The following is a 49176-nucleotide window of genomic DNA, read 5'->3' as shown; positions in this document are numbered from 1 at the left end:
CCCATGCCCCGCCCCGCGGGCAGGGAACCCTCCGGGTCGCCGTCGTCGGCGCCGGTCCCGCGGCGTGTTACGCCACGCAGGCACTGCTCGAGCGCTCCGACGTCGAAGTGGAGATGTTCGACCGTCTTCCCACGCCTTTCGGACTGGTGCGTGCCGGTGTCGCGCCGGATCACCCGGGAACGAAGAGCGTGACCGACTCCTTCGAATGGTCGTTCCGGCGTGACGCATTCGCGCTCCACCTGAACACGGAGATCGGCCGCGACCTGACGCATGCCGAACTCCTCGACCACCATCACGCCGTCGTCTACGCGGTGGGCGCTTCCGCCGACCGGCGGCTCGGTATCCCGGGCGAGGACCTTCCGGGAAGTCACGCCGCCACCGAGTTCGTCGCCTGGTACAACGGGCACCCCGACTACGCCGACCGCACGTTCGACCTCTCCGGTGACCGCGCCGTGATCGTCGGGAACGGAAACGTCGCGCTCGATGTCGCCCGCATCCTCACGATGGACGTCGACGAACTCGCCCGCACCGATATCGCAGACCACGCGCTGACGGCGTTGCGGAACAGCAACATCCGTGAGGTCGTGCTGCTGGGCCGGCGTGGGCCCGCCCAGGCGGCGTACAGCAACCCGGAGTTCGTCGCCCTCGGTGATCTCCGCGGCGTCGACGTCGTCATCGACGACGCAGACCTCGACCTCGATCCGGTCAGTGCCCGTGCGGTCGAAGAGGATCCGGCGACGGCCCTGAAGGTTCGCCTCGCGCGCGAATACGCGCAGCGACCGCTCCGCCCCGGCCACCGGCGCATCGTGTTCCGCTTCTTCGCCGCGCCGCACGAACTGCTCGGCGACGAGCGTGTCACGGGTGTGCGGGTCGCCCGCACCGAACTCACCGGCACCGACGGTGCGGTTGCTGTTCGCCCGACGGACGACTTCGACGACGTGGCCGCACCTCTGGTGCTCCGGTCGATCGGATACCGGGGTGTCGCGGTACCGGGCATCCCGTTCGACGAGGTGCGCGGCGTCGTGCCCCATTCGGAGGGACGCGTCGACAACGGCGTGTACGTGACCGGGTGGATCAAGCGGGGTCCGAGCGGAGTCATCGGCACCAACAAGGCCTGTGCACGCGAGACCGTGAACGCGTTGCTCGCCGACTTCGACGCGGGCGTCCTGCGGGAGCCGCGGGGTGACCGGCGCGCGCTGCACAAGTTGCTCGCGCGGCGGCGGCCGGAGCGCGTCGACCTCGAGGGGTGGCGCGCGATCGACGCCGCCGAACGCAAGGCGGGCATCGCCCAGGGCCGTCCGCGGGTGAAGATCACCGATCGCGAGGCGCTCGCGGAACTCGGGCGCCGGCGCCGCCGACTGCTGCCGCTGATCGGAGCCGTGCGCCGGTAAATCGGTTGGGCCGGGCGGACGTGGTCGTTAAGATCATCCGGCGTTTCGCAGTCGCCATCGATGCCGACTTCCGATCTGGTGACCGGATCTTCGCGCGACGCTCGTTTCCTACCGCGCGGGTACTCGCCTGCGCCGACCCTGGAGTAACCGCATGACTGCGCCGCCCGACAAATCCCCAGCTCAACCCAGTGACAAGCTCGATGCCGCGGTACTGAAGATCGCCTCGGTCGTCGTGCTCGGCGCCATCATGTCGATTCTCGACGTCACGGTGGTGTCGGTGGCACTGCCGACATTCATGTCGGACTTCCAGGCGTCCTACGCGACCGTCGCGTGGACCATGACGGCCTACACCCTCGCGCTCGCCAGCGTGATCCCGCTCACCGGCTGGGCTGCGGACCGTTTCGGCACCAAGCGGCTGTATCTGACGGCACTCGTCTTGTTCGTCGCCGGTTCCGTGCTGTGCAGTGTCGCGTGGGATGTCACGTCGCTGATCGCGTTCCGCGTCGTCCAGGGCTTCGGCGGCGGCATGCTGATGCCGCTCGGCATGACGATCATGACCCGTGCGGCCGGCCCGCACCGCGTGGGTCGCGTCATGGCGGTGCTCGGTATCCCGATGCTGCTCGGCCCCATCGGCGGTCCGATCCTCGGTGGCTGGCTCATCGACGTCGCGACCTGGCACTGGATCTTCCTGATCAACCTGCCGATCGGGATCGTCGCGCTGATCGTCGCTGTCGTCGTGCTGCCCAAGGACGCACCGAAAGCGTCGGAGGCGTTCGACTTCAAGGGGATGCTGCTGCTTTCGCCCGGGCTCGCGTTGTTCCTGTTCGGCGTCTCGTCGCTGCCGGAGACCGGCACCGTCGCGTCCGCCCGGGTCCTGGTCAGCGGCCTCGCCGGTCTCGCGCTCATCGCGGCGTTCGTCGTGCACGCGTTGCGCACCGACCATCCGCTGATCGACCTGACCCTGTTCCGCAACCGTCAGCTCACCTTCGCCGTCCTGACGATGTCGGTGTTCGCGATCGGGTTCTTCGGTGCCGGTCTGCTGTTCCCGAGCTACTTCCTCCAGGTGCGAGGCGAGAGCACCTTGGCGGCCGGACTCCTGCTCGCACCACAGGGAATCGGTGCGATGCTCACGATGCCGATCGCCGGACAACTGGTCGACCGTATCGGGCCGGGAAAGATCGTGCTGACCGGCCTGGCTCTCATCGCCGCCGGGATGAGCGTGTTCACCCAGGTCGGCGTGGATACCGGCTACCCGCTGCTCCTCGGTGCCCTGTTCGTGATGGGTATGGGTATGGGCTGCACGATGATGCCCACCATGACCGCCGCGCTGCAGACTCTCACCGACAACAGCATCGCGCGGGGTTCGACGTTGATGAACATCGTCCAGCAGGCCGCCGGATCCATCGGCACCGCGGCGATGTCGGTGATCCTCACCAGCCGCGTGATCGCACCGCAGGGTGCGCCCGAGGGGTCGTCCGGTCAGCCGGATGCCGAGATGCTCGCCCAGCTGCCGCCCGAGATGCAGCAGTCGGTGCTGAGTTCACTCGCCGAGGCGTTCGCGTTCACCTTCCTCATCGCGACGATCATCATGATCTTCGCGCTGATCCCGGCAGCCTTCCTTCCCCGGAAACGTGCCGAGAAGACAGAGGGCGCAGCGGCCCCGGTCGTGATGCACTAGCCGGGCAGCCGGACGCCGTGGCGTAAGGAACAATCCCGTGCGCGGGGGCCGTGACGCAGGTCGCGGCCCCCGTTCGCGTTCCCCGATAGGCTCGGTCGGAGCAGAAACCGCGACCCGAACGGACACGTGCATGAGCTTCGATTCTTCCGACCGGACCTCCGTACCCCGGCGCGCATTGCTCGGCGGAGCCGGAGCGGCAGCGGCCGTCGCTGCGCTCGCAGCGTGCGGCGCGTCGACCGATACGGCGGGGGATCCTCCACAGGCACAGCCCCCGACGACGACGGCGCCGCCCGGGCCCGACGCACAGGTGGTCGCGGCCGTGGCGGATGTACCGGTCGGAGGCGGAGTGCTCATCGAAGGCAAGCGCCTCGTTCTCACGCAGCCCACCGAAGGCGACTTCTGCGCATTCCTCGCCCTGTGCACGCATCAGGGCTGCAACATCACCTCCGTCGAAGGCGACACCATCGTGTGCGCATGCCACGGCAGCAAGTTCGCACTCGACGGCTCGGTTGTGCAGGGCCCCGCCAAGCGTCCCCTCAAGTCGCAACCCGTCGAGGCACGCGGCACCGATCTCGTCGTCGGCTGACCCGGCCCGCCGGACCGGCCGGCGGGATAGTGTCCCACTCGTGGATCCGTCCGGAGAGCAGCGTTGGCGCCCGAAGGCACTGCGGGTCGGTACCGACCCCGACCCGCGATTCACCCTCGCCAACGAGCGCACCTTCCTCGCGTGGATCCGGACGGCGCTGGGCCTGATCGCCGCCGCGGTGGGGCTCGAGGCTTTTGCCGGTGACGTCATCGGCTCCGCCCTTCGCACCGCGTTCTCGTGTGCGCTGCTGGTCTGTTCCGCAATTCTCGTGGTCGTGGCGGTGGCCCGCTGGCTGAGCGTCGAGCGCGCCATGCGCACGCAACGTCCGCTCCCGCTGCCGTGGGCGTCCTTCCTGCTCGCGGGTTTGCTCGCGACGGCGGGCGTCGGGCTCGCCGTCGCGATCGCGGTGTGACCTGCGGATGAGGCACGACGATCCCGGACTCCAGCCCGAACGTACGAGCCTGGCCTGGATGCGCACCGGGGCCGCCCTCGGTGCCGTCGTCCTGCTCTTCATGCGGTTCGTTCCTGGGCCGGGTCCGGTCGTCGCGGCCGTGGGACTGCTGTGCCTCGTGCCTTCCGTGGTCGTGTTGCTCTCCGCCCGGATCGGTCACCGTGCCCGCGTGCGCGGATTCGTCGCGGGGGACGTGGGCCGTCTCTGGTGGCGCAACATCACCGTCGCAGCGGCCGTCGTGGTGCTCGCGACAGCGACGGCCGTGCTCATCGCTGTCGACGGACTCGCGTGAGGCGCGCGGATTCGAGCCCGTGGTGCGGACGTAGAAGTTTCCGCGCTCACGCGATCACCAGGACGCCGGCCAGTGCGATCGCTGCAACCCACACCGTCGCTGCGGCGGCCAGCACCAGCGGGCGCCATCCCAGTCCGCGAATGATGTCGCGCCGCACGCCCGTTCCCAGTGCGAACATCGCGATGGTGAGCAGCGCGACCTGAACCCAGTGAGCCACATCGAGTGCCTGCGGCCCGATCAGGCCGGTCGCGCGTACGGCGACGAGCACCAGAAATGCGACGAGAAACGCGGGTACGAGCGGAGGAGTGCGCCCGTCGCGCCGTGCATTCCCGCTGTGCCGCGCCACGGCGCCGACGACAGCGACCACCGGGGCCAGCAACGCGACGCGCGCGAGTTTGACGGTGACCGCGACGGCGAGCGCACCGCCGGCGGCGGCCGCGCCGGCCGCCGTGGCGTCGAGGGCGGTTCCCGCCGCCACCACCTGGGCAACCTCGTGCACCGCTGCGCCCGCCCACATGCCCGCTTCGGTCGAGTCGAGTCCCAGGGCACCGGACAGGGCGGGAAGGAGCGGGATCATGGCGGTACCGAACACCACGACGAGTGCGACGGTCGTGACGAGTTCGCGTTTCCGAGCGTCGATCACACCGTCGACCGCGGCGGCTGCGGCGGCACCGCAGATCGAGAATCCGCACGCGATGAGCATTCGCTCCGTCCAATCGACGCCGAGCCACTTTCCGAACAGCAGCGCGCCGCCGATGCCTGCCGCGACCACCGCGGCCGCGACTCCCATTGCGCCCCAGCCGAGTCCGACGACATCCGATATCGACAGCTGGAGTCCGAGTAGCGCGACACCGATTCGGAGGAGGTGCTTCGACGCCAGCGTCAATCCCGGTTCGAGCACTGCCAGGTGAGGCCCCACGTTGGCGACGACGACTCCGAGCACGATCGCGATCAGCAGTGGGCTGGCGCCGGGGAACAGGCTGGCGGCGGCGAGCGCGACTGCTGCGCCCGCTGCTCCCACGAGCAGGCCGGGAACGGCGGGACGCACGCGCCGGAGCAGCGGCTCGGGGCGGAGCGGAGAGAGGACGGCGACCATGTCTCCAGCGTGTCGCGCCCGGCCCCGCGCGACTAGCCGTCGATTCAGTATGTGCTCATATCGAATAGATATGCCCGGTCCGGTAGGCATATCGTATCGGCATGACGGACTGGCCCGATCTGGCGGCGCTCGACCTGCTCGTCGGCATCGACGACCACGGCGGTCTGGGCGCAGCAGCGCGGAAGGCAGGGATCGCCCAGCCCAACGCGACCCGCATGCTGAGACGGCTCGAGAAGCAACTCGGCGCGGTGCTCGTCCGCCGGGGCCGCACGGGATCGGTGCTCACTCCGGAAGGCACCGTCGTCGCGCACTGGGCCCGTGAGGTCCTTGCCGACACCGCTCGCATGCTCGACGCGGCGGCGTCGCTGCGTGTCGACCATCCTCCCGAACTCGTGGTCGCGGCATCCATGACGGTGGCCGAACACCTCATCCCACGGTGGCTCGGAGAGTTCCGGGCGATCCGCAGCGACGTGCAGATCCAGTTGCACGTACACAACTCGGTGCAGGTGTGCGACGCCGCTGCCGCCGGGGAGTGCGACGTGGGCTTCGTCGAGGGTCCGTCGGTGCCGCGCGGGCTCTACAGCGTGCCGGTAGCGCGGGACCGGCTCGTGGTGGTCGTGCCGCCGGACCACCCGTGGGCGCGCAGACGCCGACCGCTGACCGTGGCGGAACTGGCGTCCACTCCGCTGGTCGTCCGCGAGGTGGGGTCGGGTACCCGCCGAACCCTCGACCTCGCGCTGGAGGAGTACGCCCGTCCCGCGCCGCTGCTCGAACTCGGGAGCAGTGCAGCGGTCCGGACGAGCGTGCTCGGCGGGGCAGGTCCTGCGGTTCTCAGTACGCTCGCGGTGGCCGAGGACCTCGAATCCGGCAAGTTGCGCGCAGTGGACGTGGAGGGACTCGACCTTTCCCGGGTTCTGCGGGCGGTATGGCGCCCGCCGCGTGCGCTCGCCGGACCCGCCGGTGAACTCGTCCGGATGATCACCCGGCCACGTTGACGCGGAACTAGGTGACAGGCGCGCGCGGGCGAGAGTTGCGCAGAGCCCCGATCCCGGCTGCGACGACGAGTGCGATACCGATGGCGGACAGAGCGTCGACGAACTGGCCGAGCACGAGCACGCCGGCAAGGGCCGCCGCCGCAGGTTCGAGAGCGATCAGGATGGCGAAGACGTTCTTGGACAGGTCACGAAGGGCGCGGATCTCGAGGCTGTACGGGATCACCGACGACAGCAGCGCCACGGCGAAGCCCGCTGCGAGAAACGTGGGTGAGAGCATCTCTGTCCCGGCGGAGACGACGCCGAACGGCAACACGGCCACGGCGGCGATCGCGGTGGCGCCGGCCAGCCCGGCGGTGCCGGAGAGCGCCGAGCCCGCAAGCCTGGTCGCGACATGTGATCCCGCCACGATGTATCCCGCCCACCCCGCCGCCGCGACGAGCGCCAGTGCGACGCCCAGCGGGTCGAGGCCCTCGGTGAGGCCGTCGCCGTGGCCCGCGCCGAGGCACACGATTCCGCCCAGCGCGAGGAGGACCCACACGCCGTCCCGGGCCCGCCGCGACAGCACTGCCGCCACGGTGAGGGGACCGAGGAACTCGATCGTGACGGTGGTGGCGAGGGGGAGTCGCGTGAGGGCGGCGTAGAAGAACGAGTTCATCAGCGCGAGACTCGCGCCGAGTGCGAGGACTGCCTGCCACTCGATACGCGACCACCGGTGGACCGGTGGGCGCGCGATCGCACACAACACCAGGGCGGCGAAGAGCAGTCGTACGGTCACCGTGCCCGCCGCGCCCGCCTGATCGAACAGGGTCGTCGCAAAAGCTGCCCCGAACTGCATCGACAGCACGGCCCCCAGCACCGCCACGACGGGCAGCGCAGTGCCCCCGTGATCCTTGTCGGCCATCCGTCCTCCGCTGTCGTCGATGTCGATGCGCTCAGTCTCGCCGACCGTACTGCCAGCCGCGCGACAGAAAACAATCACGCCTGCTTGATTCCTGCGCGCGTACGTGTGACCCTTGTCGCATGGTGGAGTTGCACAATCGCGCGGCGGATCAGCAGACCTTGCTCGACGACCTTCGGGCCGAGGGAGACGCCCTCGACGATCTCGTCGCGGACCTGCCCGCGGACCGGTGGGCCGTCGCGACGCCCGCGAAGGGCTGGACGATCGCGCATCAGATCGGCCACCTGCTGTGGACCGATCGTGCTGCGCTCACGGCCATCCGTGATCCCGAGGCGTTTCGCGCCGGGGTCCTCGAGGCGTTCACCGACCCGCTCGGCTTCGTCGACGCCGGAGCCGCGGAACTGGCGCAGTTGCCGGCCGCGGGCCTGCTCGCGAACTGGCGCGCGGCACGGCACGAACTCGCGCACGCCCTCGCCGAGGTTCCGCAGGGTACGAAGATCATCTGGTACGGACCGCCCATGTCCGCAGCGTCCATGGCAACGGCGCGACTGATGGAGACCTGGGCACACGGTGGCGACGTCGCCGACGCTCTCGGAGTCGTGCGGGCACCCACGGCCCGGCTGCGCCACATCGCGCACCTCGGCGTGCGTACTCGCGACTTCGCGTACATCATTCGGGACGCCACGCCACCGGCCGAACCGTTCCGCGTCGCACTCACAGCGCCCGACGGGAGCGAATGGACCTGGGGCCCCGAGGATGCGCAGCAGTCCGTCACCGGACCCGCCCTCGACTTCTGCTCGCTGGTCACGCAACGAGTCCACCGCGACGACACCGCGCTCGTCGCGACCGGTTCCGACGCCGACGAGTGGCTCGGCTTCGCGCAGGCGTTCGCCGGCCCGCCCGGGCCGGGTCGCGCTCCCGGCGAGGCGGTTCCGTGATCTCCGTGCCGGTGCGCGACGGTCACCGCGCCGTGCGCATCGGCAACTGCTCGGGTTTCTACGGTGACCGTGTCTCCGCGATGCGCGAGATGCTCGACGGCGGCGAACTCGACTACCTCACCGGCGACTATCTCGCCGAGCTCACCATGCTCATCCTCGGCCGCGACCGGATGAAGAATCCTGATCTCGGCTACGCGAAGACCTTCGTACGACAGCTCGAGGAATGCATGGGCCTTGCTCTCGACCACGGCGTCCGCATCGTCGCGAACGCCGGCGGTCTCAATCCGGCCGGACTCGCGACCCGGTTGCGTGACATCGCCGAACGGCTCGGCCTGGACGTCACGGTGGCTCACGTCGAGGGCGACGATCTGCTCCCGCGGATCGACGAACTGGGCCTCGGCGGCACGCCCGCGCCGTTGACCGCCAACGCATATCTCGGCGCGTGGGGCATCGTGGAGTGCCTTCGTTCGGGCGCCGACATCGTCGTCACCGGACGGGTGACCGACGCGTCCGTCACCGTCGGCCCCGCCGCAGCCCACTTCGGCTGGGGACCGGGCGATTTCGACGCGCTCGCGGGTGCGGTTGCCGCGGGCCACGTCCTCGAATGCGGCACCCAGGCGACCGGCGGCAACTACGCATTCTTCACCGAACTCGGCAACCTCGACCGGCCCGGTTTCCCGATCGCCGAGATCGAAGCCGACGGTTCGTCGACCATCACGAAGCATCCGGGAACCGGTGGCGCGGTCACCGTGGGCACCGTGACGGCGCAACTGCTCTACGAGGTCGGCGGCGCCCGGTACGCCGGTCCCGACGTGACCACCCGCCTCGACACCGCGGTTCTCGAAGACGGCGGGCCCGACCGGGTGCGTATCTCCGGCGTACGCGGAGAGGCGCCGCCGCCCACGCTCAAGGTCTGTCTCAACGCGCTCGCGGGGTTCCGCAACACCGTGGAGTTCGTGCTCACCGGACTCGACATCGAGGCGAAGGCCGCGCTCGTGCGCCGCCAGATCGAGGCGAACCTTCCGGCACGCCCGGCCGAACTCGAATGGACCCTCGCCCGCACCGACCACCCCGACGTAACCACCGAGGAAACCGCGAGCGCGGTGCTCCGGTGCGTCGTCCGCGATCCGGACCCCGACGTTGTCGGCCGCGGATTCACGTCCACAGCAGTAGAATTCGGTCTTGCGAGTTACCCCGGATTCCATGTCACCGCACCGCCGGGAACGGGCAGCGCCTTCGGCGTCTACACGGCAGGTCTGGTCGCCGCCGAGCAGGTGCCGCACATCGCGGTACTGCCGGACGGCAGCGGCGTCGACATCTCCCCGAGCGCCACCACCCGGACGCTCGAACCCGTTCCCGAACCGCCACTGCCCGAGCCCCTTCCGCCCGGCCCGACGCGCCGCGCCGCGCTCGGCACCGTTCTGGGCGCGCGCAGCGGAGACAAGGGCGGTGACGCCAACATCGGGGTCTGGGCACGGAGCGACGACGCCTATCGCTGGCTCGTCCACACCCTCACGGTCGACGCGCTCACCTCCCTGCTTCCCGAGACGGCAGCGCACGATGTCACCCGGCACGTGCTGCCGAATCTCCGGGCGGTGAACTTCGTGGTCGAGGGAATCCTCGGGCGCGGCGTCGCCTCCCAGGCCCGATTCGATCCCCAGGCCAAAGGACTCGCCGAATGGCTGCGCTCCCGACACCTGGACATCCCACTCACTCTCCTGGAGGACTCGGCGTGAGCATCTGGACAACCGACGAGCGCACGTCGCTGCGCGCCACCGTGGCCGGTTTCGTGCGCCGCGAGATCCTGCCGAATCTCGACGACTGGGAACGCGACGGCGAACTCCCGCGCGACCTTCACAAGAAGACGGCCGACGTCGGGCTGCTCGGTATCGGTTTCCCGGAATCCGTCGGCGGGTCCGGTGGTGACGGTGCCGACGTGGTGACCGTGTGCGAAGCGTTCCACGAGGCCGGTGCGTCCGGTGGCGCGTTCTCCTCCTTGTTCACGTGCGGAATCGCACTGCCGCACCTGATCGCTGCCGGAGACCCGGAGCAGATCGACCGGTGGGTGCGTCCCACCCTCGCGGGCGAGATGATCGGTTCGCTCGCGATCACCGAACCGGGAGGCGGGTCCGACGTCGGGCACCTCACCACCACCGCAGTGCGCGACGGCGACGATTTCGTAGTCAACGGCGCGAAGACCTACATCACGTCCGGGTGCCGCGCAGACTTCGTCGTCACCGCCGTCCGCACAGGAGGTCCCGGTGCCGGCGGCGTGTCGCTCCTGGTGATCGAGAAGGACACCCCCGGGTTCACCGTCTCCCGCAAACTCGACAAGATGGGCTGGCGCGCCTCCGACACCGCCGAGTTGTCCTTCGTCGACGCCCGGGTTCCGGTGGCCAACCTCGTCGGCGCCGAGAACTCCGGGTTCATGCAGATCGCACAGGCTTTCGTGTCCGAGCGCATCGGCTTGGCAGTGCAGGCGTACGCGAGCGCGCAGCGCTGCCTCGACCTGACCGTCGCGTGGTGCCGTGACCGGGAGACCTTCGACCGTGCGCTCATCACGCGTCAAGCCGTGCAGCGCACCCTTGCCGAGATGGCCCGCCGGATCGACGTCGCGCGGGTGTACTCGCGGCACGTCGTCGAACGGTCCGTGGCGGGCGACACCGATCTCATCGCCGAGGTGTGTTTCGCCAAGAACACCGCGGTCGAGGCGGGGGAGTGGGTCGCACACCAGGCCGTGCAACTGTTCGGCGGCCTCGGATACATGGCCGAATCGGAGGTCGAGCGCCAGTACCGCGACATGCGCATTCTGGGCATCGGGGGAGGCACCACCGAAATCCTCACCGAACTCGCCGCGAAGCGTCTGGGGTACGGCGCGTGAGCATCCTGAAGTCGACTCTCGACGTGGCGTCGTCGCAGTACGGCGCGGCAGCGGAGGCGATGCGCACCAAGCTCGCCGAACTCGACGCCGAGCACACAAAAGCACTCGGCGGGGGCGGGGAGAAGTACGTGCGCCGCCACCACGAGCGCGGCAAACTGCTGCCGCGTGAGCGCATCGAACTGCTGATCGACCCCGACTCGCCCTTCCTCGAGCTCTCACCGCTCGCTGCCTGGGGCACCGAGTTCCCCGTCGGCGCCAGTACGGTGACCGGCATCGGTGTCGTCCACGGCGTGCAGTGCGTGATCGTGGCGAACGACCCCACCGTCCGCGGCGGTACGAGCAACCCCTGGACGCTGCGGAAAACTCTGCGCGCCAACGATATCGCGCTCCAGAATCGACTTCCCATGATCAACCTCGTCGAGTCGGGGGGTGCGGACCTGCCGACGCAGAAGGAGGTTTTCATTCCCGGCGGGCGGTTGTTCCGCGACCTCACGCGCCTGTCCGCGGCGGGCATCCCCACGATCGCGCTGGTATTCGGCAACTCCACCGCCGGGGGTGCGTACGTGCCGGGCATGTCCGACCACGTCGTGATGATCAAGGAACGATCCAAGGTCTTCCTCGCCGGACCCCCACTGGTGAAGATGGCCACCGGCGAGGAATCCGACGACGAGACGCTCGGTGGCGCCGAGATGCATGCCCGCGTCAGCGGCCTGGCCGACTACCTGGCGGTCGACGAGGAAGACGCCATCCGACTGGGCCGCGACATCGTCCGGCGGCTCGAGTGGGCGCGGCTCGGACCGGACCCGAAACCTGATGTGAGAGATCCCCGCTACGGGCCGGAGGACCTGATCGGCATCGTTCCCGGCGATCTGCGGATCCCGTTCGATCCCCGTGAGGTGATCGCACGCGTGGTCGACGATTCCGACTTCGACGAGTTCAAGCCGCTCTACGGATCGTCACTCGTGACGGGGTGGGCACAGATACACGGGTATCCCGTGGGCATACTCGCCAACGCGCGGGGCGTGCTGTTCAACGAGGAATCCCAGAAGGCCGCGCAGTTCATCCAGCTCGCAAATCGATCGAACACGCCGTTGTTGTTCCTGCACAACACGACCGGATACATGGTGGGGCGCGAGTACGAGGAACGCGGCATGATCAAGCACGGCTCGATGATGATCAACGCCGTATCGAATTCTCGTGTCCCCCACATCTCTGTTCTCCTCGGTGCCTCGTACGGTGCCGGGCACTACGGGATGTGCGGCCGCGCATTCGATCCGCGTTTCCTGTTCGCCTGGCCCAGTGCGAAATCCGCGGTGATGGGCGGTGCCCAGCTCGCGGGGGTCATCTCGATTGTCGGGCGCGCTGCGGCGCAGGCGCGCGGCCAAGGGGTCGACGAGGCCGCGGACGAGGCGATGCGTGCCGCCGTGGAGAACCAGATCGAGGCCGAGTCCCTGCCGATGTTCCTGTCCGGCAGGCTCTACGACGACGGTGTCATCGACCCGCGTGACACTCGCGACGTGGTCGGATTCTGCCTGTCCGCAGCCGCATCGGGACCGATCGAGGGCGCCGGTGACTTCGGCGTCTTCCGGATGTGAGGACACCGTGACCGACAACCCCGGCGCCACCGTGACGACCGTATTGGTCGCCAACCGCGGAGAGATCGCCCGAAGAGTGTTCGCGACGTGCCGTCGTGCCGGACTCGGCACGGTGGCGGTCTATTCCGACGCGGACGCACACAGCCCCCACGTCCGCGAAGCCGACGTCGCGGTCCGGTTGCCCGGCACGAGCCCGTCCGACACCTATCTGCGCGGTGACGCGATCGTCGCCGCCGCGCTCGCCGCAGGTGCGGATGCTGTGCATCCCGGGTACGGATTCCTCTCCGAGAACGCCGAGTTCGCGAGGCAGGTGATCGAGGCGGGTCTCATCTGGGTCGGTCCGTCGCCCGACTCGATCGCCCGGATGGGTTCGAAGATCGAGGCGAAGAAGATCATGGCCGCGGCCGGCGTGCCGGTCCTTCCCGAACTCGAGCCCGGCGCGGTCACCACCGACGACCTGCCGGTGCTCGTGAAAGCCTCGTCGGGAGGCGGCGGACGGGGCATGCGTGTCGTGCGTACGCTCGACGAACTGCCCGCCCAACTCGCCGCGGCGAGTCGCGAGGCGGGTGCGGCCTTCGGTGATCCCACAGTGTTCTGCGAACGGTATCTGGAACACGGCCGCCACATCGAAGTGCAAATTCTCGCCGACCGGCACGGCACCGTATGGACGCTCGGCGAACGCGAATGCTCGGTACAGCGACGCCATCAGAAGGTCGTCGAAGAGGCACCGTCGCCACTGGTCGAGGCGACCGAGGGCATGCGCGACGCAGTGTTCGACGCAGCCCGGCGCGCGGCCACGGCGATCGGGTACGAAGGTGCCGGAACCGTCGAATTCCTTGCGTCCGGTCCCGCACAGGGATCCGACACGGGAGAGTTCTACTTCCTCGAGATGAACACCCGCCTGCAAGTCGAACATCCGGTCACCGAATGCACGACCGGTGTGGATCTGGTGGGGCTGCAGATCGATGTCGCATCCGGTGGGGAACTCGCATCCGAACCGCCTCTGCCCTCGGGTCATTCGATCGAGGTCCGTCTCTACGCGGAGGACCCCGCCCACGACTGGCAACCCCAGTCCGGCGTGTTGCACCGGTTCGCCGTGCCGGCCGCGACCGAGGAGTTCGCACCGCTGCGTACACCGGGGATTCGGGTCGATGCGGGCGTGGTCGACGGCTCCGATATCGGAGTGCACTACGACCCGATGCTCGCGAAAGTGATCTCCTGGGCGCCGACGCGGGCTGCCGCGGCACGCATGCTCGCGCGCGCCGTGGCCGATGCGCGGCTGCACGGACCGAGGACGAACCGTGATCTCCTGGTACGCGTGCTCAGGCACCCCGCATTCCTCGCCGGAGACACCGACACCGCATTCTTCGATACCCATGATCTGGCGGTGCTCGCCGCGCCGCTGGCCGATGCCGGGTCCGAACGGGTCGGGGCCCTCGTCGCCGCCCTCGCCGACGCAGCGGCCAATCGCGAATCTGCTACCGTCGCAAGGACGTTGCCCGGAGGGTGGCGTAATCTCGCGTCGTCGTTCCAGGTGAAGACGTACGCGGGCGACCGGGACGAGCACGAGATCCGCTACCGGTTCGGTCGCGACGGACTCATGACCGATGCCGTCGACGACGTCCGGGTTCTCGCATACGACCCGCACCGCGTGGTCCTCGACATCGACGGACTCCGTCGCGAGTTCGAGGTCGCGCGGTACGGCGACGTCGTGCACGTCGACTCGTCGCTGGGCCCGGTCTGCCTGCGCGCGATTCCGCGATTCACCGACGCTGCGGCCGTGGTGCCGACCGGATCGTTGCTGGCACCGATGCCCGGCTCGGTGATACGGCTCGGCGCTGCCGTGGGCGACACCGTCACCGCCGGACAGCCGGTGCTGTGGCTCGAAGCCATGAAGATGGAACACACCGTCACTGCCCCCGTCGCGGGAACCCTCACCGTCCTGGAGGTCGACATCGGCACCCAGGTGGCGATGGGATCGGTCCTCGCCGTCGTCACGACCGGCGACGCACCCGCGCGACCCGCCACAGACCCGTCCGAAATATCCACAATTCCAGCCCCGTCCGAACACCCTCGTACCCCCGGAGAGATCTCATGAGCGTCATCGAAACCGAAGAACAGAAGGAACTGCGCGCCTCCGTCGCAGCACTCGCGGAGCGTTACAACTACGTCGACTACGTGCTGCCCAAGTCGCGCCGGCACGAGCCGCTCACCGAACTGTGGAACGAAGCGGCCAAGCTCGGGTTCCTCGGCGTCAACCTTCCCGAGGAATACGGCGGCGGCGGTGCCGGGATCTACGAGTTGGCGCTCGTGCAGGAAGAACTGTCGGCGAAGGGCGCCGGTCTGTTGCTGGTCGTGGTTTCGCCCGCCATCTGCGGCACGATCATCTCCAAGTACGGGACCGACGACCAGAAGCAGGAGTGGCTACCGGGTCTCGCCGACGGCTCGAGGATCATGGCATTCGGTATCACCGAAGCCGACGCCGGATCGAACTCGCACAAGATCACCACCGTCGCGGCGCGCGACGGGGACGACTGGATTCTCTCGGGCAGCAAGGTCTACATCTCGGGCGTCGACCAGGCCGACGCGGTGCTGGTGGTCGCCCGCACCGAGGACGCCAAGACCGGCAAACTGCGGCCCGCACTGTTCATCGTGCCGACCGATACCCCGGGGTTCGTCAAGACCCCGATGGAGATGGACATCATCGAGCCGGACTACCAGTTCAGCCTGTTCTTCGACCAGGTGCGGCTGCCGTCGACGGCACTGGTCGGCGAGCCGGAAGCGGCACTGATGCAGTTGTTCGCGGGCCTGAACCCCGAACGCATCATGGGTGCGGCGATGGCTGTGGGAATGGGCCGCTTCGCGATCGACTCGGCGGTGCGGTACGCGAAGGAACGCACCGTCTGGAAGGCTCCGATCGGTGCGCACCAGGGCATCGCGCATCCGCTGGCGCAGCGCAAGATCGAGATCGAACTCGCCAAACTGATGATGCAGAAGGCCGCCGTGCTCTACGACAACGGTGACGATTTCGGTGCTGCCGAAGCCGCGAACATGGCCAAGTACGCCGCGGCGGAAGCGGCGATCGGCTCGCTCGACCAGGCGATCCAGACGCACGGTGGTGCCGGCCTGACCCGCGAGTACGGACTGTCCGCCATGCTCGGGGCGGCACGCATCGCGCGGATCGCGCCGGTGAGCCGGGAGATGATCCTCAACTTCGTGTCCCAGCATTCGCTCGGGCTGCCGCGGTCGTACTAGGAGGCGAGATGCCGGACCCCGATATCGCCGGGCACGCGCCGGCCCCGGTCGTGCGGTACTCGGTGGCGGAGGGCGCAGCGACGCTCACGCTCGATTCGCCGCACAACCGCAACGCGATCTCGTCCGCGATGGTGCACCAGCTACGCGCCGGCCTCGATGCGGCCGCGAGTGACACCGCCGTGCGGGCGGTGGTTCTCACCCATACGGGTGGAACCTTCTGTGCCGGCGCCGATCTCGGCGAGTCCTCGGGGAGTCCGGACGAGGCGGGGGGGGGGGGGGGGGGGGGGGGCGGGGGGGGCGGGGGCGGGCGGCGCGGGGGGGGGGCCCGCGGGGCGGCCGCGCCGGGGGGCCGGGGCGGGCCCCCCCCCCCTGGGGGGGGGGGGGGGGCGGCATCCTCGAACTGCCCAAGCCGGTGGTCGGTGTGATCGACGGCCATGTCCGTGCCGGCGGAATGGGTCTTGTTGCAGCATGCGACATCGTCGTCGCGGGGTCCCGCGCGACGTTCGCACTCACCGAGGCCCGGCTCGGCCTGGCGGCGTCGATCGTCTCGCTCACCGTTCTGCCGAAAATGACGCCGCGCGCCGCGGGCCGTTACTTCCTCACCGGAGAACGCTTCGGGCCGGAGGACGCGGCGGCACACGGACTCGTCACGCTCGTGTCCGAGGATCCGGCGACGCGGGCAGCAGACGTGATCGCGGATCTGCGGGGGTGCTCCCCGCAGGGCCTCGCGGAGTCGAAGCACTTGCTCACCATGCGGATGCTCGACGATTTCGATCGATACGCCGAGGGACTGGCCGCGCAGTCCGCGCGGTTGTTCGGATCGGCCGAAGCGGTGGAGGGCGTCACCGCCTTTCTGCAGAAACGGCCCCCGTCGTGGTCCCCGGGACGGTGAGGGATGCCGGCCCCTACGCTGGTCGGCATGATGAGTGCGCCGAGCGAGCCCCGTCGACGCGCGGAGCAGCAACGCGGCCGTGCCACCCGCGTCACCATCCTGGATGCCGCTGTGTCCGTGCTGGTCGAGCACGGATACTCGAACGCCACCACCGTCCGTATCCAGGCCGCGGCGGGTGTCTCGCGCGGTCGGCTCCTGCACCATTTCCCCAGTCGCGATTCGCTTCTGGTCGCGTCGGTGCATCACCTTGCGGCGCAGCGCGTCCAGGATCTCGGGCACGACCAGGAGTGGCCCGACGACCCGGTCGCGCGGGTCGCGCTGGCGGTGGACCTGATGTGGCTGCACTTCCGGCAGCCGTATTTCTGGGCCTCGATGGAACTGTGGCTCGCGGCCCGCTCCCACGAAGAACTCCGCCGCGAATTGATACCGCTCGAACGGACTCTCGGCGGAATGATCAAGGCGCAGACCGATCGGTTCTTCGGCAGCGACTTCGTCGGGCTCCCGCGCTACCGCGTGGTGCGCGATCTCGTCTACAGCAGCATGCGGGGGATCGCCCTCGGTTATGCGATCGATCCCCGCGATCCGGACGCGGACCCGAATCTCGTGGTGTGGCGTGAACAGTTCGAGGATCTTCTGCGGCGGTGATCCGTCACCGGGTGTCGACGACATCCTCGAGTACCTGCGACAACACCCGGTTCAGCGACCATCGCAGGACGGAGACGTCCTGAGCGGGAAGAGTTTGCTGATAACCGATCAGGGCGAACATCGCGAGATGCGCGAATCTGTGCGCGTCGTCCCCCGGGCCGAGGATCGCGGCGGTGGACTCGGCCACCACGTCGAATCGCTGCCGGTCCACGAGGGCCTGGATGTCGCGCACGGCGTGATCGCTGTACGCCCAGCCCCGGATCGCCGATTCGGCGGGATGCGGAAGCTTGCATGCGAAGTCGATGAGCATCTCGAGCCGGCGCCGGGGAGAACCTTCGAGCCGTGCGGTCTCGGCCAGTTGCAGGGTCTGCCTGTCGAGCCAGTTCTGAAGGAACTCTTTCTCGAAATCGGCCCAGCTCGCGAAGTAGTTGTAGAACGACCCGGTGGTGACCTCGAGGTGTGCGCACAGGCGTGCCTGCTTGAGTCCCGCGTGGGCGTGCGTCGCAAGAATGTCGAGGGCGGCGGTGAAATAGTCTTCGCGCCTGACAATCGTCGCCACGTGGGTTTCCCTTTCGTCCGGTGCGTCGTCCCGCTGTTCGGGCAGGCTACGTTCGTACGGTCTCGACGTGATCTCATTCCGTCGGGTCGTGGGACATCGAGGCGGCGTTCCGGGCGCCGAATGCTCTCCGGCGGGCATCCCTGCGGGGCGAGGATCGAGGAGGACGGGTGACGCGCGAACCCAAGCAGGACCGCAGTCGAGCGACGCGTCTGCGCCTGCTCGAATCCACGATAGATTGCCTGGCCGAGTTCGGCTGGGCGGCGACCACCGTCGGCGTCGTCGCGGAACGCGCCGGAGTGTCGCGCGGGGCGACCCAGCACCATTTCCCCACCCGTGAGGATCTCATCACGGCTGCTCTCGATTTCATGTTCGACAGCCGGATGGAACGCGCCCGGAACGAGACGCCCGACGTGCCGCCCGGCAGCGCTCGCACCGAGGCGGTCGTGTCACGTCTCGTCGAGCAGTACACCGGCAATCTGTTCAACGCGGCGTTGCAGGTCTGGACCGCCGCGGCGGCGGATCCCGCGCTGCGCGAACGCCTTCTCCCGCTCGAGGAGCGTTTCGGCCGGGTCGCGCACAAGGTGGCTGTCGAACAACTCGGCGCGGACGACTCCGATCCGGTGGTGCACCGCATGGTGCAGGCGACTCTGGACCTCGCCCGTGGCCTCGGCCTGGCCGACGTCCTCACCGACGACTCGGTGCGACGCCGCGAGATCGTCAGGCACTGGGCGGCCCAGCTCGACACCGTGCTGGAAGACGCCCGGCGTCGGCGCGCAGCAGGCCCTGCGGCTCGGTAGTGTCTCGGCCATGTCCTTCGAGCGGACCGGTAGCAGAGCGGCGACGGCGGCCCTGGCATTCCTGGCGATGCTCGTCGCGGCCGGATGCGGCTCCGGCGACGATGCCGCAGACCAGGTGCAGACCTCGACGACATCGGCTGTGACCGAGCCGGGCCCGCTTTTCGGGGAGTGCGGGTCGCTGACCGACGACGAGGTGGCGAATGCGTTCGCGCTCGGTCCGTTCTCGTCTGTCACCCGCAACTCCGTCGGCTGTGAGTGGGAACTCTTCGTGGGTGGGCCGAGCGTGAGTTTCAGCTGGTACCGGGGAAGTCCGATCGGCAGGGAACGGGCCGGGTCCGATCTGATCGGCCGTCCTGCAACGGATGTCGAGGTCGGGGGCAATCCCGGCTTCCTGGGTTCGTCCCAGTCGCTGGACGGGCAGACGACCCTGTGCGAGATCGGGGTGCAGTTCGGCGGCGACTTCATCCATTGGTCCGTCTCCTACGGGAACTTCCCGCCCGCGGCCGACGCATGTGCGGTCGCTCGCAGCCTCGCGGAGACCAGCGTCGACAGGGCGCAGCAGTGATGCGCCGGGTCCCGCTCCGGCCGGCCGGTCGTCGTCTCGGCGCCGGCATGGCAGCGCTGGTGGTCTGCGCCACGGTGCTCACCGGATGCTCCCGGACCATCGAGGGCCGCGCGGTGCAGGAAGGTGCGGGTGGCGGCGGAAACACCGAGGAATTCACCCGGCTGCTCACCGAGTGCGACGCGGTCGCGGACCCGCAGATCGCCGAGGCGGTCGGAGCCGAAGCGGTGTACCGGGGGTTCTTCGGAGCGATCTGCCGGTGGGAGGGCGACGGGCCCGGCGGCGTCGTGAAGGTCACGTTCAACTGGTTCGAGACGGGCTCGCTCGACCGCGAGCGCTCCGCTGCCGAACACCTCGGGTACACGGTGGAGAACACCACGGTGGAGGGACGACGGGCGCTGCAGATGCGCCGGCCCGACGACCCGTCGTCGTGCGGGGTGAGTTCGGGTGCCTCGACGACCGGTATCTTCGGCTGGTGGGTGCAGTACCAGGGCGGTGGGCCGGACCCCTGCGAGGCCGCTGCTACCTTGGCACGGCTCACCTTGAACCTCAGCAGCTGACCGTGGCTGGGGCCGACCAGGGTCGAGCGGGTCCTCGGTTGCCTACCTCACTTTGACCTGATGCTCGCCAGCCGGGTATCGTTGTGGGTCGTGTCCGGCAAGCCCGGACCGGTCTGTGTGCCTATGCGAGGTAGTGCCGTGCGCGTCGTCTGTAGAAGTCTGCAGTTACGAGTTCCCGGCTGCCTGTGTGGGGGTACGCGACACACCCGACCTCGTGTGCACACGAGGGGCGAGTGAGGGGCAGCTAGCTCTCTTGTCCCAACCGATGGATCCCTAATTTCAGAACAGCCAGTGTTGCTCGTGTGAGCAGCTCCAGACAACGAAGAAAGCCGGTTAATGCCAACCATCAATCAGCTGGTCCGTAAGGGCCGCCGCGACAAGACCGTCAAGGTCAAGAGCGCGGCCCTCAAGGGCAGCCCGCAGCGTCGCGGCGTGTGCACTCGCGTGTACACCACCACCCCGAAGAAGCCGAACTCGGCTCTTCGTAAGGTCGCCCGCGTGCGCCTCACCAGCTCTGTCGAGGTCACCGCGTACATCCCGGGTGAAGGCCACAACCTCCAGGAGCACTCGATGGTGCTCGTGCGTGGCGGTCGTGTGAAGGACCTTCCCGGTGTCCGCTACAAGATCATCCGCGGCTCGCTCGACACCCAGGGTGTCAAGAACCGCAAGCAGGCCCGTAGCCGCTACGGAGCGAAGAAGGAGAAGGCCTGATGCCACGTAAGGGTCCCGCTCCCAAGCGTCCACTGATCGCCGACCCGGTTTACGGGTCCCCGCTGGTCACCCAGCTGGTCAACAAGATCCTGATGGACGGCAAGAAGTCCACTGCAGAGCGCATCGTCTACCAGGCGCTTGAGCAGGCACGTGAGAAGACCGGTACCGATCCGGTCGTCACCCTCAAGCGCGCGCTCGACAACGTCAAGCCCGCCCTCGAGGTTCGTAGCCGCCGCGTCGGTGGTGCCACCTACCAGGTGCCGGTCGAGGTTCGCCCCGGCCGTTCCACCACCCTCGCACTTCGGTGGCTGGTCACGTTCGCACGTCAGCGTCGTGAAAAGACCATGGTGGAGCGCCTCGCCAACGAGCTCCTCGATGCGAGCAACGGCCTCGGTGCCGCTGTGAAGCGTCGCGAAGACACGCACAAGATGGCTGAAGCCAACAAGGCGTTCGCGCACTACCGCTGGTGAGTCGAGGCCGATCGGGAGGCACCGTGATCCGGACCTCCCGATCGGCTGCTCGCACAACTGTGTCGGTCCCGTAAAGGCCGGCTGACAACACAAGAACATGGGTCCGCACAAAAGGACCGACACTAGCTACGAGCGGGGTTACCTGTGGCACAGGAAGTGCTGACCGACCTGAACAAGGTCCGCAACATCGGCATCATGGCGCACATCGATGCCGGCAAGACCACCACGACAGAGCGCATCCTCTTCTACACCGGTGTGAACTACAAGATCGGTGAAACCCACGACGGTGCTTCGACCACCGACTGGATGGAGCAGGAGAAGGAGCGTGGTATCACCATCACCTCCGCCGCCGTCACCTGTTTCTGGAACAACAACCAGATCAACATCATCGATACGCCCGGCCACGTCGACTTCACGGTCGAGGTCGAGCGGTCCCTGCGCGTCCTCGACGGCGCCGTTGCCGTCTTCGACGGCAAGGAAGGCGTCGAGCCCCAGTCCGAGCAGGTCTGGCGCCAGGCTGCCAAGTACGACGTTCCGCGCATCTGCTTCGTCAACAAGATGGACAAGATGGGCGCGGACTTCTTCTTCACCGTGCAGACCATCATCGACCGTCTCGGCGCGAAGCCGCTGGTCCTGCAGCTCCCGATCGGTGCCGAGGATGCCTTCGACGGCGTCGTCGACCTGGTCGAGATGCGTGCGCTGACGTGGCGTGGCGTCACCGAGATCGGCACTCCGCCGACGATCGAGGAGATCCCCGCCGATCTCGTCGAGCTGGCTGCGGAATACCGCGAGAAGCTTCTCGAGACGGTTGCCGAGTCCGACGAAGAGCTCATGGAGAAGTACTTCGGCGGTGAAGAGCTCACGGTCGACGAGATCAAGGGCGCCATCCGCAAGCTCACCGTGGCCTCCGAGCTGTACCCGGTCATCTGTGGCACCGCGTTCAAGAACAAGGGCATCCAGCCCATGCTCGACGCTGTCATCGACTACCTGCCGACTCCGCTGGACATCGGCGAGGTCGAGGGTCACAAGCTGAACGACGAGGAGACCATCCTCACTCGTAAGCCGAGCAAGGACGAGCCGTTCTCGGCTCTCGCGTTCAAGATCGCGGCGCACCCGTTCTTCGGCAAGCTCACCTTCGTGCGCGTCTACTCGGGTCGTATCGATCCGGGTGCCCAGGTGCTCAACGCCACCAAGGGCAAGAAGGAGCGCATCGGCAAGCTCTTCCAGATGCACGCCAACAAGGAGAACCCGGTCGACGAGGCCGTGGCCGGCCACATCTACGCGATGATCGGCCTGAAGGACACCACGACCGGTGACACCCTGTGCGACCAGGCGAACCCGATCGTCCTCGAGTCGATGACGTTCCCGGACCCGGTCATCCAGGTCTCGATCGAGCCGAAGACCAAGTCCGACCAGGAGAAGCTGGGCACCGCGATCCAGAAGCTCGCCGAAGAGGACCCGACCTTCTCGGTCGAGCTCGACGAGGAGACCGGCCAGACCGTCATCGGCGGTATGGGCGAGCTCCACCTCGACATCCTCGTCGACCGCATGCGTCGCGAGTTCAAGGTCGAGGCTAACGTCGGCAAGCCGCAGGTCGCGTACCGCGAGACGATCACCAAGCCGGTCGAGAAGCTCGAGTTCACGCACAAGAAGCAGACCGGTGGCTCCGGCCAGTTCGCGAAGGTCATCATCGCCCTCGCGCCGTTCCGCGGCGAAGACGGCGCGACCTACGAGTTCGAGAACAAGGTCTCCGGCGGTCGTGTGCCCCGCGAGTACATCCCGTCGGTCGACGCGGGTGCGCAGGACGCGATGCAGTACGGCGTGCTCGCCGGCTACCCGCTGGTGAACGTCAAGGTCACGCTCCTCGACGGTGCGTACCACGACGTCGACTCGTCCGAAATGGCGTTCAAGATCGCCGGCTCGCAGGCCCTGAAGGAAGCGGCTCGCAAGGCTGCTCCGGTCATCCTCGAACCGCTCATGGCTGTCGAGGTCACCACCCCCGAGGATTACATGGGTGAAGTGATCGGCGACCTCAACTCCCGCCGTGGCCAGATTCAGGCCATGGAGGAACGCAGTGGTGCCCGTGTCGTGAAGGCGCTGGTTCCGCTCTCGGAGATGTTCGGTTACATCGGTGACCTTCGGTCGAAGACCCAGGGCCGCGCGAACTTCTCCATGGTGTTCGATTCCTACGCAGAGGTTCCGTCGAACGTCTCGAAGGAAATCATCGCCAAGGCGACCGGCGAGTAGCCTTCGGGTTATCCCCTCGGTCACCTGCACGACCAAGTAATACAAACCGCACTGCTGCATACTGCAAGCAACAACAGTCCAGGAGGACATTCCAGTGGCTAAGGCGAAGTTCGAGCGGACCAAGCCGCACGTGAACATCGGCACCATCGGTCACGTCGACCATGGCAAGACCACCACGACGGCCGCCATCACCAAGGTGCTGGCAGACAAATTCCCGGACCTGAACGAGAGCTTCGCGTTCGACCAGATCGACAAGGCTCCCGAGGAGAAGGCTCGTGGCATCACGATCAACATCTCCCACGTGGAGTACCAGACCGAGAAGCGTCACTACGCGCACGTCGACGCCCCGGGTCACGCGGACTACATCAAGAACATGATCACGGGTGCCGCCCAGATGGACGGCGCAATCCTGGTCGTGGCTGCAACCGACGGCCCGATGCCCCAGACGCGTGAGCACGTGCTGCTCGCTCGCCAGGTCGGCGTGCCGTACATCCTCGTCGCGCTGAACAAGGCCGACATGGTCGACGACGAGGAAATCCTCGAGCTCGTCGAGATGGAGGTCCGCGAGCTCCTCGCTTCGCAGGAGTTCGACGAGAACGCTCCCGTCGTCCCGATCTCTGCTCTCAAGGCACTCGAGGGTGACGAGAAGTGGGTTCAGTCGATCGTCGACCTCATGCAGGCCGTCGACGACTCCATCCCGGACCCGGTCCGCGAGACCGACAAGCCGTTCCTCATGCCCGTCGAGGACGTCTTCACGATCACCGGCCGCGGCACGGTCGTCACCGGCCGTATCGAGCGTGGCGTTGTCAACGTCAACGAAGAGGTCGAGATCGTCGGCATCAAGGAGACCTCGACCAAGACCACGGTCACCGGTATCGAGATGTTCCGCAAGCTGCTCGATCAGGGCCAGGCGGGCGACAACGTCGGCCTCCTCGTCCGCGGCATCAAGCGCGAGGACGTCGAGCGTGGCCAGGTCGTCGTCAAGCCCGGCACCACGACTCCCCACACGGAGTTCGAGGGCCAGGCTTACATCCTCAACAAGGAAGAGGGCGGCCGCCACACGCCGTTCTTCAACAACTACCGTCCGCAGTTCTACTTCCGTACCACGGACGTGACGGGCGTTGTTACCCTTCCCGAGGGCACCGAGATGGTTATGCCCGGTGACAACACCGAGATGTCCGTCAAGCTGATCCAGCCGATCGCCATGGACGAGGGCCTTCGCTTCGCTATCCGCGAGGGTGGTCGTACCGTCGGCGCCGGTCGCGTCACGAAGATCATCAAGTGAGCTAGTTCTCACTGACGCCAACGGCGTCCACCCTTCGGGGTGGACGCCGTTCGGCGTTTCAGGACCGGTGGGCGATGCGGCCGGCGGGTGCCGTCAGTCGTGTTCGGAATGCGGCGGATCGAGATGCAGCAGCACCTGCGTCGCCACCCTGGCACCGCCGAGTGCGCACGCGGCGCGTTCCGCGGTGTCCTCGGCGTGCGCGGTGAACTCGGCGACGTCGATTCCCGGCTCGGCATGCACGACCACCGACAGCGTGGGCAGGTGACGTTCCACCACCGCGCGGCCGCGCGCCGACCGCACGCCCGGAAGCCCGGCGAGTTCGCGTGCCACGCCCTCCGCGACCGGGCCCAGTTCCACACCGAGCGTCGCGTCCGTCACCTCGTCGAACAGTTGCACCGTCGAGGTGCGACGGCGCGACAGATTCACCACGAGCAGGACGATGCCGATCGCGGCTCCCACGGCGAACACGGTCCACAGTGCGGGTGTCCACCAGTCCTGGTCGGGAACGTCGATGACGCGTGGCCGGTCGAGTTGCGAGAGCCGGTCTCGCGCGAGGGGCACTTCCCACAGCCAGGCGAGCGCGAACGCGCCGATTCCGAGCAGGGCGAAGCCCGTCACGAGTGCGAAGAAACGGTTGGCCAGCACCGTACGGAGTTTCATCGGCGCGTTCCTCCCACGGCGTTCGCCCGCGTCTCTGCGGGGGTGATCTTCACGATCAGTGGAAGGGGATCGGCGAGAAGCGAGAGATTCGGTTCGACCTCGGCGCGCACGGTCGCGGTGAGGTCGGCGACCGGTACTTCGGGGTCGGCGACTATCCGCACCACCGCGCGCCGGCGATCGACCACAGTCCGCGCGGTGCGTACACCGGGGAGCGCCGACGCCCGGGCACTGCACATGCGGGCGACGTCGGTACGCCGCATCCACACCGTGTCGACGGGACCGGAGACTCGGAGCGGGAGGTGGGTGCGTCGCCGTGGCTTGATCGCCGCGAACAGCAGCGCGGCACCGAGCAGCACGAGCACCGCGGCCACCGGACCGATCCACGGTTCCCAGTGCAGCCTGCCGAACCACTCGAACGCGTTGCGGAGCCACGGCGCTCCGGCGTAGGTGCCGCGCACGATGAGAAGTTCGCGGGCGGCGACGAACGAGAGTCCGAGCGCACCGATCGCGATGAGCGCCGCGGCCGGCGCCGCCGCCGGGGTCGCGAGCGGGGGCAGCGGTTGCACGACCGGTATCCGTGCGCGGGATTCGGTGTGAGCGACGATGTCCGATTCGAGGTACTCGACAGGCACGGATTGCTCGGCCGGTTCGTCGTCGTGTGCCTGGGGCGTCGCGGCGACGAGGACGTTCAGTTCGGTGACGTGCAGGCCCGTGTAGTCGTGCAGGTGACGCGCGACGGCGTCGTGCACCCTCCGCGTCAGTGCCGCTGCGTCGTAAGGCCATTCGGCGGCGATGAAGAGATTCACCGCGACCGCCCGTCCGCCGGTGGTCACATCGGCACGAGGAAGTTCCCGGCCCGTGAGCAGACTCAGGTTGCCGGTGTGCCGGACCACGCCGGGAACCTGGAGTGCGGCCGACGCGGCGATGCGTTCGACTGCGCGGTCCTTGATGACGAGGGTGCCGCGGTTCCCGACCGTGTCGATGTCGTCGAGCGTGGAGCCCGGCAGTGGCCCGGTCTCCGTGGGGACGCCATCAGCCACGGCCGCGGCTCCGCAGAATCGCACCGAGGTCGAGCAGACCGTCCCGGTGTGCACCGATTGCGGCACCGAGCGCGCCGAGAAGGACCGCGAACAGCAGTCCGCTGACGCCCCCGAAGATCCCGGCAAGAGCGAGGAGGAGACCGGCGATCAGGCCGACCGCGGTGTTGCCGGTGGGAGTGTGGTTCACGGGGACACCTGTTTCTGTTCGAGGTGGACGTCTTCGATCGTCACATGCACCGGAGGGCCGACGACCGCTTCGACGAGCGCTCGCACGGTGTCGGCGAGGGCCGGCAGATCGGCGGGGTATTCCGCGGTGATGTGCACGGCGCACCCCTCGGGTCCTAGCCGGATCCCGGGGATCCGGCGTCCCGGCAGGTAGGTCGCGACCGATCCGAACGGGCCGCTGTTGAGCCCGGCGACGCCTGCGACACCCGTGACGATCTCGGCGACGAGGTCTGCGACCTCGGGGTCGGGATGCGTACGGGGGTCCGCGCCGGGAGACGAGGTCACTGCACTCGAGGCTTGAGCTCGTCGGCTGCTGCCGCCTCGTCGTACAGCACCACGTCGAAGACGGTGATGTTGACTTCCGTGACCTCGAGACCGGTCATGCGTTCGACGGCCGTGATCACGTTGTGCCGGATCGCGATCGCCAGCTCGTGGAGCGCCACGCCGTACTCCGCGACGATGCCGATATCGATCGCTGCCTGTTTCTCGCCGACCTCGACCGCGACGCCCTGCCCGTGGTTGATTCGTGCTCCCGGGATGCGGTCGCGCAAGGCGCCCACCACCCGGGCGGTCCCCGCCCCGACGTCGAACACGCCGCTGACCTCGCGTGTCGCGATGCCTGCGATCTTGGCGACCACCGCGTCGGCGATGATTGTCCGACCCTGGCTGTCGAGGGGACCGGAGAACGAACCGGTACCGAACTGGATGCGGCTGATTCCTGCGCCGCTGTCGCTGGTCATGAGTGCTCCTCGTGCCGTGTGGGTCGTGGGGAACGTGCGGGCCGTGCGTTGTCCATCATTATCCGCCCGGTGAGGGTGATATGCCGGGCAGGACCGCCACCGTGTTGTGCTGCGGGGTATTTCGGTGTTGCCGGGATCGGCGCGCTGTTCAGCCCTGTACGTGCGTTTGGTATGAAGAGTGCACGCACACGGGTGGCAGAGGTCACGCCGCGATGAGGAGGATGTACCAGGTGGCAGTCGAACGGATCGTAATAGCAGGAGCCGGACTCGCGGGTGTGCGAACCGCGGAGGAGTTGCGACGCGCGGGGTACGAGGGCGAGATCGTTCTGCTCGACGACGAGGGCCACCTGCCCTACGACCGGCCCCCGCTGTCGAAGGATGTCATCCGCGGCGAGCGGGAGGACACCACGCTGCGCCCGGCCGAGTTCTTCGACGAGCAGCGCATCGACCTGCGGCTCGGCGCCGCCGCACGCTCGGTCGACACCGACGCCCGCACCGTGACACTCGCCGACGGCACCGAACTCGCCTACGACGAGCTGGTCGTCGCCACGGGTCTGCGAGCACGGCGCATCCCGGGCCTGCCCGATCTCGACGGCGTCCACGTCCTGCGGTCGGTGGACGACAGCCGCGCCTTGCGGGCCGCGATCGTCCCCGGCGTGCGGGCATTGGTCGTCGGCGCCGGATTCATCGGATGCGAGGTCACCGCCAGCCTGCGGGCACTGGGCGTCGACGTCGTCCTGCTCGAGCCGCAGCCGACGCCGCTCGCGTCGGTGCTCGGCACCGAGGTCGGTTCCCTCGTGGCACGACTGCACACCGACGCCGGAGTCGACCTGCGTGCAGGAGTCGGGCTCGCCGAACTGCGCGGCGACGGCCACGTCACCTCTGCCGTGCTCGGGGACGGCACCGAGATCGACGTGGATCTCGTCGTGCTGGGTATCGGATCGGTGCCTGTCACCGAGTGGCTCGAGGGCTCGGGGATCGAACTGGACAACGGGGTCGTGTGCGACGACACGGGCAAGGCGGCCGCGCCGCACGTCTGGGCCGTCGGCGACGTCGCGTCGTGGCAGGTTCCCGGTGGTGCCCGCAAACGTGTCGAGCACTGGACCAGTGCGGGCGAGCAGGCCACCGTGCTCGCGAAGAAGATCGTCACGGGGGAGTCCGGGGGCGCCGGCCAGGTGCCCTACTTCTGGAGCGACCAGTACGACATCAAGATCCAGGGCCTGGGTGCGGTTCGCGCCGACGACACCGTGCACGTGGTGCGCGACGACGGACGGAAGTTCCTCGCGTACTACGAGCGTGAGGGCCGCCTCGTCGGTGTCGTCGGTGGCGGGCTGCCCGCGCAGGTGATGAAGACCCGGATGAAGATCGCCGCCGGCGCGCCCATCGAGGAGTTGCTCGCGGCCGTGTGAGCACTCGAAGCCGTATGCCTGAACACCGCCGCGACCGGGAAGGGCTAGATTCGTAGGGTGATCGTTGCGCTCATCGACTCGGGATTCGGCCTGCTGCCGACTGCTGCGTGGCTGCGCCGGATGCGTCCGGATCTCGACTTGCTGCTGTCGATGGACCCGGAGTGCGCTCCCTGGGGGCCGAAACCGGCCGACTGGGTGTCCGACCGGGTGGTGACCACCGCCCGGCGCGCCGTCGACCGCGGCGCCGACGCGGTGGTGCTGCCGTGCAACACGGCGTCGGTGACCGCGCTGGACGACGTGCGCGCCGCGCTCGGTGACGATGTTCCCGTGATCGGAACCGTGCCCGCGATCAAGCCTGCCGCGGCCGTGTGCACGTCGGTGGCGATCTGGGCGACGGCCGCGACGACCGCGAGTCGTTACCAGGCCGACCTCATCGAGAAGTTCGGGAACGGCAGCGAGGTCGTGGGCGTCGCATGTCACGGACTCGCCGACGCCATCGACCGGGGTGACCGGGAAGGCGCCGACCGGGCGATCGCCGATGCCGCGGCGCGCACTCCGGACGACGTCGAGGGCATCGTCCTCGGCTGCACCCACTACCCCCTGGTGGCGGACTCGATCCTCGCCCGGTTTCCGGAGGGTGTGCGCTTGTTCGACAGCGCCGAAGCGGTCGCCAGGCAGACGCTGCGTCGTATCGCCGACCTCGATGCGGACGAGCCGGGCACCCGCGAGTTCGGCGACCGTTCCGGAGCCTCCGGGCGCGTCGAGGTGTACCTCAGCGGTAAGCGCGGAGCGCTCCCGCCCGGAGCGGAGGCGTTCGCCGCTGGACGGGAACTGCTCGCTGCCGCGACTGCGAGGTAGAAGCATCAGGTTCCGCACTACGTGGGCCGTCCGGACACGTGCGGCGCCGGCGAGACCGTAGGCTCGGGCCGTGACCGACGACCTGTCCGCAAAGGACGTTCGCGCGGCGCTCGACGCCCTCGGCGATCCTGACGCAGCCGCCGGGATGGGACGCTTCTTCAAGACCGGGCCCGGCGAGTACGGCGAGGGCGACGTCTTTCTGGGACTGCGGGTGCCGCAGACCCGTGCCGTGGTCCGGAAGTTCCGCGACCTGCCGATCGAGGAGTCGCGTCTCCTTCTGGACAGCGCTGTCCACGAACACCGTCTCGCCGGCCTGCTGATCCTCGTGGACAGGTATATGCGCGACCCGGTTTCACGTCGCCGGGTGGTCGAGGTATACCTCGACGCTCTCCGCTGCGGACGGGTGAACAACTGGGATCTCGTCGACGCCTCGTCCGATCACATCGTGGGTGAATGGATCCACGCGAATCCGGCCGATGCCGGGTTGCTCACGACGCTGATCGACGACCCCGACCTGTGGCGGCGACGTGCCGGGCTGCTCGCCACGTTCGCCTTCGTCAAGAGGGGAGAGGCCGGCCCGACGCTCATGATGGCCGAGCGTGTCCTCGACGACCGCCGGGATCTGATCCAGAAGGCGGCAGGCTGGATGCTGCGTGAGGTCGGCAAACGCGTGGACCGGGACGCCCTGCTCGACTTCCTCGAGCGTCACGCGTCCGCGATGGGCCGGACGGCGCTGAGTTACGCCACCGAGCATCTCGACGCGGAGGAACGCGCCCGGCTCCGCGGGTTGCGCTGACGAGACGTGAGCGGCACCCGGCGATGCCGGCCACGCCTCGACGTGCGGCTCAGAACTCGATCTTGAGGTGGTCGGTGACCGGACGTGCCTGGCATCCCAGGATGTAGCCCGCCTCGATGTCCTCCGGGTCGAGCACGTCGCAGTTCTCCATCTCGACCTTGCCTTCGAGGACGGTGCACGCGCACGATCCGCACTCGCCCTCCTGGCAGGAGTAGGGAACGTCGATGCCCTTGGCGAGCATGATGTCGACGAGCGTCTGCTTGCGGGGCCAGGTCAGGTTGTGGACCTCACCGTCGAGTTCGACCTCGACGGTCGCCGCGTCCGCGGCTTCTTCGTCGCTGACCTCGACGGGCGCGTGGTCGGCGAAGGGATCGCCGGACAACGAGTTGAACACTTCGGCGTGGACCTGAGTCCGCGCCATCCCGATGCTCGAGAGCGCCTGATGCACGGTGTCCATGAACGGTCCCGGCCCGCACATGAACGCCTCACGATCGGAGTACGGCGCTGCGAGTGTTGCGAGCTGGTCGGCGCTGGGAAGACCCTGCACGGATTCGAGCCAGTGGACGACGGTCAATCGGGTCGGGTACTTCTCGGCGAGCATCCGCAGTTCCTCGGCGAAGATGACCGATGCTTCGTCACGGTTGGCGTAGATCAGCGCGACCTTGCCCGATCCCTGCGTCAGCGCGGACTTGAGGATCGCGATGACGGGGGTGATACCGCTGCCTGCCCCGAACAGCACGAAGTCGTGGTCGAAGGACTTGGGGGTGAACACCCCGGCGGGCGGCAGAACCTCGAGGGTGTCGCCCACCGCGACGGTGTCGCAGAGCCAGTTCGACCCGTAGCCGTCGGACGTGCGCTTGACGGTGACCTTGGGGGCATCGTCGGTGTGCGGTGAACTCGCGAGGGAGTAGCAGCGCGCCACCGAGCCGGTGCGCTCGCTGGGAATCCGCAGGGTGAGGAACTGGCCCGGCTTGTACGCGAACTTGTCGCGGAGTTCGTCGGGGACGGCGAAGACGATCGACTTCGCGTCGGCGGTTTCCTCGACGACGGCGGAGACGGTGAGTACCACCGATCGCGAGCCGTGGGGCACCTCGACAGTCGTCATGGCGTGTGTCGTCCTCTCGTGCATACCGTGCGGGAGCAGTGGCGCCACCCCGGGTGTTCCCGTTCCGGGATGTTCTGGAACACCCCGAAATCTAGAACCCGTTCTAGTTAAGGGTAGCAGCCTGTTGTAGCCCCAGAAACGGTACCGGGTGCGCCCGAGGGCACCCCCGCCTGTCCCGCACAGTGGGCACTTCTGCCTCGACCGGGTGTCCCGAGGCCTTCCGCTGCCGCGTTGGTCCTGCGCGTCGTGCACGGCTCTCGATCCGGGGCGCGGGGGGGGGCCCCCCCCCGCGGGGGGGCCTCCCGGGGGGGTGTGTGGGGGCACTGCGGGCGGATGATCAGGCGCTGGCCTTCGCGAGAAGCTCTTCGATCCGGTCGTAACAGTCGCGCGTGCCCTCCTCCCATCCGGAGGACGCCATCCCGTCGCGTGCTTCGAGGCTCGGATACACGCTGTGGCCGCTGAGCTTGCTGCGGCCGTTGCCGAGATCCTCGAAGGTCATGAACTCGATGCTCACGATGTCGCGGAATTGATCGAATTCGAAGGTCTGGATGGCGAATTCGTTCTCCCGCACGGTGTGGAACACGCCCGAAAAGGTGTACGAACCGCTGTCGTCGCTGTGGGTGTACCGATACGAGCCACCGCTACGGAAGTCGTAGTGGTCGATGTCCATGGACACCCCGCGCGGCCCCAGCCACTGGGCGACGAGAGCCGGATCCTGATGCGCCCGGAAGATTTCGGAGACGGGATAGTCGAACTCGCGCTCGTAGTCGATGAACGGAACGCCGTCCGGAACGTTGATGTGCAGTGGGTTGCTCATGACGATGCCTCTCGCAGGGAGCGGGATCACCCCGGTGGGGGGTCTGTGGTGTCGGCCGTGTCCCCGGCCAGCACAGAGTCGAGGCTGCGGAACTGCTGTTCCTTGGTCAACCGATACCGGTCGATCCAGGAAGTCAGCGCCTCCAACTGTGCGGGATTCAGGTGAACGGGGCGGCGCTGGGCATCGCGGGTGCGCGTGACGAGCCCGGCTTGCTCGAGTACCTGAATGTGCTTCGAGATCGCCTGGGTGGTGATCGCGAAGGGTTCCGCGAGTTCGTTGACAGTGGCGGGACCCCGGCTGAGCCGGGCGACGATGCGTCGGCGGATCGGATCGGAAAGGGCCATGAATGCCCGGTCGAGTAGTTCGTCGTCCGCGTCGGCAACGTTCACCTGCCACCATCCTTATTCAACCTTTCGGTTGAATACACCATCCTCCGCAGGGAACAGCCCTGTCAAGACCCTTCCGGGCAGACTCCCGGTGCCGACAAGATGGATGTCGCGTTTGCCCGGTGAATCCCGCGACCCCCGGCTACCGTCGTCAAGATGATCTCGGTGGGGAGAAATCGGTCGGGAATACGTGCCGCTGTGGCTGCGACGGCGGCACTCGTACTCGTGGGCGGATGTGCGTCGAGCACGGACGGTGATTCGGAGAACACCGCCGCGCCCGGGGCGGTGTGTGGAGCGACGCCCAACGGCACGCCGTTGACCGGTGGAGCGCCGCCGGAGACCGGGGGTGGCGACATTTCCACCAACCCGGAAATCGCCACCGGCTACCGCAGCGACATGACCGCTGTGAGTACCGAATCGTTCGCGGTCTCCACCGCCAACCCGGTCTCCACCGAGGTGGCGTGCGAGGTCCTCCGCGACGGCGGGACGGCGGCCGATGCACTCGTCGCGGCACAGATGGTGCTCGGACTCGTCGAACCGCAGTCGTCCGGTATCGGCGGCGGAGCGTTCCTGATGTACTACGACGCCGAATCCGGTGCGGTGCAGGCGTTCGACGGGAGGGAAACCGCCCCGAGTGCGGCCGACGAGAACTACCTTCGCTGGATCAGCGACACCGACCGTACCGAGCCCAAACCCGACGCTCGCGCGAGCGGACGGTCGATCGGCGTACCCGGTGTCCTGCGCATGCTCGAGTCGGTGCATGCGGAGTACGGAGACCGGGAGTGGCGGAGTCTGTTCGCTCCCGCCATCGATCTGGCCGACAGAGGCGTGACCGTCAGCGACCGGATGGCGCAATCCATTGCCGATTCCGCCCAGCAACTCGCGGTCGACGACGAGGCTCGCGCGTACTTCCTCGAGCCGGACGGCAGCCCCAAGGCCGTAGGCTCGACGCTGACCAATCCGGCAATGGCGAAGACCCTCGGCGCAATCGCCACCGACGGCGCCGACGCGTTCTATACCGGTGACATCGCACAGTCGATCGTCGAGGCGACCGGAAGTGCATCCGGTGGGCGAACACCGGGAATGCTCACGCTCGACGACCTCGCCTCGTACGAGGCGAAGGAGCGCACGCCGCTGTGCACGCCCTACCGTGACCACGAGATCTGCGGGATGCCGAACCCGTCGTCCGGCGGCACCGCCGTCGCGGCCACTCTGGGCATCCTGGAGAACTTCGACCTCGCCACACTGGGACCGTCCGAGGTCGACGCGAACGGGGGAGTGCCGAATGCCGAAGCGGTGCACCTGATTTCCGAGGCCGAGCGTCTCGCGTACGCCGACCGCGACAAGTACGTCGCGGATTCGGACTTCGTTCCGCTGCCCGGGGGATCGCTCGACACCTTGGTCGACCCCGAGTACCTCTCTCAGCGGGCGGCACTGATCGACCCGGGCAAGAGCATGGGCACCGCGCAGCCGGGCGATTTCGGACCGGTACCGCTCGGGGTGCCGCCGCAGAGTCCCGAGCACGGCACCAGCCACATCTCGGTCGCCGACAGTTACGGCAACGTGGCCGCCATGACGACGACCATCGAATCGGCGTTCGGGTCGTTCCACATGGTCGACGGCTTTCTCCTCAACAACCAGCTCACCGACTTCTCGGCGGAACCCACGGGCAAGGACGGGTTGCCGGCCGCCAATCGGGTCGAGCCGGGAAAGCGTCCGCGCAGTTCGATGGCGCCGACGCTGGTGTTCGACAGGACATCCGACGGCCGACGAGGCGACCTGCAGATGGTTGTGGGGTCGCCCGGTGGATCGGTGATCATCCAGTTCGTCGTCAAAACGCTGGTCGGGATGCTGGACTGGGGGCTCGACCCGCAGCAAGCGATCTCGGCCGTGTCGTTCGGCGCGGCAAACACCCCGGCCACCGGCGTCGGGGGTGAACATCCCGCCGTCGACGCGTCCGACGACGGCGCGAAGGACCCGCTCGTGCAACAGCTTCGGGACAAGGGGCACGAGGTCTCCGTCGCGCCGCAGTCGAGCGGGTTGAGCGCGCTGCAGCGCGAAGAGACGGGTTGGATCGGAGGAGCCGATCCTCGGCGCGAGGGGGCGGTGATGGGCGATCCGGCACCGTGACTGCGCTCGTCCACCAGGAGCGAGCCCCGAGAACATGACATCCGTCGTCTCGGACTCGTGAGAGCGGGTATGTCGCTCGGGCCCGGTTGCGTGCACACTTCGACCATGGAACACACAGGTGCCCCGGCACTCGAACTGCGCGACGTCGTCAAGACCTTCCGTGCGCGGGGAGGGGAGGAGGCGCATGCGGTGTCGGGCCTCGACCTCACCGTCCGGCGCGGTGCGGTCATGGCTCTGCTCGGACCCAACGGCGCAGGGAAGACGACGACGCTCGACATGGTTCTCGGGCTGACGACTCCGACCTCGGGATCGGTTGCCGTGTTCGGTGCACCTCCGCGGCAGGCCGTCCGCGAAGGCCGGGTCTCCGCCGTCCTGCAGACCGGCGGACTGCTACGCGATCTCACGGTGCGTGAAACCGTGCGCATCATCGCTTCGACTTTCGACACCCACCGCGACATCGACGACGTTCTCGACAGCGCCGGGCTCTCGGCACTCTCCCGCCGGATGGTGTCGAAGTGCTCGGGCGGAGAACAACAGCGGCTTCGTTTCGCACTCGCCCTGCTCCCGGACCCTGACCTGCTCGTCCTCGACGAACCGACCGCGGGAATGGATGTGGCCGCCCGCCGCGAGTTCTGGGCCACCATGCATGCCGAGGCCGACCGGGGCCGCACGATCGTGTTCGCAACCCACTATCTCGAAGAAGCGGACGCCTTCGCCGGTCGGATCGTCATGATGGCCGGAGGGCGGGTCGTGGCCGACGGGCCCACTGCCGAGATACGGGCTCGGGCCACCGGAAGGCTGGTCTCCGCAGAACTACCACCGGAGTCCCGAGACGACGCGCAGGCGGTCCTCGCGTCGACCCCGGGTGTCGCCGACATCTCCTGGGTCGGACCGAGAATCGAGGTCCGGACAACGGATTCCGATTCGGTGGCCCGCATCCTCCTCGTACGCTTCGATGCCCGCGACCTCGACATCGTCAGTGGTTCGCTCGAAACCGCCTTCCTCGCGCTGACACAGAAAGCAACGGCATGAACACCACTTTCGTCGGGCTGGAATTGCGGAGGACCTTCCGCGACTACGTCAACGTCTTCTTCATCGCGGTGCTGCCCGCGTTCTTCTACCTCATCTTCGGTGCGTCCCAGTCGTTCGCGACCGAGTCGGCCGGCAACGGCAACGTGGCGATGTACATCATGATTTCGATGGCTGCGTACGGCGCGGTGACCGCTACCACCGGCGTGGGCGGCACGGCAGCGGTCGAGCGGATGCAGGGCTGGGGCAGACAGTTGGGGCTGACCCCGCTCACCGACGCCTCGTATGTGGCGATGAAAGCAACGGTGGCCCTCGTGGTCGCGGCCATTCCGATCGGGCTGATCTTCGTCCTCGGAGTCTTCACCGGGGCGTCCGGCGACTCGAGTGCGTGGATCCTCAGCGCGGTGGCCGTGCTCGTCGGTGCCGCAGTGTTTTCCGTCTACGGTTTGGTCTTCGGTCTGGCCTTCCGATCGGAAGCGGCCGTCGGCGCTGCCGGCGGCAGCCTGGTAATCCTCGCGTTCCTCGGCAACATCTTCATTCCGCTGTCGGGCACGCTGCTGACCATCGCCAAGTTCACTCCGCTCTACGGCTATGTGTCGCTGGCGCGCTACCCCGTGACCGAAGGTGTGCTGATCGACCGCAGCGGAAACCCGCTGCCGTCCGAGCCGCTGTGGGTTCCGATCCTGAATCTGTCGGTGTGGGCGGTGGTCTTCGTGGCGCTCGCGACCTGGCTGGTGCAGCGCGGACGTGGCCGGCAGTGACGGAATACGACGGACCCACCCTCGTACACCGCGTGTACGCGTGCCGGAGGACGTGCCACTCGACCGCGCGGTAAGCAGGGAGTGGGTATCGGCTACCGAGGATCGGCCGAGCCGAACAACGAGCCTTGGATCAGGAGTCCCAAAGCGTGGCTCGTCGCGCGATACCGCTCGGGTGACGCGGTGGCTGCGTGAGCGCTCAGTCCCTGAAAAACGGCGAAGATCGCATCGGTGGTTCCGTCCACGTCTGCGTCAGCACTCAAGACGCCATCTCGGTGCGACTGACGGATGATCTCACCTATTACGGTCCGTAGACCTGTGTAGATCATGTCGCTGTCGCGCTCGAGCTGGAGGTGCCCGGCGCTCTCCACGCGGAGGGCGCGATCGAACGCAACGGCATGGGGATTCTCGCGCAACAGTTGCCCCCCTTCGGCGAGCACTGCCAGTAACCGGTTCACGACGCCTTCGGTGCGGTCCGCTGCGGCGGACAGGCGCGGCAGCGATACCTCGGCCATGTCCGTAAAGGCGGCTTTCACGATCTCCGCCTTGTTGGGGAAGTAGTGGTAGAGACTGCCGCTCGTGATACCGGCCAGGCGCGCGATCTCCCGGATTGTTGCTCCCGAGTAACCCACCTCGGCAACGCAACGCATCGCAGCAGCGAGGATCCTCCGACGCGTGTCCCCGCTTCTCGCGCCCACCGGCCGGCCGAGTGGCGATGGCGAGGACGGCATGGCGACTCCCAGCTCGACGACAGATGTAGGAAAGCATCGCACGCGTGCGTGCCCGGTGCGTGCGCGGGCACGCGGCGTCGAAGCCTGCTTCGGCGATCCATGTCCGCGATCACGGGCGACCCTGGCGAGGCCGCCGACGTCGGCTTGATCGACACCGCAGCTGTGGTCCGAGACAGGGGTGGCCGAATGCAACTCGGCCTCAAGAGAATTCATTAGGTCAGCTTCGGAAATCTCATCATTGACAAGATGAAATGTGAGTTGCATCATATAAACCAATCACGTGATTGATTAGCCCGACGCACTTCGGGCGGGGCGTGTGTGCGTTCGTACGGCATCGGATTCTGTCGTCGAACATCCGACGGCCTCGCTCTGTTCTCACCGCTGAATCACGAAGGTTCGTTGCCGTTGCAAAGGAGCAAGGCTTCATGACCACCACACAACCCAGCAAGACCGAAGAGCGCCCGAATCGGCCCGGAGATTGGGTAGAAACGGCGGAAGGCCTCGCCGATATCGAGCCGGGGCGGTACAACATGCACATCCCCACCGACCGCTACGTCTCCCGGGAAATTCAGGAACGCGAACGCGACAACATCTGGATGAAGACCTGGCAGGTCGCGGGGCGAACGTCTGAACTGACCGAAGTCGGTGACTGGAAGGTCTACCAGCTGTTCGACCAGTCCTACATCCTCGTCCGGGGCAAGGACGACCGTATCCGCGGTTTCGTGAATGCCTGCCGGCATCGCGGAAACCCGCTGTGTGCCGGACGGGGAAATTCCAAGCGTTTCCTGTGTCAGTACCACCTGTGGTCGTACGACCTCGACGGAAAACTGCGAGGGATCCTCCACGAGAAGACACTCGGGTCGATCGACAAGGACGAGAACTCCCTTCTCGAGGTCTCGGTCGACACGCGCGCCGGGTTCATCTTCCTCAACCCCGACCCGAATGCCGAGCCGCTCGTCGACTACCTCGGTGCCGAGGTGCTCGAGATGCTCGAGCCCTACCGGCTCGACGAGATGATCACGGTGATGGACGTGCGCGAGTCGCTCGAATGCAACTGGAAAGTTGTGGTCGACGCCTTCTCCGAGGGCTACCACATCTCGGGCATCCACCCACAGTTGTTGCGCGCGATCACGATCGAATCCGAGAAGAGCAGGTACCGGCTCCTGGGCCGGCATTCGGTCGCCTGCTCACCGTTCGAAGTGGCGAACGTCGACAAGTACGGTCCCGAGGAGCAGGTCGAGGGCATTCGTGAACTGCCCGAGACGTTTCCGTCCCTCCTGCGTACCCTGCCGCGATTCGAGGAACTGGTCGACGGGTACCGCGTCGAAGGCGAGCCACTCGCGTTCCCCGACGGAGTCACCGCGCGTACCGTCCTTCAGCAGGCCACACGCGAGGTCCTGACGGAAATGGGTCTGGACGTGAGCGACCTGACCGACGCCCAGATGAGCGACAATCACGGATGGGTGCTGTTTCCCAACTTCTTCATGACGGTTCGTGCCGGTGAAGCCACGATCATTCTCGCGCAGCCCGACCCCGGTGGCGATCCGAACCGCTGTATCTGGCAGATCACCAGCGTCATGTGGCTGCCCGACGAGATGAAGGATGTCCTCCGCGCCGATCTCGTCGATGTGGAAGAACCCGGTGAGTTCAAGTATTTCGAAGCCCTCCAGCAGGATTACGAGCAGATGCCCCGCCAGCAGCGCGGCCTGCGCAACAAGGCCCTCGACCACCTGACCCTGGTGTCGGAGGAAGTGGTTGTCGCCCACTTCCATTCGGTTCTCGACCGGTACCTCGCGGAACGCTCGCAGTACTGACACGCCCACTTTTCGAGCACACGAAGCAACAGCCCAAGGAGATATGCATGCAGCTGCGAGAAATCGCCGACGTCGTGGACGAGTACACCGGGCGATCACGCGCGGTGCTCGAATACGGCATGGTGACGAAGTCGCTTGTCGACCGAGCCAAGCAGCCCGGGTTCACGGCCGACAGCTGGTCACCGCTCGCCGAACTGGTTGCCACCGACGAGTTCGTCCGTGTCGGCAACTTCAAGGAAGTGATGAACTGGAGCGAATACGTCGACTTCCTGACCAACTGGGCGTCCTCCGCGCAGTGGGAGGGTTCTTTCAAGCGCATCACTGAAACACCCGACCTGGTGATCTTGGAACTCGAGGAACGAAGCAGCGTCGGGGAGTTCTCCAATGTTGTCGATTCCGTGTCGATATACGAATTCGACGACAACGGAAAGATCACTCACATCGACGTCTACCTACAGATGGCGTTGCCCGACAACGCAATGCTGGGTAGCTACGAAGACGTCCGGATTTCCGAATAACGCTCTGAACCCTGCCCGACGCAGGTCGGGGCATCGACAGGTTGGGGCATCGACTATTACACACGGACCAGGAGCACTGTGAACACCGAGGAACGGATCGCCCAGCATCGCCGGATGGCGGAGAGCTACAGGAACGCATACCTGCGACAGGGTGTGCAGGACGGTGACGAATACACCGACGAACACGGGCAAGAGGCGTGGAAGTTCGCCGAAGGCGCGATCTACACCTCGCCTTACTTCACAGGCGACGAGGTCATCGTCATGAGCGAAGCCCTGGCCGATACGGGCAAGGCCGCGACGATGGAGGCGAAGGCCTACTCGCTGACTTTCCCCGACTGGAAGCCGACGGACTTCAAGTACTGGCCGGCCGACAACGGCTTCGTCATGAAAACCCGGTGGCACGGCCACACCGTGGACGGAACCGGGATGGGTTTCTACTCCTACAGTTTCGTCGAAACCGACGAGCGAGGTGAGATCACGCGCTGGGAAACACACGTCAACGACGAGTACAGCCCCTTCCTCGAAGTCGCGATCGGGGTCAGCGGCCCGTTCCACGGCAATGCCGCATATCTCGAAGCACTCGAGCGCTGCCTGGAGAAGGCCGGCGTCACGATGTGAGACTCCGCCGGAGGTGGCATCGGCATCGTTCGGTGCCACCCTCGTGTCTCGACTACCCATCCCCTGTAGGAAAGGAAGTCTCCACCATGGAGTCCGTAGCACTGAGCCCCCTGTTCGGCACGGAGTTCAGGGGCGTCGACAGCCTCGCGGACGACGCGGTCGTCGCTCGGGTGACCGAGGCGCTGAAGTGGCGAGGCGTCGTACTCATCCGAGGGTTGCACCTCGACAACGATGCGCAGATTGCTTTCAGCCGCTCCCTGGGTGAACTCGTCAAGCCGTTGCCGAACGAAGAAATCATGACGGTGTCGCTGGATCCCGAGAAGACGGTCGCGGCAGAGTATCTCAAGGGCACCTTCAGTTGGCACATCGACGACACGACCAACAAGGTACCGGCGAAGGCGACCACGCTCACCGCGCGGCAGATCGCGGAGGAGGGCGGCGGCACCGAGTTCGCCAGTACGTACGCAGCGTACGAGAACCTGCCGGAACACGAGAAGAAGCGTTACGAGAAACTGCGTGTGGTGCACAGCTTCGAAGCTGCGCAGCGCACCGTGTACCCCGACCCCACCGATGAGCAGGTCGCCTTGTGGCGCACGCTGCCCAGGAACGAGTCGTCGCTGGTGTGGGAACGACGAGACGGCCGGCGTTCCCTGGTGATCGGCGCGACCGCCGACCACGTCGTGGGGATGGACCCGGACGAGAGCCGGAAGCTCCTCGACGAACTGCTCGCCTGGACGACCCAGGAACGGTTCTCCTACCTGCACGAGTGGGAGGTAGGGGACCTCGTCATGTGGGACAACACCGGGATGCTCCACCGCGCGCAGCGATACGACTCCAAGTCGGAACGTCTCATGCAGCGGACGACGATCGTGGGAGATGAGGCATGGGCGTGAAGACGGCCGTCGTCACAGGGGGCGGGTCCGGGATCGGCCGTGCGGTCGCGGAGCGATTACGTAAGGACGGGCACCAGGTCGCGGTCTTCGACATCGCAACGTCCGGTGGCGAACTCGAATACACCGTCGATGTGTCCGACCGCGCCGGGATCGACGCCGCTCTGGCCGAGGTACGTGAACGGCTCGGGCCCGTCACCATTCTGGTGAACGGCGCGGGCGTCGAGGTGTACAAGCGATTCGCCAACCTCACGTTCGAAGTGTGGCAGCGTGCGATCGAGGTCAACTTGCACGGGGTTTTCCATTGCACGCAGGCAGTCCTGCCCGACATGATCGAGGCGGGCTGGGGCCGGATCGTGAACATTTCCTCGTCGAGCACGCACGCGGGTCAGCCGTTCATGTCCGCGTACGTTGCCGCCAAGAGCGGCGTCAACGGTCTCACCAAATCGCTCGCGTTGGAGTACGGCCCGGACGGGATTACGGTCAACGCCGTGCCGCCGGGGTTCGTCGACACCCCGATGCTGCGACGCGCCGAAGGCAAGGGTCTGCTCGGGGGAACCATCGACGAACACATCCAGCGCACACCGGTCCGGAGGGTCGGTCGCCCGGAGGATATCGCGGCTGCGTGTTCGTTCCTCATCTCGGATGACGCCGGCTACATCACGGGCCAGATCCTCGGAGTGAACGGTGGCAGAAACACCTGAGAAGCATTGTCGGGCAACCGGTGTGGTGTGGGGCGATTGTGAGAGTTGCACCCGCAGGTCACCGGCTCGACGAAGCATGCTGATGCAGTTCCCGGACGACAGCGATTCGGCTCGTCGCTGTCGGCCGGGTGGTCGCGGTCAGGCGGGGTCTCCAGCCGAGGTGAACCTGCGTACCGCACCCGGGTCTGTCCGTGTTCACACTCGTACCCGCCCTTGCCGACGCCGTGCGGTGGGTGCGGAGGGAAAACACGGTTGACAGCGTTCCGTCCTCGCCGCCACGCTGGAACCCGACGCTTCGGAGTGATCCCTCACGCGAAAGGTGCGCCGATGCCCACCGTCGATCTCGCTGCAGGGCCCGTTCACTATGTCGAACACGGTGACGGACCGGCCGTGGTCTTCTTGCACGGCCTGCTCATGAACCACACGGTGTGGGACGAGGTGATCGACCGGTTACCCGCCGGGTTCCGTTATGTGCGACCGGATCTACCGCTCGGTGCGCACCCCGAACCGATGCGTCCCGACGCGGATCTGAGCTTGCGCGGTCTGAACCGGATCGTGGCGGACTTTCTCGACGCGCTCGACCTGAACGACGTCACGCTGGTGCACAGTGATTGGGGCGGGGCTCTGTTCCTCACCGCGTACGGACTGGACGACCGCCTCGGCCGTCTGATCCTGCTGCCGTGCGAGGCCTTCGACAACTTCCCGCCGGGCCTGCCGGGCAAGATGGCGGTCCTCGCTGCGCGTATCCCGGGTGGCCTGGCACTCGCGCTGCGGCAACTCCGGGTTTCGTGGCTGCGCAACACGCCGCCGTTGCTCGGCTGGATGGCCCGCACGCCCCTGCCCGACGACCTCGTCCGTACCTGGACCGAACCCGGACTCCGCAGCAAGGACATACGCCGTGATCTGCGCAAGTACGTCGCGACCCGCTTCATCGCAACCGAACTCGTCGCCGATACCGAAGCGCTGCAGCATTTCACCGGTCCGGCGCTGGTGCTGTGGTCGTCGGCCGGCAAGGTCATGCCGCGCAGCCACGGGCGACGGCTCGCAAATCTGCTGCCGAACGGGACACTCGTGGAGGTCGACGACGCCTATGTGCTGTCGATGCTCGACCGGCCCGAGACGATCGCACAGGCGATGACGACGTTTCTCGTCGCGGAGCGCTCGTAAGTCACACGAGATCGACAGTCACACGAGATCGACAGTCACACGAGATCGACGATCAGCCACCCGCCGTGGTGTTCGAACACCTCGTACCGAAAACCTGTCGTGCGTCCGAGCGCGTCGAGCGACGCGAGATCGAATGTCCGGATGTGCCCGTGACACGCGGTTGCCTCGTCCTCGAACGGCACCGCGACCACCACGCGTGCACGCGCGATGCGCAGCGCTTCGGCGAGAACGGCGGCTCCCGTCTCGTGGTCGACGTGCTCGAGCAGGTGGATCGCCGTGACGGTGTCCGCGCTGTCGTCGGGAACGGGCACTCCGGCCGCGTTGCAGACGAGGGTGTCCACAGCCAGGCCCAAACGGGGTGCGACCGCGTCGAGCAGTCGCATCGTGCCGGGTAGGATGTCGGTGGCGACCACGTCGAAGCCTGCTCCTGCGAGCCGCAACGGCAGGAACCCGAAGCACGACCCGAGGTCGAGTACGCGGCCTCGTGCCAACGTGGCGGCCTTGTCGTGGATCGGAGCGAACTCTGCTGTGCCGTCGAGCAGTTCGTTCAACGAGTTGCGGTAATAGGTGACCCACGACTCGAGAGCTCCGGGGACCGTCGAGCGGACGAGGCCGACCATCGTCAACTCGAACTCGTTCTGCCCGAACTCGGCGTCCTGGACAGATGCGGTCACGTCGGCGACGAGGCGTTCACTGAGCAGGTCGGGAGTGAGCGCGTGCGTCACGTGCAGTCCGTCGGTGGTGCGGCGCAACCTGATCGGGCCGGAGGGCACCCGCTCGACGGTCACGTGGTCGTGTGTCCACCGGCCCGGTGGGCGTGGCGCGAGAGAATCCAGCACAGCCATTGTCTGTCAACCTCTTTCGAGTGGGGGAGTGCTCGGGCCGAGTCCTTCGGAGAGTGTGAGCATTCCTGTTCCGAGCAGGTCGCGCAGGTCCGAGTCGGCGTCGGTGAGCCACTGCTCGTAGGACGCGACCGCGACGCCCAGCACGAGGTAGGCGACGGTCCTCGGGATGTGGTCGTCGGCGCGGGCACCGGTGTGGCGCGCGACGAACTCGGCGATTGCCGCGCGCCACCCCTGGTACATCACCGACGAGTACCCCTGGAGGGCGGGAGTGCGCAGGATCAGTTCCATGCGGGCGCGATGCCGCTCGTTCTCGGATGCCGGAAAGGTGTTGAAGTCGAGTAGTGCGGCGGTGAGCGCGTCCGCGAGCGAATCGTCCGGCGGGACCTCTGCGAGTCGTCGGCGCATGCGTTCGAGCTGGCCGTCGAAGTCACCCCACGCGACCGCATTCTTCGAGGGGAAGTACCGGAAGAAGGTGCGCCGCGCGATGCCCGCCGCCTCGGCGATGTCGTCGACGCTGGTCTCGTCGAAGCCGCGGGTGCGGAAGAGTTCGATGCCGACCGCCGCCAGCGATTCTCTCGTGGTGGAGGGGCGCCGGCCGGTCCGGGTGGACGGCTCTCGGCGGTCAGGCATATTTCCCTCGATCCATGGATGACATTCTGCACTCGATGCCATTACAGTGGTGAACCGAGTCACAACGCTAGCCCTGTTGTGACGTGGACTCCACATGTGGAGTGAAAATTCGAGGAGGAATCATGTCCGATCGCGACAACGCGGTGATCGAGTCCGAGCTGATCGAGGAGTCCCTCGTGGAAGAGGTCTCGATCGACGGCATGTGCGGCGTCTACTGATCATGTCCGCCCCCGGAGCCACCGCCGTGGCGACCACACAGTTCGACCCGGGCGCCACGTGGCGGCTCCACCCGCAGGTAGCGCTTCGCCCCGAGCCTTTCGGGGCGTTGCTCTACCACTTCGGCACCCGCAAACTGTCGTTCCTGAAGAACACCGTCATCGTCGACGTCGTCCGGTCCCTCGACGACCACGCGTCGGTGCGGGAGGCCTTGCGCGCCCATGGAATCGACGAGAGCGCCGAGCGGCCCTACGTGCGTGCCCTCGGCACGCTGGCCGACTCGCACATGATCGTGCCCGCCTGACGCCCCGACCCAGCAAGGACCCGCTATGACGTCTCTGCTCGAATCCCCCGTCACCACCGCGCCTCCGAAAGTCGGTCGACTCGTCGACCAATTCGAGAAGGGCCTCGACGCTCCGATCTGCCTGACGTGGGAACTGACCTACGCCTGCAACCTCTCGTGTGTGCACTGCCTGTCCTCGTCGGGCAAGCGCGACCCGCGTGAGCTGTCCACGGAACAGTGCAAGGCCATCATCGACGAACTGCAACGCATGCAGGTGTTCTACGTGAACATCGGTGGCGGCGAGCCCACCGTGCGCTCGGACTTCTGGGAGCTCGTCGACTACGCCACCGAGCACCAGGTCGGCGTGAAGTTCTCCACCAACGGCGTGCGCATCGACAAGAAGGTCGCGGCGCGGCTGGCAGCGTCCGACTACGTGGACGTGCAGATCTCCCTCGACGGCGCGACCGCCGAGGTCAACGATGCCGTACGCGGCCCCGGTTCCTTCGCGATGGCTGTGCGCGCGCTCGAGAACCTGTCCGAGGCGGGCTTCCGCGACGCGAAGATCTCCGTCGTGGTCACCCGCCACAACGTCGATCAGCTCGACGACTTCAAGGCGCTCGCCGACCGTTACGACGCGACACTGCGCATCACCCGGCTGCGTCCGTCGGGCCGCGCCGTGGACGTCTGGGACGACCTGCACCCCACCCACGACCAGCAGCGACAGCTCTACGACTGGCTCGTCGCACACGGCGAAGGCGTCCTGACCGGCGACTCGTTCTTCCACCTGTCCGCCTTCGGCGGCGACAGCGGCGGCGGGGCTCTGCCCGGCCTGAACCTCTGTGGTGCGGGCCGTGTCGTGTGCCTGATCGATCCGATCGGTGACGTCTACGCGTGCCCGTTCGCGATCCACGAGAACTTCCACGCCGGGAACATCCTCACCGACGGCGGTTTCGCCGAGGTGTGGAAGAACTCCGACCTGTTCCGGGAACTGCGCGAACCGCAGTCCGCCGGCGCGTGCGCCTCGTGCAACTTCTACGACTCGTGCCGCGGCGGCTGCATGGCGGCGAAGTTCTTCACCGGCCTTCCGATGGACGGACCCGACCCGGAATGTGTTCAGGGATACGGACAGTCGGCCCTCGAGGCCGAACGGACGGTGCCGCAGTCGAGCGTAGACCACTCGCGTACCGGCAAGCGGGCCGAGCGTCGCACCCCGGCAGCACCGGTGCCACTCACGCTGCTCGCCAAGCCGCCCGCCAAATTCTGCGACGAGAACCCTCTCGCAGGCCTGTAGATCTCGAGGAGAGAAGTTCACGATGGCCAAGTTCTCGTGGCTGAAGAATCCCTGGAAGCAGAGCGACTGGTTCGAAACGGTCGCCGTGGCGCAGGAGCGTGCACGCAAGCGGCTGCCGAAGTCGGTGTACGGCGCGCTCGTGGCGGGGTCCGAAGCCGGCATCACCGTCGACGACAATCTCGCGGCGTTCCGCGAACTCGGTTTCGCCCCGCACGTCGCAGGACTGTCGGAGAAGCGCGACATGGGCACCAGGGTCATGGGACAGGACGTGGCCATGCCCGTCCTCATCTCGCCGACCGGCGTCCAGGCCGTCCACCCGGACGGAGAGGTAGCCGTCGCCCGCGCGGCCGCCGCACGGGGAATCGCGATGGGTCTCAGCTCGTTCGCGAGTAAATCCATCGAGGATGTGGCCGCGGCCAACGACAAGACCTTCTTCCAGATGTACTGGGTCGGCAGCCGCGACGTGCTCGTCCAGCGCATGGAACGCGCCCGCGCGGCCGGTGCCAAGGGTCTCATCATGACCCTGGACTGGTCCTTCTCCAACGGTCGTGACTGGGGGAGTCCCGCTATCCCCGAGCGGATGAGCCTCGACGCGATGGTGAAGTTCGCACCCGAGGGCATCATCCGGCCCAAGTGGCTTCTGGACTGGGCCCGCACCGGCGGCGTCCCGGACCTCACCACCCCGAATCTCACCCCGCCCGGCGGGGACACGCCGACGTTCTTCGGCGCGTACGGCGAGTGGATGAGCACCCCGCTGCCCACCTGGGAAGACGTGGCGTGGCTGCGTGAACAGTGGGGCGACGCCCCGTTCATGCTCAAGGGCGTCATGCGCGTCGACGACGCCAAGCGCGCCGTCGACGCCGGCGTCACGGCGATCTCGGTGTCGAACCACGGCGGCAACAACCTCGACGGCACCCCGGCCCCCATCCGCGCGCTCCCGGCTATCGCGGAGGCGGTCGGCAACGACATCGAGGTGCTGCTCGACGGTGGCATCCGGCGCGGCAGCGACGTCGTCAAGGCCGTTGCGCTCGGTGCCGACGCCGTCATGATCGGCCGCGCCTACCTGTGGGGTCTCGCGGCCAACGGCCAGGCGGGTGTCGAGAACGTCCTCGACATCCTCGGCGGCGGAATAGGTTCCGCCCTCTTGGGCCTCGGCCGTGATTCGATCCACGACCTCACACCCGGTGACGTCGTCGTCCCGCCCGGATTCCGTCGCGATCTGGGAGTCGAGTAGCTCCTACCGGTATGAGCTTTGCCCTCACCGATCCGATCACCCTCGCCGGCCGCACTGCGCCGTCGAGGGTGATCTTCGGTCCACACGAGACCAATCTCGCTGCGGGACGGAGATTCTCGAGGCGACACCGCGCGTACTACGAGCGTCGGGCCCGGGGCGGTGCGGGCGTCGTGATCACCGAAGTGGCGTCGGTTCTCGCCGGCGACCGTCCCTACGAACGGGCTCCTCTCGCGGCCGAATCAGGGGAAGGCTGGGCGGATATCGTCTCGGCGTGCCGGCCGCACGGCGCACTCGTCCTGGCCGGACTCGGGCACTGCGGACTCCAGGGCTCCAGCGCCTGGACCCGAGCGCCGCTGTGGGCCCCGTCGCGCGTACCCGACCCCGCGACGCGTGAACTCTCCGCAGAGATGACTCCCGGCGACATCGAATCCGTGATCACCGGATTCCGTGCTGCGGCGGCCGTCGCGGTCGATGCCGACGCCGACGGCGTCGAACTCGATGCCGGACCGACCGCCCTGCTCCGGCAGTTCCTGTCCGCCCTGACGAACCACCGCAGCGACCGATACGGCTCCGACCGGACACGCCTCCTCCGGGAGGTGATCGCCGCCGTGCGCGCCGAACTCGGACCTGGCCGGGTCGTGGCGCTGCGCCTGAGTTGCGACGAGAACGCCCCGTGGGCCGGCCTCACACCGGACGTCGCCGCCGGCTACGCGCGGGAAGTCGCACCGTCGCTCGACTTGCTCACCGTCGTCCGTGGGGGCTTGTTCAAGCCGGAAACGTACCGGCCCGACGCGCACACGCCGGCGGACTTCAACCGAGACCTGTGCAACCAGGTCCGCGCGGCCGTCGCGGGCACCGTGCCGGTGGTGTTGCAGGGCAGCGTCGTCCATCCTTCGTCCGCCCAGGAAGCTCTCGATCTGGGGGTGTGCGATGCGGTGGAGATGACCCGTGCGCAGATCGCCGACCCCGACCTCGTCGACTCGATCCGCGACCACCGCGATCCGCGGCCGTGTGTGCGCTGCAACCAGGCGTGCCTCGTGCGCGACTTCCGCAATCCGGAAGTCGGATGTATCGCCAACCCGGAGGCGGGTCAGGAAGATCGTCCGGCCGCCCCTGCGGCGACCGCGGCGCGTGACGTGCTCGTCGTCGGCGGGGGGCCTGCCGGGCTGGAAGCGGCACGCGGTCTCGCGGGACGTGGCCACCGTGTGACCGTCGCCGAGCGCACCGATCGCGTCGGAGGGATGCTGCACACCGCGGCACGCGGCACGGGTGCTCCCGACTTCGGACTGCTTGCACAGTGGCTCGAGGACCGCTGCCGGGACCTCGGTGTCGTCGTCCGCACCGGCGTCACCGTCACCTCGGACGACCTCGACGCCGCGATGGGGGCCGGCACCACGGTGGTGCTGGCCACCCGCAGCCGCCCCCGCCCCCCCCGCTTCCCGGTCCACCCGGGTGGCCGCGACGGCCCCCCCCCGGGGTGCCGCCCCCCCCCCGCCCC

51 protein-coding genes and 1 pseudogene are annotated in these 49176 nt (G+C 67.4%); 38 read left to right on the top strand and 14 right to left on the bottom strand.

The annotated features are described in order from the left end of the window. The 5 genes from TVH25_RS05505 to TVH25_RS05485 all read left to right on the top strand — a co-directional run. The coding region (locus TVH25_RS05505; RefSeq protein ID WP_422423531.1) for an FAD-dependent oxidoreductase at positions 1-1391 on the top strand (1391 nt) is incomplete at its 5' end. 151 nt (positions 1392-1542) lie between these two features. Continuing rightward, complete coding sequence (locus TVH25_RS05500) at positions 1543-3069, top strand: DHA2 family efflux MFS transporter permease subunit (RefSeq protein ID WP_296549327.1); 1527 nt, start codon at positions 1543-1545, stop codon at positions 3067-3069. 130 nt (positions 3070-3199) lie between these two features. Next, positions 3200-3655 (top strand): Rieske (2Fe-2S) protein, encoded by a 456-nt coding sequence (locus TVH25_RS05495; RefSeq protein WP_169619510.1) that lies wholly within the window; start codon positions 3200-3202, stop codon positions 3653-3655. 40 nt (positions 3656-3695) lie between these two features. Continuing rightward, a complete protein-coding gene (locus TVH25_RS05490) occupies positions 3696-4067 on the top strand; it encodes a YidH family protein (RefSeq protein ID WP_169619511.1) in 372 nt (123 codons plus the stop codon). Positions 4068-4074: 7 nt separating this feature from the next. Further along, positions 4075-4398 carry a DUF202 domain-containing protein gene (locus TVH25_RS05485; protein WP_422423530.1) on the top strand — a complete coding sequence of 108 codons (324 nt, stop codon included), beginning with the start codon at positions 4075-4077 and terminating at the stop codon, positions 4396-4398. Positions 4399-4444: 46 nt separating this feature from the next. On the opposite strand, the gene TVH25_RS05480 is transcribed toward TVH25_RS05485, so the two are convergent. Then, positions 4445-5494, bottom strand: coding sequence for a YeiH family protein (locus TVH25_RS05480; protein ID WP_422423529.1), 1050 nt, complete (start codon positions 5492-5494; stop codon positions 4445-4447). Between the two features lie 101 nt (positions 5495-5595). Here TVH25_RS05480 and TVH25_RS05475 point away from each other — a divergent pair, with 101 nt between their 5' ends. Continuing rightward, positions 5596-6489, top strand: a complete 894-nt coding sequence (locus TVH25_RS05475; RefSeq protein WP_169651249.1) for a LysR family transcriptional regulator — start codon at positions 5596-5598, stop codon at positions 6487-6489. 7 nt (positions 6490-6496) lie between these two features. Here TVH25_RS05475 and TVH25_RS05470 read toward each other — a convergent pair whose 3' ends face one another. Continuing rightward, the gene (locus tag TVH25_RS05470; protein ID WP_169619515.1) at positions 6497-7390 is read right to left on the bottom strand and encodes an EamA family transporter; all 894 of its coding nucleotides are present in this window, start codon (positions 7388-7390) and stop codon (positions 6497-6499) included. Positions 7391-7509: 119 nt separating this feature from the next. Between TVH25_RS05470 and TVH25_RS05465 the strand changes: the two genes are divergently transcribed. The 8 genes and pseudogenes from TVH25_RS05465 to TVH25_RS05430 all read left to right on the top strand — a co-directional run bounded on the left by TVH25_RS05465 (position 7510) and on the right by TVH25_RS05430 (position 17593). Continuing rightward, a complete protein-coding gene (locus TVH25_RS05465) occupies positions 7510-8325 on the top strand; it encodes a TIGR03084 family metal-binding protein (RefSeq protein ID WP_422423527.1) in 816 nt (271 codons plus the stop codon). Positions 8326-8330: 5 nt separating this feature from the next. Continuing rightward, the gene (locus TVH25_RS05460; RefSeq protein WP_422423533.1) at positions 8331-10061 is read left to right on the top strand and encodes an acyclic terpene utilization AtuA family protein; all 1731 of its coding nucleotides are present in this window, start codon (positions 8331-8333) and stop codon (positions 10059-10061) included. Next, positions 10058-11206 (top strand): acyl-CoA dehydrogenase family protein, encoded by a 1149-nt coding sequence (locus tag TVH25_RS05455; protein ID WP_422423525.1) that lies wholly within the window; start codon positions 10058-10060, stop codon positions 11204-11206. Before TVH25_RS05460 ends, TVH25_RS05455 begins: the two co-directional genes overlap by 4 nt. After that, on the top strand, positions 11203-12801 hold the full coding sequence (locus tag TVH25_RS05450; protein WP_169619518.1) for an acyl-CoA carboxylase subunit beta: 1599 nt from the start codon (positions 11203-11205) through the stop codon (positions 12799-12801). The genes TVH25_RS05455 and TVH25_RS05450 overlap by 4 nt, the downstream gene beginning before the upstream one ends. Before the next feature lie 7 nt (positions 12802-12808). After that, positions 12809-14899, top strand: coding sequence for an acetyl/propionyl/methylcrotonyl-CoA carboxylase subunit alpha (locus TVH25_RS05445; protein ID WP_422423524.1), 2091 nt, complete (start codon positions 12809-12811; stop codon positions 14897-14899). After that, positions 14896-16056 carry an acyl-CoA dehydrogenase family protein gene (locus tag TVH25_RS05440; protein WP_169619520.1) on the top strand — a complete coding sequence of 387 codons (1161 nt, stop codon included), beginning with the start codon at positions 14896-14898 and terminating at the stop codon, positions 16054-16056. Before TVH25_RS05445 ends, TVH25_RS05440 begins: the two co-directional genes overlap by 4 nt. Positions 16057-16064: 8 nt before the next feature. Further along, a pseudogene (locus tag TVH25_RS05435) lies at positions 16065-16948 on the top strand (enoyl-CoA hydratase-related protein). A gap of 30 nt (positions 16949-16978) precedes the next feature. Beyond that, positions 16979-17593, top strand: coding sequence for a TetR/AcrR family transcriptional regulator (locus TVH25_RS05430; RefSeq protein ID WP_296549346.1), 615 nt, complete (start codon positions 16979-16981; stop codon positions 17591-17593). Between the two features lie 4 nt (positions 17594-17597). Here TVH25_RS05430 and TVH25_RS05425 read toward each other — a convergent pair whose 3' ends face one another. Then, on the bottom strand, positions 17598-18152 hold the full coding sequence (locus TVH25_RS05425) for a TetR/AcrR family transcriptional regulator (RefSeq protein WP_169619522.1): 555 nt from the start codon (positions 18150-18152) through the stop codon (positions 17598-17600). 167 nt (positions 18153-18319) lie between these two features. On the opposite strand from TVH25_RS05425, the gene TVH25_RS05420 reads away from it, so the two are divergent. The 7 genes from TVH25_RS05420 to tuf all read left to right on the top strand — a co-directional run bounded on the left by TVH25_RS05420 (position 18320) and on the right by tuf (position 24784). Further along, positions 18320-18949 (top strand): TetR/AcrR family transcriptional regulator, encoded by a 630-nt coding sequence (locus TVH25_RS05420; RefSeq protein ID WP_169619523.1) that lies wholly within the window; start codon positions 18320-18322, stop codon positions 18947-18949. 10 nt (positions 18950-18959) lie between these two features. Next, positions 18960-19514, top strand: coding sequence for a DUF3558 domain-containing protein (locus TVH25_RS05415; protein WP_378527999.1), 555 nt, complete (start codon positions 18960-18962; stop codon positions 19512-19514). 47 nt (positions 19515-19561) lie between these two features. Continuing rightward, a complete protein-coding gene (locus TVH25_RS05410; RefSeq protein WP_422423532.1) occupies positions 19562-20071 on the top strand; it encodes a DUF3558 domain-containing protein in 510 nt (169 codons plus the stop codon). 336 nt (positions 20072-20407) lie between these two features. After that, positions 20408-20782: a 30S ribosomal protein S12 gene (gene rpsL, locus TVH25_RS05405; RefSeq protein ID WP_072704519.1), complete on the top strand. Its 375-nt coding sequence runs from the start codon at positions 20408-20410 to the stop codon at positions 20780-20782. Continuing rightward, positions 20782-21252 (top strand): 30S ribosomal protein S7, encoded by a 471-nt coding sequence (gene rpsG, locus TVH25_RS05400; protein WP_072704522.1) that lies wholly within the window; start codon positions 20782-20784, stop codon positions 21250-21252. Before rpsL ends, rpsG begins: the two co-directional genes overlap by 1 nt. Before the next feature lie 144 nt (positions 21253-21396). After that, a complete protein-coding gene (gene fusA, locus TVH25_RS05395; protein ID WP_169619524.1) occupies positions 21397-23499 on the top strand; it encodes an elongation factor G in 2103 nt (700 codons plus the stop codon). A 94-nt stretch (positions 23500-23593) separates the two neighbouring features. Beyond that, on the top strand, positions 23594-24784 hold the full coding sequence (gene tuf / locus TVH25_RS05390) for an elongation factor Tu (RefSeq protein ID WP_169651244.1): 1191 nt from the start codon (positions 23594-23596) through the stop codon (positions 24782-24784). Positions 24785-24877: 93 nt separating this feature from the next. Here the strand turns inward: tuf and TVH25_RS05385 are convergent, their stop codons facing one another. Genes TVH25_RS05385 through TVH25_RS05365 form a run of 5 tightly spaced genes read right to left on the bottom strand, consistent with a single transcriptional unit; the run spans position 24878 to position 27449 of the window. Continuing rightward, complete coding sequence (locus TVH25_RS05385) at positions 24878-25444, bottom strand: hypothetical protein (RefSeq protein WP_169619526.1); 567 nt, start codon at positions 25442-25444, stop codon at positions 24878-24880. Further along, entirely contained in the window at positions 25441-26484 is a 1044-nt protein-coding gene (locus tag TVH25_RS05380) for an Asp23/Gls24 family envelope stress response protein (RefSeq protein WP_422423523.1), read from the bottom strand. The genes TVH25_RS05385 and TVH25_RS05380 overlap by 4 nt, the downstream gene beginning before the upstream one ends. Next, positions 26477-26671, bottom strand: a complete 195-nt coding sequence (locus TVH25_RS05375) for a DUF2273 domain-containing protein (protein WP_169619528.1) — start codon at positions 26669-26671, stop codon at positions 26477-26479. The genes TVH25_RS05380 and TVH25_RS05375 overlap by 8 nt, the downstream gene beginning before the upstream one ends. Further along, positions 26668-26994, bottom strand: a complete 327-nt coding sequence (locus TVH25_RS05370; protein ID WP_296549335.1) for a hypothetical protein — start codon at positions 26992-26994, stop codon at positions 26668-26670. The genes TVH25_RS05375 and TVH25_RS05370 overlap by 4 nt, the downstream gene beginning before the upstream one ends. Further along, positions 26991-27449 (bottom strand): Asp23/Gls24 family envelope stress response protein, encoded by a 459-nt coding sequence (locus TVH25_RS05365; protein ID WP_169619529.1) that lies wholly within the window; start codon positions 27447-27449, stop codon positions 26991-26993. Before TVH25_RS05365 ends, TVH25_RS05370 begins: the two co-directional genes overlap by 4 nt. Positions 27450-27679: 230 nt before the next feature. Here TVH25_RS05365 and TVH25_RS05360 point away from each other — a divergent pair, with 230 nt between their 5' ends. From TVH25_RS05360 to TVH25_RS05350, 3 genes are all read left to right on the top strand, one after another. Beyond that, a complete protein-coding gene (locus tag TVH25_RS05360) occupies positions 27680-28858 on the top strand; it encodes an NAD(P)/FAD-dependent oxidoreductase (RefSeq protein WP_422423522.1) in 1179 nt (392 codons plus the stop codon). Between the two features lie 57 nt (positions 28859-28915). Continuing rightward, complete coding sequence (locus TVH25_RS05355) at positions 28916-29716, top strand: glutamate racemase (RefSeq protein WP_169651242.1); 801 nt, start codon at positions 28916-28918, stop codon at positions 29714-29716. 70 nt (positions 29717-29786) lie between these two features. Then, complete coding sequence (locus TVH25_RS05350) at positions 29787-30512, top strand: DNA alkylation repair protein (RefSeq protein ID WP_422423521.1); 726 nt, start codon at positions 29787-29789, stop codon at positions 30510-30512. Between the two features lie 49 nt (positions 30513-30561). On the opposite strand, the gene TVH25_RS05345 is transcribed toward TVH25_RS05350, so the two are convergent. From TVH25_RS05345 to TVH25_RS05335, 3 genes are all read right to left on the bottom strand, one after another. Then, positions 30562-31617, bottom strand: coding sequence for a ferredoxin--NADP reductase (locus TVH25_RS05345; RefSeq protein ID WP_169619537.1), 1056 nt, complete (start codon positions 31615-31617; stop codon positions 30562-30564). A gap of 337 nt (positions 31618-31954) precedes the next feature. After that, complete coding sequence (locus TVH25_RS05340) at positions 31955-32434, bottom strand: SRPBCC family protein (RefSeq protein ID WP_169619538.1); 480 nt, start codon at positions 32432-32434, stop codon at positions 31955-31957. 26 nt (positions 32435-32460) lie between these two features. Continuing rightward, positions 32461-32778 carry an ArsR/SmtB family transcription factor gene (locus tag TVH25_RS05335; protein ID WP_169619629.1) on the bottom strand — a complete coding sequence of 106 codons (318 nt, stop codon included), beginning with the start codon at positions 32776-32778 and terminating at the stop codon, positions 32461-32463. A gap of 198 nt (positions 32779-32976) precedes the next feature. Here TVH25_RS05335 and ggt point away from each other — a divergent pair, with 198 nt between their 5' ends. The 3 genes from ggt to TVH25_RS05320 all read left to right on the top strand — a co-directional run bounded on the left by ggt (position 32977) and on the right by TVH25_RS05320 (position 36740). Further along, on the top strand, positions 32977-34950 hold the full coding sequence (gene ggt / locus TVH25_RS05330; protein ID WP_422423519.1) for a gamma-glutamyltransferase: 1974 nt from the start codon (positions 32977-32979) through the stop codon (positions 34948-34950). A 105-nt stretch (positions 34951-35055) separates the two neighbouring features. Continuing rightward, positions 35056-35982: an ABC transporter ATP-binding protein gene (locus TVH25_RS05325; protein WP_422423518.1), complete on the top strand. Its 927-nt coding sequence runs from the start codon at positions 35056-35058 to the stop codon at positions 35980-35982. Continuing rightward, a complete protein-coding gene (locus tag TVH25_RS05320; RefSeq protein WP_422423517.1) occupies positions 35979-36740 on the top strand; it encodes an ABC transporter permease in 762 nt (253 codons plus the stop codon). The genes TVH25_RS05325 and TVH25_RS05320 overlap by 4 nt, the downstream gene beginning before the upstream one ends. A gap of 92 nt (positions 36741-36832) precedes the next feature. Here TVH25_RS05320 and TVH25_RS05315 read toward each other — a convergent pair whose 3' ends face one another. Beyond that, positions 36833-37468 carry a TetR/AcrR family transcriptional regulator gene (locus tag TVH25_RS05315; RefSeq protein WP_422423516.1) on the bottom strand — a complete coding sequence of 212 codons (636 nt, stop codon included), beginning with the start codon at positions 37466-37468 and terminating at the stop codon, positions 36833-36835. Between the two features lie 425 nt (positions 37469-37893). Between TVH25_RS05315 and TVH25_RS05310 the strand changes: the two genes are divergently transcribed. From TVH25_RS05310 to TVH25_RS05285, 6 genes are all read left to right on the top strand, one after another. After that, positions 37894-39282 carry an aromatic ring-hydroxylating oxygenase subunit alpha gene (locus TVH25_RS05310; RefSeq protein WP_296549340.1) on the top strand — a complete coding sequence of 463 codons (1389 nt, stop codon included), beginning with the start codon at positions 37894-37896 and terminating at the stop codon, positions 39280-39282. Positions 39283-39329: 47 nt separating this feature from the next. Then, complete coding sequence (locus TVH25_RS05305) at positions 39330-39800, top strand: hypothetical protein (RefSeq protein WP_296549341.1); 471 nt, start codon at positions 39330-39332, stop codon at positions 39798-39800. A 78-nt stretch (positions 39801-39878) separates the two neighbouring features. Then, positions 39879-40418, top strand: coding sequence for a hypothetical protein (locus TVH25_RS05300; RefSeq protein ID WP_296549342.1), 540 nt, complete (start codon positions 39879-39881; stop codon positions 40416-40418). 86 nt (positions 40419-40504) lie between these two features. Next, positions 40505-41311, top strand: a complete 807-nt coding sequence (locus tag TVH25_RS05295; RefSeq protein ID WP_296549343.1) for a TauD/TfdA dioxygenase family protein — start codon at positions 40505-40507, stop codon at positions 41309-41311. Further along, complete coding sequence (locus TVH25_RS05290) at positions 41308-42012, top strand: SDR family NAD(P)-dependent oxidoreductase (protein WP_296549348.1); 705 nt, start codon at positions 41308-41310, stop codon at positions 42010-42012. The genes TVH25_RS05295 and TVH25_RS05290 overlap by 4 nt, the downstream gene beginning before the upstream one ends. Before the next feature lie 327 nt (positions 42013-42339). Further along, on the top strand, positions 42340-43179 hold the full coding sequence (locus TVH25_RS05285; protein ID WP_422423515.1) for an alpha/beta fold hydrolase: 840 nt from the start codon (positions 42340-42342) through the stop codon (positions 43177-43179). A gap of 35 nt (positions 43180-43214) precedes the next feature. On the opposite strand, the gene mftM is transcribed toward TVH25_RS05285, so the two are convergent. After that, entirely contained in the window at positions 43215-44024 is an 810-nt protein-coding gene (mftM, locus tag TVH25_RS05280) for a mycofactocin oligosaccharide methyltransferase MftM (RefSeq protein ID WP_422423513.1), read from the bottom strand. A 6-nt stretch (positions 44025-44030) separates the two neighbouring features. Then, on the bottom strand, positions 44031-44654 hold the full coding sequence (mftR, locus tag TVH25_RS05275) for a mycofactocin system transcriptional regulator (RefSeq protein ID WP_422423512.1): 624 nt from the start codon (positions 44652-44654) through the stop codon (positions 44031-44033). Between the two features lie 122 nt (positions 44655-44776). Between mftR and mftA the strand changes: the two genes are divergently transcribed. The 5 genes from mftA to TVH25_RS05250 all read left to right on the top strand — a co-directional run. Further along, positions 44777-44872 (top strand): mycofactocin precursor MftA, encoded by a 96-nt coding sequence (gene mftA / locus TVH25_RS05270; protein ID WP_068159438.1) that lies wholly within the window; start codon positions 44777-44779, stop codon positions 44870-44872. 2 nt (positions 44873-44874) lie between these two features. Then, on the top strand, positions 44875-45174 hold the full coding sequence (gene mftB / locus TVH25_RS05265; protein WP_296550397.1) for a mycofactocin biosynthesis chaperone MftB: 300 nt from the start codon (positions 44875-44877) through the stop codon (positions 45172-45174). 25 nt (positions 45175-45199) lie between these two features. Continuing rightward, entirely contained in the window at positions 45200-46444 is a 1245-nt protein-coding gene (mftC, locus tag TVH25_RS05260; protein ID WP_422423511.1) for a mycofactocin radical SAM maturase, read from the top strand. A gap of 22 nt (positions 46445-46466) precedes the next feature. Beyond that, positions 46467-47678, top strand: coding sequence for a pre-mycofactocin synthase MftD (mftD, locus tag TVH25_RS05255; protein WP_169651235.1), 1212 nt, complete (start codon positions 46467-46469; stop codon positions 47676-47678). Between the two features lie 11 nt (positions 47679-47689). Then, a partial coding sequence (locus tag TVH25_RS05250) for a mycofactocin system FadH/OYE family oxidoreductase 1 (RefSeq protein ID WP_422423510.1) occupies positions 47690-49176 on the top strand: 1487 nt, incomplete at its 3' end.

The sequence above is a fragment of the Rhodococcus sp. 7Tela_A2 genome, from assembly GCF_049311045.1.
Taxonomy (GTDB): domain Bacteria; phylum Actinomycetota; class Actinomycetes; order Mycobacteriales; family Mycobacteriaceae; genus Rhodococcus.
This window is presented reverse-complemented; position numbering and strand designations above follow the sequence as displayed.

Coding starts and splice junctions, on each gene's coding strand:
- TVH25_RS05325 (WP_422423518.1), top strand. CDS start 35,056: ATGGAACACACAGGTGCCCCGGCACTCGAACTGCGCGACGTCGTCAAG.
- TVH25_RS05310 (WP_296549340.1), top strand. CDS start 37,894: ATGACCACCACACAACCCAGCAAGACCGAAGAGCGCCCGAATCGGCCC.
- mftB (WP_296550397.1), top strand. CDS start 44,875: ATGTCCGCCCCCGGAGCCACCGCCGTGGCGACCACACAGTTCGACCCG.
- TVH25_RS05315 (WP_422423516.1), bottom strand. CDS start 37,468: ATGCCGTCCTCGCCATCGCCACTCGGCCGGCCGGTGGGCGCGAGAAGC.
- TVH25_RS05485 (WP_422423530.1), top strand. CDS start 4,075: ATGAGGCACGACGATCCCGGACTCCAGCCCGAACGTACGAGCCTGGCC.
- TVH25_RS05285 (WP_422423515.1), top strand. CDS start 42,340: ATGCCCACCGTCGATCTCGCTGCAGGGCCCGTTCACTATGTCGAACAC.
- TVH25_RS05480 (WP_422423529.1), bottom strand. CDS start 5,494: ATGGTCGCCGTCCTCTCTCCGCTCCGCCCCGAGCCGCTGCTCCGGCGC.
- TVH25_RS05465 (WP_422423527.1), top strand. CDS start 7,510: ATGGTGGAGTTGCACAATCGCGCGGCGGATCAGCAGACCTTGCTCGAC.
- TVH25_RS05470 (WP_169619515.1), bottom strand. CDS start 7,390: ATGGCCGACAAGGATCACGGGGGCACTGCGCTGCCCGTCGTGGCGGTG.
- TVH25_RS05440 (WP_169619520.1), top strand. CDS start 14,896: ATGAGCGTCATCGAAACCGAAGAACAGAAGGAACTGCGCGCCTCCGTC.
- TVH25_RS05430 (WP_296549346.1), top strand. CDS start 16,979: ATGAGTGCGCCGAGCGAGCCCCGTCGACGCGCGGAGCAGCAACGCGGC.
- ggt (WP_422423519.1), top strand. CDS start 32,977: ATGATCTCGGTGGGGAGAAATCGGTCGGGAATACGTGCCGCTGTGGCT.
- mftR (WP_422423512.1), bottom strand. CDS start 44,654: ATGCCTGACCGCCGAGAGCCGTCCACCCGGACCGGCCGGCGCCCCTCC.
- TVH25_RS05495 (WP_169619510.1), top strand. CDS start 3,200: ATGAGCTTCGATTCTTCCGACCGGACCTCCGTACCCCGGCGCGCATTG.
- mftM (WP_422423513.1), bottom strand. CDS start 44,024: ATGGCTGTGCTGGATTCTCTCGCGCCACGCCCACCGGGCCGGTGGACA.
- TVH25_RS05340 (WP_169619538.1), bottom strand. CDS start 32,434: ATGAGCAACCCACTGCACATCAACGTTCCGGACGGCGTTCCGTTCATC.
- mftD (WP_169651235.1), top strand. CDS start 46,467: ATGGCCAAGTTCTCGTGGCTGAAGAATCCCTGGAAGCAGAGCGACTGG.
- TVH25_RS05365 (WP_169619529.1), bottom strand. CDS start 27,449: ATGACCAGCGACAGCGGCGCAGGAATCAGCCGCATCCAGTTCGGTACC.
- mftA (WP_068159438.1), top strand. CDS start 44,777: ATGTCCGATCGCGACAACGCGGTGATCGAGTCCGAGCTGATCGAGGAG.
- rpsG (WP_072704522.1), top strand. CDS start 20,782: ATGCCACGTAAGGGTCCCGCTCCCAAGCGTCCACTGATCGCCGACCCG.
- TVH25_RS05475 (WP_169651249.1), top strand. CDS start 5,596: ATGACGGACTGGCCCGATCTGGCGGCGCTCGACCTGCTCGTCGGCATC.
- TVH25_RS05410 (WP_422423532.1), top strand. CDS start 19,562: ATGGCAGCGCTGGTGGTCTGCGCCACGGTGCTCACCGGATGCTCCCGG.
- rpsL (WP_072704519.1), top strand. CDS start 20,408: ATGCCAACCATCAATCAGCTGGTCCGTAAGGGCCGCCGCGACAAGACC.
- mftC (WP_422423511.1), top strand. CDS start 45,200: ATGACGTCTCTGCTCGAATCCCCCGTCACCACCGCGCCTCCGAAAGTC.
- TVH25_RS05415 (WP_378527999.1), top strand. CDS start 18,960: ATGTCCTTCGAGCGGACCGGTAGCAGAGCGGCGACGGCGGCCCTGGCA.
- TVH25_RS05500 (WP_296549327.1), top strand. CDS start 1,543: ATGACTGCGCCGCCCGACAAATCCCCAGCTCAACCCAGTGACAAGCTC.
- TVH25_RS05345 (WP_169619537.1), bottom strand. CDS start 31,617: ATGACGACTGTCGAGGTGCCCCACGGCTCGCGATCGGTGGTACTCACC.
- TVH25_RS05305 (WP_296549341.1), top strand. CDS start 39,330: ATGCAGCTGCGAGAAATCGCCGACGTCGTGGACGAGTACACCGGGCGA.
- TVH25_RS05335 (WP_169619629.1), bottom strand. CDS start 32,778: ATGGCCCTTTCCGATCCGATCCGCCGACGCATCGTCGCCCGGCTCAGC.
- TVH25_RS05295 (WP_296549343.1), top strand. CDS start 40,505: ATGGAGTCCGTAGCACTGAGCCCCCTGTTCGGCACGGAGTTCAGGGGC.
- TVH25_RS05385 (WP_169619526.1), bottom strand. CDS start 25,444: ATGAAACTCCGTACGGTGCTGGCCAACCGTTTCTTCGCACTCGTGACG.
- TVH25_RS05320 (WP_422423517.1), top strand. CDS start 35,979: ATGAACACCACTTTCGTCGGGCTGGAATTGCGGAGGACCTTCCGCGAC.